The sequence below is a fragment of the Streptomyces sp. Isolate_45 genome (assembly GCF_024721315.2).
Classification (GTDB): Bacteria; Actinomycetota; Actinomycetes; order Streptomycetales; family Streptomycetaceae; genus Streptomyces.
Genome location: NZ_JANFAK020000057.1, coordinates 1 through 47,044, shown reverse-complemented (window position 1 = coordinate 47,044; position 47,044 = coordinate 1). Strand labels below are relative to the sequence as shown.

The 47,044-nt window shown below is 73.1% G+C and carries 25 protein-coding genes and 1 tRNA gene; 6 read left to right on the top strand and 20 right to left on the bottom strand.

Features of this window, described 5'->3' with window-relative positions:
• The 4 genes from NOD94_RS19845 to NOD94_RS19830 all read left to right on the top strand — a co-directional run.
• On the top strand, positions 1-7,049 hold a 7,049-nt coding region (locus tag NOD94_RS19845; RefSeq protein WP_281207327.1), incomplete at its 5' end, for a non-ribosomal peptide synthetase.
• Positions 7,049-14,239, top strand: a complete 7,191-nt coding sequence (locus tag NOD94_RS19840; protein ID WP_281207326.1) for a non-ribosomal peptide synthetase — start codon at positions 7,049-7,051, stop codon at positions 14,237-14,239. The genes NOD94_RS19845 and NOD94_RS19840, both read left to right, overlap by 1 nt.
• A gap of 4 nt (positions 14,240-14,243) precedes the next feature.
• A complete protein-coding gene (locus tag NOD94_RS19835; protein ID WP_281207325.1) occupies positions 14,244-15,080 on the top strand; it encodes an alpha/beta fold hydrolase in 837 nt (278 codons plus the stop codon).
• 10 nt (positions 15,081-15,090) lie between these two features.
• A complete protein-coding gene (locus tag NOD94_RS19830; RefSeq protein WP_281207324.1) occupies positions 15,091-15,987 on the top strand; it encodes a phosphotransferase in 897 nt (298 codons plus the stop codon).
• Here NOD94_RS19830 and NOD94_RS19825 read toward each other — a convergent pair.
• The 7 genes from NOD94_RS19825 to NOD94_RS19795 all read right to left on the bottom strand — a co-directional run bounded on the left by NOD94_RS19825 (position 15,870) and on the right by NOD94_RS19795 (position 25,834).
• On the bottom strand, positions 15,870-18,374 hold the full coding sequence (locus NOD94_RS19825; protein ID WP_281207323.1) for a cation-translocating P-type ATPase: 2,505 nt from the start codon (positions 18,372-18,374) through the stop codon (positions 15,870-15,872). The genes NOD94_RS19830 and NOD94_RS19825 overlap by 118 nt on opposite strands.
• A gap of 162 nt (positions 18,375-18,536) precedes the next feature.
• Positions 18,537-20,423, bottom strand: a complete 1,887-nt coding sequence (locus tag NOD94_RS19820; protein WP_281207322.1) for an ABC transporter ATP-binding protein — start codon at positions 20,421-20,423, stop codon at positions 18,537-18,539.
• Between the two features lie 61 nt (positions 20,424-20,484).
• The gene (locus NOD94_RS19815) at positions 20,485-21,411 is read right to left on the bottom strand and encodes a clavaminate synthase family protein (protein WP_281207328.1); all 927 of its coding nucleotides are present in this window, start codon (positions 21,409-21,411) and stop codon (positions 20,485-20,487) included.
• Positions 21,412-21,616: 205 nt separating this feature from the next.
• A complete protein-coding gene (locus NOD94_RS19810) occupies positions 21,617-22,603 on the bottom strand; it encodes a beta-ketoacyl-ACP synthase III (protein WP_281207321.1) in 987 nt (328 codons plus the stop codon).
• Positions 22,587-24,335 carry an acyl-CoA dehydrogenase family protein gene (locus NOD94_RS19805; protein ID WP_281207320.1) on the bottom strand — a complete coding sequence of 583 codons (1,749 nt, stop codon included), beginning with the start codon at positions 24,333-24,335 and terminating at the stop codon, positions 22,587-22,589. The genes NOD94_RS19810 and NOD94_RS19805 overlap by 17 nt, the downstream gene beginning before the upstream one ends.
• Positions 24,336-24,377: 42 nt before the next feature.
• On the bottom strand, positions 24,378-25,592 hold the full coding sequence (locus NOD94_RS19800) for a beta-ketoacyl-[acyl-carrier-protein] synthase family protein (protein WP_281207319.1): 1,215 nt from the start codon (positions 25,590-25,592) through the stop codon (positions 24,378-24,380).
• A complete protein-coding gene (locus NOD94_RS19795) occupies positions 25,589-25,834 on the bottom strand; it encodes a phosphopantetheine-binding protein (protein ID WP_281207318.1) in 246 nt (81 codons plus the stop codon). The genes NOD94_RS19800 and NOD94_RS19795 overlap by 4 nt, the downstream gene beginning before the upstream one ends.
• A 610-nt stretch (positions 25,835-26,444) precedes the next feature.
• Here NOD94_RS19795 and NOD94_RS19790 point away from each other — a divergent pair.
• Positions 26,445-26,663, top strand: coding sequence for a hypothetical protein (locus NOD94_RS19790; RefSeq protein ID WP_281207317.1), 219 nt, complete (start codon positions 26,445-26,447; stop codon positions 26,661-26,663).
• Positions 26,664-26,907: 244 nt separating this feature from the next.
• Here the strand turns inward: NOD94_RS19790 and NOD94_RS19785 are convergent.
• The 11 genes from NOD94_RS19785 to bldG all read right to left on the bottom strand — a co-directional run bounded on the left by NOD94_RS19785 (position 26,908) and on the right by bldG (position 43,516).
• A tRNA-Thr gene (locus NOD94_RS19785) sits at positions 26,908-26,981 on the bottom strand.
• Between the two features lie 115 nt (positions 26,982-27,096).
• Positions 27,097-28,629 carry an alpha/beta hydrolase gene (locus NOD94_RS19780; protein WP_281207316.1) on the bottom strand — a complete coding sequence of 511 codons (1,533 nt, stop codon included), beginning with the start codon at positions 28,627-28,629 and terminating at the stop codon, positions 27,097-27,099.
• A gap of 252 nt (positions 28,630-28,881) precedes the next feature.
• Positions 28,882-30,093 carry a DNA polymerase III subunit delta' gene (locus tag NOD94_RS19775; RefSeq protein ID WP_281207315.1) on the bottom strand — a complete coding sequence of 404 codons (1,212 nt, stop codon included), beginning with the start codon at positions 30,091-30,093 and terminating at the stop codon, positions 28,882-28,884.
• Positions 30,094-30,372: 279 nt separating this feature from the next.
• Positions 30,373-33,636, bottom strand: a complete 3,264-nt coding sequence (tmk, locus tag NOD94_RS19770) for a dTMP kinase (RefSeq protein WP_281207314.1) — start codon at positions 33,634-33,636, stop codon at positions 30,373-30,375.
• Between the two features lie 163 nt (positions 33,637-33,799).
• Entirely contained in the window at positions 33,800-36,637 is a 2,838-nt protein-coding gene (topA, locus tag NOD94_RS19765; RefSeq protein WP_281207313.1) for a type I DNA topoisomerase, read from the bottom strand.
• Between the two features lie 266 nt (positions 36,638-36,903).
• A complete protein-coding gene (locus NOD94_RS19760; RefSeq protein ID WP_281207312.1) occupies positions 36,904-37,101 on the bottom strand; it encodes a hypothetical protein in 198 nt (65 codons plus the stop codon).
• Positions 37,102-37,266: 165 nt separating this feature from the next.
• Positions 37,267-38,784, bottom strand: a complete 1,518-nt coding sequence (locus NOD94_RS19755) for a methyltransferase (RefSeq protein WP_281207311.1) — start codon at positions 38,782-38,784, stop codon at positions 37,267-37,269.
• 141 nt (positions 38,785-38,925) lie between these two features.
• Positions 38,926-39,492 carry a small secreted protein gene (locus tag NOD94_RS19750; RefSeq protein ID WP_281207310.1) on the bottom strand — a complete coding sequence of 189 codons (567 nt, stop codon included), beginning with the start codon at positions 39,490-39,492 and terminating at the stop codon, positions 38,926-38,928.
• Between the two features lie 191 nt (positions 39,493-39,683).
• On the bottom strand, positions 39,684-42,092 hold the full coding sequence (locus tag NOD94_RS19745) for a sodium-translocating pyrophosphatase (protein ID WP_281207309.1): 2,409 nt from the start codon (positions 42,090-42,092) through the stop codon (positions 39,684-39,686).
• Between the two features lie 524 nt (positions 42,093-42,616).
• Positions 42,617-43,057 (bottom strand): ATP-binding protein, encoded by a 441-nt coding sequence (locus NOD94_RS19740; RefSeq protein WP_281207308.1) that lies wholly within the window; start codon positions 43,055-43,057, stop codon positions 42,617-42,619.
• 117 nt (positions 43,058-43,174) lie between these two features.
• The gene (gene bldG / locus NOD94_RS19735; protein WP_030152678.1) at positions 43,175-43,516 is read right to left on the bottom strand and encodes an anti-sigma factor antagonist BldG; all 342 of its coding nucleotides are present in this window, start codon (positions 43,514-43,516) and stop codon (positions 43,175-43,177) included.
• An 81-nt stretch (positions 43,517-43,597) separates the two neighbouring features.
• Between bldG and NOD94_RS19730 the strand changes: the two genes are divergently transcribed.
• The gene (locus NOD94_RS19730) at positions 43,598-46,051 is read left to right on the top strand and encodes a DEAD/DEAH box helicase (RefSeq protein WP_281207307.1); all 2,454 of its coding nucleotides are present in this window, start codon (positions 43,598-43,600) and stop codon (positions 46,049-46,051) included.
• A 413-nt stretch (positions 46,052-46,464) separates the two neighbouring features.
• Here the strand turns inward: NOD94_RS19730 and NOD94_RS19725 are convergent, their stop codons facing one another.
• Entirely contained in the window at positions 46,465-46,851 is a 387-nt protein-coding gene (locus NOD94_RS19725; RefSeq protein WP_281207306.1) for an Rv3654c family TadE-like protein, read from the bottom strand.
• Positions 46,848-47,044, bottom strand: a 197-nt coding sequence (locus tag NOD94_RS19720) for a TadE family type IV pilus minor pilin (protein ID WP_281207305.1), incomplete at its 5' end; no start/stop codon positions are given. The genes NOD94_RS19725 and NOD94_RS19720, both read right to left, overlap by 4 nt.

The window sequence follows — 47,044 nt, the reverse complement described above, 5'->3', positions numbered from 1 at the left end:
TCGGCGCAGGCACCGACATCCCCATCGGCACCCCCATCGCCGGCCGCACCGACGACGCCACCGACCACCTCATCGGCTTCTTCGTCAACACCCTCGTCCTGCGCACCGACACCAGCGGCAACCCCACCTTCACCCAACTCCTCACCCGCGTCCGCGAAACCGACCTCACCGCATACGCCCACCAAGACCTCCCCTTCGAACGACTCGTGGAAGCCCTCAACCCCACCCGCACCCTCTCCCACCACCCCCTCTTCCAGACGATGCTGACGTTGCACAACACCGAAGGGGCACAGGCGCGTTCGGAGGTGCCGCGGTTCGCCGGGCTCAGTGCTCGGGTGGAGGGTTCGGAGGGGGCCTCGGCTCGCTTCGACCTGTCGTTCGCGCTGGCCGAGCGGTTCGGTGCGGACGGTGGCTGCGAGGGCATGGCGGGCAGCGTCACGTACAGCACGGACCTGTTCGACCGGGAGACCGTGCAGGGGATCGCGGACCGGCTGGTGCAGGTCATCAGTACCGGTGTGGCCCACCCCAACCGGCCGATCGGGCAGTTGGAGATCCTCAGCCCGACGGAGCGGCAGTCGCTCCGCGAGTGGAGCGGCACGGCCGGGCCGGCGCCCGAAGGTTCCGTGTCCCGGCTGGTCGAGCGGCAGGCCGCGCTGACCCCGGACGCGCCGGCGCTGGTCTTCGCCGGCGTTGCCCTGTCGTACGCGGAACTCAACGCGCGCGCCAACCGGCTCGCCCGGCACCTCGTCGAGCGGGGCGCGGCCCCGGGCCGGTTCGTGGCGGTGGCGTTGCCGCGTTCCGCCGACCTGGTCGTGACGCTGCTGGCGGTCCTCAAGTCGGGTGCCGCTTACCTGCCGCTCGACCCCGGTTATCCGGCGGACCGCATCGCGTACATGCTCGACGACGCGGCTCCGGCGCTCACCGTCACCGAGCCGGTCACCGTGGACGAGCTGGCGGCGTACGGGGGCACCGACCTCGCGGACGCGGAGCTGCGGACGCGGGTCCTGGGCGCGCACCCCGCGTACGCCATCTACACGTCGGGGTCCACGGGCCGCCCCAAGGGCGTCGTGGTTCCCCGGGCCGCGTTGGGCGCGTTCCTCGACTCGGTGGGGCGGCGCTTCGCGCCGGGCGTCGGGGACCGGCTGCTGGCGGTCACGACGGTCGGCTTCGACATCGCCGGGTTGGAGCTCTTCCTGCCCCTGCTGCACGGTGCGGCGGTGGTCCTCGCGGACGAGGAGACGTCCAAGGATCCGGCGGCGCTGCTGCGGACGGTCGTGGAGTCCCGGATCACGTTGCTCCAGGCGACGCCCAGTCTGTGGCAGGGGCTGGTGGCCGCGGACCGCGGTGAGCTGGCCGGGGTCCACGTGCTGGTGGGCGGTGAGGCGCTGCCGACCGAGCTGGCCCGGACGCTGGGCGGGCGGGCGCGTTCGGTGACCAACCTGTACGGGCCGACGGAGGCGACGATCTGGGCGACGGCCGCCGAGGTGTCGCGGCCGGGTCCCGCCGGGCCGGTCATCGGGCGGCCGTTGGCGAACACGTCGGCGTACGTGCTGGACTCGGCGCTGCGCCTGGTGCCCGTGGGGGTGCCGGGCGAGCTGTACCTGGCGGGCGCGCAGTTGGCGGAGGGGTACCACCTGCGTCCCGGGCTGACGTCCGAGCGGTTCGCCGCGGACCCGTACGGGGCGCCCGGTGCGCGGATGTACCGCACCGGGGACCTGGTGCGGCGGGAGCGGGACGGCGCTCTGCGCTACCTGAGCCGTGTCGACCAGCAGGTGAAGCTGCGCGGGTTCCGCATCGAGCTGGGTGAGGTCGAGTCGGAGCTGGTGCGGCACCCGGGGGTCGCGGAGGCGGCGGTCCTGGTCCGTGAGGACCGGCCGGGTGACCAGCGGCTGGTCGGGTACGTCGTCGCGGACGGGCCGGAGCCCGCCGCGGCGGCGTTGCGGGACCGGCTGCGGAGCCGGTTGCCGGAGTTCATGGTGCCGACGGCGCTGGTGTTCCTCGACCGGCTGCCGCTGACGCCGAACGGGAAGCTGGACCGGGCGGCGCTGCCCGCGCCGGACCAGGCCGCCGGGTCGGTCGGGCGGGGGCCGCGCGATCCGCGCGAGGAGATCCTCTGCTCGCTGTTCTGCGAGGTCCTGGGTCGGACGCGGGTCGGTATCGACGACAGTTTCTTCGACCTGGGCGGGCACTCGCTGCTCGCGAGCCGGCTGGTCAGCCGGATCAGGACGGCGCTGGGCGCCGAGTTGTCCGTGCGGCAGTTCTTCGAGACGCCGACGGTGGCCGGGTTGTCGGGTGCGCTCGACGCGGCGTCCGGTGCGCGGGCGCCGTTGGTGGCGCGGCCGCGGCCGGAGCGCGTTCCGCTGTCGCCGTCGCAGCAGCGGCTGTGGTTCCTGGGGCAGTTCGAGGGTCCGTCGGCGACGTACAACCTGCCGACCGCCCTGCGGTTGACCGGTGTCCTGGACCGGGAGGCCCTGGAGCTGGCGGTCGACGACGTGGTGGCGCGGCACGAGAGCCTGCGGACCGTCTTCGCGGACGACGAGCGGGGTTCGCACCAGATCGTGCTGCCCGCCGACCTGGTCCGTCGGCCGCTGCGGGTCACGGACGTGACGGCAGGGGAGCTGGAGGAGCGGCTGGCGGAGGCGACGGGTCACATCTTCGACCTGACGGGCGAGATCCCGTTCCTGGCGCGGTTGTTCCGGCTGTCCGACACGGAACACGTGCTGCTGTTGCTCATCCACCACATCGCCGGTGACGGCTGGTCGATGGCGCCGCTGGCCCGTGACCTCACCTCGGCGTACGCGGCGCGCGGCGCGGGCGCGGCCCCCGTGTGGGAGCCGCTGCCCGTCCAGTACGCCGACTACGCGCTGTGGCAGCACGAGCTGCTCGGCGACGAGGCGGACCCGGACAGCACCGCCGGCGTTCAGCTGGCCTACTGGAAGGAGGCCCTGGCCGGGCTGCCCGAACAGTTGGAGCTGCCCACGGACCGGCCGCGTCCCGCCACGGCCGGCTACTCCGGCGACCGCATCCCGTTCACCGTTCCGGCGGCGTTGCACGCACGGCTGGTGGAGCTGGCGCGGGCGGCGCACGCGAGTCCGTTCATGGTCGCCCAGGCGGCGTTCGCGACGCTGCTGACCCGTCTGGGCGCGGGTGAGGACGTCCCCATCGGGACGGCGGTGGCCGGTCGTACGGACGAGGCGACGGAGAACCTCATCGGGTTCTTCGTCAACACGTTGGTCCTGCGGACCGACACGAGCGGGAACCCCAGCTTCCGTGAGCTGCTGAACCGGGTCCGTACCGCCGATCTGGCCGCCTACGCGCACCAGGACGTGCCGTTCGAGCGGCTGGTGGAGGCGATCAACCCGACGCGCAGCCTCTCCCACCACCCGCTCTACCAGGTGATGATCACCTTCAACAACACGGCGGACCCGGTCCGCGAGGAGGACCGCGGTCGCGGTGCCACGTCGGGTGGTGACGTCCTGCGGGACGCGACGCGGCTGGCCGCGCGGACGGGCGTCGCGAAGTTCGACCTGTCGCTGACCCTCGGGGAGAGCCACGACGCGTCGGGGCTGCCTGCGGGGATGCGGGGTTCGCTGGAGTACCGGACGGAGCTGTTCGACCGGGAGACCGTCGAGTCGATCATTTCGCGGCTGCTGGGCGTGCTCGGTTCGGTGACGGCGGATCCGGACCTGCCGATCGGCGGGATCGGTCTGCTGGATCCGGTGGAGCGCCGGCAGGTGCTGGAGGAGTGGAACGACACCGCCCGTCCCCAGCGGGAGGCGACCCTTCCCGAGCTGTTCGAGGAGCAGGTGGCGCGGACTCCGCTGCGGCCGGCGCTGTCGGCGGACGGGACGACCCTCACGTACGAGGAGCTGAACGCGCGCGCCAACCGGCTGGCCCGGCTGCTCGTCGAGTCGGGGGCGGGGCCGGAGCGGATCGTGGCGCTCTGCCTGCCGCCGTCGGTGGACATGGGGGTGGCGGTCCTCGCGGTGCTGAAGAGCGGCGCGGCGTACCTGCCCGTCGATCCTTCCGCGCCTCCGGAGCGGGTCGCCGTGATGGTGGACGACGCCCGGCCGGTCTGCGTGCTCACGGCGGGACGGCTCCCAGAGGGGCTGTTCCCGGACGGGTTGCCCCGGCTGGCGTTGGACGGTCCGCGGGTGCGCGCCGAGGTCGCGGGGCGGCCCGCCCACGATCTGGGTGACGCGGACCGGACGGGTCCGTTGTCGCCGTGGCACGCGGCGTACGTCATCTACACGTCCGGGTCGACGGGCCGCCCCAAGGGGGTGGTCGTGGAGCACCAGCCCGCGGTCAACTACCTGGCGGTGTCGACCGAGTTGTATCCGGGGGTGAGCGGGCACGCGCTGCTGCATTCGCCGCTGTCGTTCGACCTGACCGTGACCGGGCTGTTCGCGCCGCTGCTGAGCGGCGGCTGCGTCCACCTCGCGGACCTGGAGGAGCTGCACGAGCGGCACCTGGCGGGCGAGGTGCCCGCGGGCCTGCCGCAGATCACCTTCCTGAAGGCGACGCCGAGCCACCTGCCGCTGATCACCGAACTGCCCGGGGTGTACGCGCCGCTGGGTGATCTGGTGCTGGGCGGGGAGTCGCTGACGGGGCGGGCGGTGCGCACGGCGTTGGAGGCGCACCCGGGCATGACCGTGCTCAACGAGTACGGGCCGACGGAGACCATCGTCGGCTGCACGACCTGGCGGGTGGGTTCCCCGGAGGACCTTCAGGACGGGGTCCTCACCATCGGTCGGCCGTTCCCCAACACCCGGATGCTGGTCCTGGACCAGTTCCTCCAGCCCGTGCCGGCGGGCGTGCCCGGTGAGCTGTACGTCTCCGGGGTGCAGTTGGCGCGCGGCTATCTGGCCCGGCCGGGGCTCAGTGCCTCCCGGTTCGTGGCGAACCCCTTCGAGGGGCCCGGTGAGCGGATGTACCGCACGGGTGACATCGTCCGCTGGAACCGGCGGGGTGACCTGGAGTTCATCAGCCGGGTCGACGACCAGGTGAAGATCCGCGGGTTCCGGGTGGAGCTCGGCGAGGTCGAGTCCACCCTGGCGCGGCACCCCGGGGTGTCGGAGGCGGTGGCCGTGGTCCGCGAGGACCGGCCGGGTGACCGGCGCCTGGTGGCCTACCTGGTGGCCGCCGAGGGCGCCGGCGGGCTCGCGGACCCGGAGGAGCTGCGGGTCTTCGTACGGGACGCGCTGCCGGACTACATGGTGCCGTCGGCGTTCGTCACGCTGGACGTGCTGCCGCTGACGGGCAACGGGAAGCTCGACCGCAAGGCGCTGCCCGCGCCCGACTACGGGCAGCGTTCCACGGGCCGGGCGGCGGGCACCGCCGTCGAGGAGCTGCTGTGCCGGCTGTTCGCCGAGGCCCTCGGGTTGGAGTCCGTCGGCGTCGACGACGGCTTCTTCGACCTGGGCGGCGACAGCATCCTGTCCATCCAGCTCGTCAGCCGCGCCCGCGGGCAGGGTCTGACGATCTCCGTCCGGGACGTCTTCGAGCACCAGAGCGTCGGCCGGCTCGCCGAGTCCCTGGAGCGGGCGGACGGGGCGGGCACGGAAGGGGCGGCGGCCGAGGTGTACGGGCCGACCGGGCCCGTCCCGATGACGCCGATCATGGGCTGGTTGAAGGAGCTCGGCGGTCCGGTGGCTCCGTTCAACCAGTCGGTGGTGGTGTCGGTGCCCGCCGGCCTCGACGAGGACCGGCTGCGGGGCGCCCTGCGGACCCTCCTCGACCACCACGACGCCCTGCGCCTGCGGGTGGCCCCGGACTGGACGATGTCCATCCCGGAGCGGGGTGTTCCGGCGGTGGAGTCCCTGTTCACCCGCCACCGCGCCCCCGACCTCGACGAGGCCGCGCTGCGGACGACGGTCACCGATCTGGCGGCCGCCGCCCGCGACCGGCTCGACCCCGGGAGCGGCCGCATGCTGGAGGCCTGCTGGCTCGACCGCGGTCCGCGGACCGACGGACTGCTCGTCCTGGTCGCGCACCACCTGGTCGTCGACGCCGTGAGCTGGAGGTTCCTCGTACCCGATCTGGCCGCGGCCCACGACGGCCGGCCGCTCACCGAGGGCGGTACCGGCTGGCGGCAGTGGGCCGAGACGCTGCGCGGTCTCGCGGAGCGGCCCTCGACGGAGGCGGAGGCGGACCACTGGCTCCGTACCCTCGACCACACGGCCGCCCTCACGATCGACCCGGTCCGTGACACGCACGCCGGGTCGGGCCAGGTCACCCTGGACCTCGACGCGGACACCACCGAGGCGCTCCTCACCTGGGTGCCGGGCGTCTACCACGCCGAGATCAACGACGTGCTGCTGACCGCGTTCGCCCTGGCGGTCGCCGACTGGCGGCGCACCCGGGGCGAGGACCCGGGGGCGCCGGTCGTCGTCGACCTCGAAAGCCACGGCCGGCACGAGCACCTGGCGGCCGGCGCCGACCTCACCCGCACCGCCGGCTGGTTCACCTCGATGCACCCGGTGCGGCTGAGCCCGCGGGTCGGCGGGGACTGGGCGCAGGTGTGGGACGGCGGCCCGGCGGCGGGCCGCGCCCTCAAGCAGGTCAAGGAGCAGCTGCGCGAGGTCCCCGGCGACGGGGTGGGCCACGGCCTGCTCCGGTACGTCAACCCCCGGACCCGGGAACGGTTCTCGCGCCTGCCGTCCCCCGAGTACGGGTTCAACTACCTGGGGCGGTTCACCGGCGGCCGTGACGCCCGGGAGGGCGGGGCGGCGCCCGCGTGGAGCGTGGTGGGCCGGGGCGTGGCCGGGCAGCACCCGGACACCGTCCTCGGGCACCCGGTCGAGCTGGTCGCGGGCGCCCACGACACCGGGCAGGGGCCGCGGCTGCACAGCGTGTGGACGTACGCGGCGGGCGTGCTGACCGAGGACGCGGTCCGCGGGCTCGGCGAAGGCTGGTTCAGGGCATTGAAGGCGCTGGTGGAGCACGCCCGTCGGCCGGAGGCCAGTGGCCTGACGCCCTCGGACGTGTCCCTCACCTCGCTCAGCGCGGACGACATCTCACGGCTCGAAAGCGAATGGGGTTCCCTCTGATGGCCAAGTCAGGTCTGGAAGACATTCTTCCGCTCTCTCCGCTCCAGGAGGGAATGCTGTTCCACAACCTCTTCGACGCCGATGAGTTGGACGCCTACAACGTCCAGGTCTTCATCGAGCTCGAAGGCCGGGTCGACGCGCACCGGCTGCGCGGCGCCACCACGGCGATGCTGCGGCGACACTCGAACCTGCGCGCCGCCTTCCGGCACGAGGGCCTCAAGCGTCCGGTGCAGCTGATCCCCCGCGAGGTGGTCGTGCCGTGGCGTGAGGAGGACCTGAGCGCGCTGCCGGAGGACCGGCGGGAGGCCGCGGCGGAGGCACTCGCCGACGAGGACCGCTGGACCCGGTTCGACCTGGGCAAGCCGCCGTTGATCCGGTTCACGCTGATCGGGCTGGGCGGGGGCCGCCACCGGCTGGTGATGACGAACCACCACATCCTGCTCGACGGCTGGTCGATGCCGGTGCTGCTGCGCGAACTCCTCACGCTGTACACGGTGCACGGTGACGTCACCGCGCTGCCGCGGGTTCGCCCGTACCGCGAGTACCTCACCTGGCTCGACTCCCGCGACCGGGGCGCGGCCGAGGCCACCTGGACGGAGGCCTTCGAAGGCTTCGGCGCCCCGACCATCGTGGCACCGGACCGGGGGGCGCTCACCGCGGCCCCGGAGCGGATCCACTTCGTGGAGGACGAGGCGTTCACCGCCGCGCTGACCCGGTTCGCCCGGTCCACCGGGGTGACCGTGAACACCACGATCCAGAGCGCCTGGGGCCTGGCCCTGGCCCACATGACGGGCCGCGGCGACGTGGTGTTCGGTGTGACGGTCAGTGGCAGGCCGCCGGAGCTGCCCGGGATCGACACGATGGTCGGTCTGTTCATGAACACGCTGCCGCTGCGCGTGCGGCTGCGGCCGGCGGAGCCGCTCGCGGAACTGCTGCGCCGGGTGCAGCGCGAACAGGCCCGGCTGATCGACCACCAGTGGGTCGGGCTCGCGGACATCCAGCGCTGGGCAGGCTCCGGTGAGCTGTTCGACACCGCGATGGTCTTCGAGAACTACCCGCTGAACTCCAGCCGGGGCCGGCCGCCGGGCACGGACACCGCCACGGACCTCCCCACCGTCCTGAAGATCCACTCCCGTGACCAGATGCACTACCCCCTGGGACTGCTGGCCCTGCCCCGGGACAACATGCTCCGCTTCTCGCTGGGTTACCTGCCGGACCTGTTCACCGCCGAGCGGGTCGACGAGGTGATCGCCGTGTTCCGGCGCGCCCTGCGGGCCATGGTCGAGCAGCCGCAGGTGCCGGTGGGCGCCGTCCGGCTGCTCGACCCGGCCGTACGGCGCACGGTCCTGGAGGAGTGGAGCGGCTCCGACTACGAGCGGGCCCCGGAGCTGTTCACGGACCTGTTCGAGGAGCAGGTGGCGCGCACCCCGCACGCCCCGGCCCTGATCGCGCCCGACGACACCCTCTCGTACGCGGACCTCAACGCCCGCGCCAACCGGCTGGCGCGGCGCCTGGTCCAGCTCGGCGTCGGCCCGGAACGCCTCGTCGCGATCGCCGCGCCGCGCTGCGCCGACCTCGTCGTCGGCATGCTCGCCGTCCTCAAGGCCGGCGGCGCCTACGTGCCCGTCGACCCGGCCTACCCGGCCGACCGGATCCGGCACATGATCGAGGACTCCGATCCGGTGCTCGTGCTCACCACCGCCGAGGTGGACGCACAGCTGGGCCGGGAGAGCGGCGCCCCGCTGACGTTCGTCATGGACGATCCGATGCTGCCCGGGACGCTGCGGGAGCACTCCGCCGCCGACCTCCGCGACCCGGAGCGCGCCGCGCCGCCGGCCCCGCACCACCCGGCGTACGTCATCTACACCTCGGGCTCCACGGGCCGCCCCAAGGGCGTGCTCGTCGAGCACCGGGCCCTGTCGGCGTTCGTCAGGCACTGCCGGGAGACCCAGGCACCGGACGTGTCGGGGCTGTCCGTGATGCAGGCCTCGGCGTCCTTCGACCAGAGCGTCGGCTCGCTGCACGCCCCGCTGATCAGCGGCGGCTGCGTCCGGCTGTCGGACCTGGAAAGCCTGGCCGAGACCGCCGTCGCCGAACCGGACTTCCTGCGCGCCACGTTCATGAAGGGCACGCCGTCGCACCTGGCGCTCCTCGCGACCATGCCGGAGTCCGTGTCCCCGTCCGGGCTCCTCACCCTCGGCGGGGAGCAGCTCCTCGGCGAACACCTCTCACCGTGGCGCGAGTCGAAGCCCGAGGTGACCCTGGTGAACGTCTACGGCCCGACCGAGGCCACCGGACACTGCCTGGAGCACTGGATCCGGCCCGGTACCGAGGTCCCGTCGGGACCGGTGCCGATCGGCACCCCGCACCACGGGGTGCGGCTGTACGTGCTGGACGCCGGGCTGCGCCCGGTGGGTCCGGGTGCCGACGGCGAGGTGTACCTGGCGGGGGCGCAGCTGGCGCGCGGGTACCTGGGCCGCGGCGGGCTGACGTCCGAGCGGTTCACCGCCAACCCCTTCGGGGGACCGGGCAGCCGCATGTACCGCACCGGTGACGTGGCCCGCTGGAACGACGACGGGAAGCTCGTCTTCGTCGGCCGGGCGGACGACCAGGTCAAGCTGCGCGGGTTCCGCATCGAGCTGGGCGAGATCGAGTCCGCCGTCGCGGCCCAGCCGGGCGTGCTCCAGGCGACCGTCCTGCTCCGCGAGGACCGGCCCGGTGACCAGCGCCTGGTCGCGTACGTCGTGCCCGACCGCACTCTCTGGAACGAGGGCGTCGCCCAGGCCGGGCTGGCCGAGCGGCTGCCCGACTACATGCTCCCGTCGGCGATCGTCGCCCTCGACGCGTTCCCGCTGTCCCCGAACGGCAAGCTCGACCGCAGGGCCCTGCCCGAACCCACCTGGGCGGCGCGGTCCGCGGGCCGTGCGCCGCGCGGCCCGCGCGAGGAGATCCTCGTCTCCCTGTACGCGGAGATCCTGTCCCTGCCGCACCTGACGATCGACGACAGCTTCTTCGACCTGGGCGGCCACTCCCTGCTCGCGACCCGGCTGGTCAGTCGCATCCGCACCACCCTCGGCGCGGAACTCTCCATCCGGCAGCTCTTCGAGACGCCCACCATCGCCGGTCTCGCCGGCGCCCTGGACCGGGCGGTCGACGCCCGCGAGCCGCTCACCGCCCGGCCGCGTCCGGAGCGCGTTCCGCTGTCCTACGCGCAGCAGCGCCTGTGGTTCCTCCACCAGCTCGAAGGCCCCAGCCCGACCTACAACATCCCGACGACGCTCCGGCTGACGGGTCCGCTCGACGCCGAAGCCCTCGAAGGGGCCGTCAACGACCTGGTCGGCCGGCACGAGATCCTGCGCACCGTGTACGCCGAGGACGAGCACGGCGCACGTCAGGTGGTGCTCGGTCCGGAGCGGTCCCGCATCTCCCTCGTGCGGGCCGACACGACCGAGGCGGACCACGAGCGGGACTGCGCGGCGGCGGCCCGGCACGCGTTCGACCTGACGACCGAGATACCGGTCCGCGCCTCGCTGTTCCGGATCTCCGACCAGGAGCACGTCCTGCTCCTCCTGATCCACCACATCGCCGGCGACGCCTGGTCCCGCACCCCCCTCGCCCACGACCTCACCACCGCCTACACCACCCGCACCACCAACGGCACAGCCCCCAACTGGACGCCGCTACCGGTCCAGTACGCCGACTACGCCCTCTGGCAACGCGCCCTCCTCGGCAACGACACCGACCCCACCAGCACCGCCGGCCAACAACTCACCCACTGGAAGAACACCCTCCACGACCTCCCCGAACAACTCGACCTCCCCACCGACCGACCCCGACCCCCCACCACCACCCACCACGGCGACCGCATCACCTTCACCATCCCCACCCCCACCCACCAACAACTCACCGAACTCGCCCGCACCACCAACACCACCACCTACATGGTTCTCCAAACCGCCCTCACCACCCTCCTCACCCGACTCGGCGCAGGCACCGACATCCCCATCGGCACCCCCATCGCCGGCCGCACCGACGACGCCACCGACCACCTCATCGGCTTCTTCGTCAACACCCTCGTCCTGCGCACCGACACCAGCGGCAACCCCACCTTCACCCAACTCCTCACCCGCGTCCGCGAAACCGACCTCACCGCATACGCCCACCAAGACCTCCCCTTCGAACGCCTCGTGGAAGCCCTCAACCCCACCCGCACCCTCTCCCACCACCCCCTCTTCCAGGTGGTCCTCTCCCTGCAGAACACCGGTCCGCGCGGCCCCGAGGCGCAGGGCGGCCTTGCCCTGCCGGGCGGGCTGACCATCTCCCGCGCCGGCGGCGCGGCCACCGCCGCCAAGGTCGACCTGGGCTTCTCGGTGTCGGAGCGCCGCGACGGCGACAACGCCCCCGCCGGAATCACCGGCGTCCTCGACTACAGCACCGACCTCTTCGACCGCTCGACGGCCCAGGCGCTGGCCGACCGGTTCGTCCGGGTGCTCGTCGAGGCGGTCGCGGACCCCGCCCTGCCGCTGAGCCGCATCGACGTCCTGGGGCCCGAGGAGCGCGGGCGGGTCCTGCGCCGGGCGCAGGGCCCCGCGAAGAACCTCGCCCCGGCCGGCTTCGCCGCGCTCTTCGAGGAGCACGTCCGCCGGCGCCCCGACGCCGAGGCCCTCGTCCTGCGCGAGGAGTCGCTGACCTACGCGCAGCTCAACGCGTGCGCCAACCGGCTCGCCCGGCTGCTGATCTCGTACGGAGCCGGTCCCGAACGCCTCGTCGCCCTGGCGCTGCCGCGCTCCACCGAACTGGCCGTGGCCGTCCTGGCCACCGCCAAGGCCGGCGCCGCCTTCCTGCCCCTGGACCCGGGGCACCCCGCGGACCGGATCACCGGCACGCTCCACGACGCGGCGCCCGTCGTCCTCGTGACGACCGACGGGACGGGCGGCACGCTGCCCGCCACCGACGTGCCCCGGCTGGTGCTGGACGATCCCGCGACGGCCGTCCTCCTCGCGGGCCAGGACGCCGGCGACCCGGCCGACGCCGACCGGACGGCCCCGCTCTCCCCGTTCAACCCGGCCTACGTCATCTACACCTCGGGCACGACCGGCCGCCCCAAGGGCGTCACCGTCACCCACGCGGGCCTGCCCGGCCTCGTCGACATCTTCACCTCGTACGCCGGCGTCGTCCCCGGCAGCCGGGTCCTGCACCACCTCTCCCCCGCCTTCGACGGCGCGGTCTGGGAACTGTCCATGGGCCTGCTGACCGGATCGACGCTGGTCGTCGCACCCCCGGAGACCGTTCCCGGGCGGGAGCTCGCGGAGCTGGCGGTCCGCGCGTCCGTCACGCACGCCGCGATCCCGCCGGCGGTGCTCCAGCTGATCCCCGAAGGGGCGCTGCCCGCCGGGATGACCCTGGTCGTGGCCGCCGAGAGCTGCCCGCCCGAGCTGGTCCGGCGCTGGTCCGCGGGGCGGCTCATGCTCAACTCGTACGGCCCGTCGGAAGCGACGGTCTGCGCGACGATGAGCGGCCCCCTGACGGCCGCGGTCACCCCGCCGATCGGCGGCCCGGTGGCCGACACCTCGGTCCACGCCCTCGACGAGGCCCTCCAGCCGGTGGCGCCCGGCGTGCCCGCCGAGCTGTACGTGAGCGGCCCCGGCCTCGCCCGCGGCTACCTGGGCCGACCGGCCCTGACCGGAGAGCGGTTCGTCGCGAACCCGTACGGGCCGCCCGGCAGCCGCATGTACCGCACCGGCGACCTGGTCCGCTGGAACCGGGACGGTCAACTGGAGTACCTGGGCCGCACCGACACCCAGGTCAAGCTGCGCGGCATGCGCATCGAACCCGCCGAGATCGAAGTGGCCATGACCCGCCTGCCCGGCATCGCCCAGGCCGCGGTCCTGGTCCGCGAGGACACCCCGGGCGAGCGCCGGCTGGTCGGCTACGCGGTCCCGGAACACGGCTTCGCCGCCGACCCGGCGGAGCTGCGCCGGCGGCTGCGGGAGCTGCTGCCCGAGTACATGGTCCCCGCGGCGATCACCGTCCTGGCCGCGCTGCCGTTGACGTCGAACGGCAAGCTCGACCGGCGCGCGCTGCCCGTGCCCGCGTACCGGGCGTCGAGCGGGCGGGCCCCGCGCACACCGCGCGAGGAGGTGCTGTGCCGGCTGTTCGCCGAGGTACTGGAACTGGAACTCGTCGGCCCCGACGACGGGTTCTTCGACCTCGGCGGGCACTCCCTGCTGGCGGTCCGGCTGGTGGAGCGGGTGCGGGCCGAGCTGGACGTGGTGATGACCGTGCGGGACCTGTTCGCCGCGCCGTCCGTCGCGGACCTCGCGGCGCGGCTCGCCGCCGGAGGTGCCCGCGAGCCGATGGAGCGCCTGCTGCCGTTGCGGACGTCGGGCTCCGAACGTCCGGTGTTCTGCGTCCACCCCGGGTCCGGGATGAGCTGGTGCTACTCGGGTCTCGTCCGCCACCTGCCCGCCGAGATACCGCTGTACGGGATCCAGGCCGCGGGGCTCGACGGTGACGGCACGCTGCCCGCCACCCTGGAGGAGATGGCCGCCGAGTACGCCGACCTGATCCGCGGGGTCCAGCCCGAAGGCCCGTACCGGCTGCTCGGCTGGTCGCTCGGCGGGAACGTCGCCTTCGCCATGGCCGACGAACTGCGCCGGCGCGGCCAGGAGGTGGAGCTGCTGACCCTGCTGGACTCCTACCCGCGGCGCGGCACCGCCGGCGCGGAACCCGCGCTGGCCGAGGTGTTCGCCCACAACCTGCGTGACGCCGGCTTCGACGTGACGCCGGCGGAACTGGCCGGCGGGGCCTTCCCCGCGGCCCGCTACCGGGAGTTCCTGCACGCCACCGGCGATCCGATGGGCCGCCTCGAAGCCGACGAACTGCGGTCGGTGCTGGACGTGTTCATGAACAACGCGGGTCTGATGCGCGGCCACGTCCCCGGCCGGTTCGACGGCGACGTGCTGGTGGTGTCCGCGGAGCGGGTGTCCGCGGAGAAGCTCGCCCGCCGCGACGCCCAGTCGTGGCGCCCCCACGCGACGGGCCGGATCGACCGCATCGGCGTCGACTCCGACCACCTCGGGCTCGTCCAGTCCGACGACGCGCTCGCCCGGATCGCCCGGGCCCTGACCGAACGGCTGCTGCCGACCGAAGGAGACACCGCCATGTCCCGTCCGAACGAGAGCGCCTGACGCCATGCCCCTCATCGACGTCAACGGCATCCGACTCCATTACTACGACGACCCGGCCGACAAGCCCGCCGTACCGACCGGCTCCGGCGGCACCGCGCCCGCCGTCCTGCTCATCATGGGCTCGGGCAGCAAGGGCCGGGCCTGGCACCTGCACCAGGTACCGGCCCTGGTCGCCGCGGGGCTGCGCGTCATCACCTTCGACAACCGGGGCATCGCCCCGAGCGACGAGTGCGCCGGCGGCTTCGGCCTGGCCGACCTGGTCGCCGACACGGCCGCGCTGATCGAGGAACTGCGGCTGGGCCCATGCCAGGTCGTCGGCACCTCGATGGGCGCCTACGTCGCCCAGGAACTCGCCCTGGCCCGGCCCGAACTCGTCGACCGTCTCGTCCTGATGGCCACCCGGGGCCGCGCGGACGCGGTCCGCAGCGCGCTGTCCCGCGCCGAGATCGAGCTGTACGACACGGACGTCCGGTTGCCCGCCTCGTACGAGGCGGTCATCGAGGCGATGCAGATGCTGTCGCCCACCACCCTCGACGACGACCAGCGGGCCCGCGACTGGCTCGACCTGCTGGAGCTGACCCGGGCCTCCGGGCCCGGCAGCCGGGCCCACCTGGGCATCACCGTCGGGTCGGACCGGCGCACGGCCTACCGGGACATCCGGGTCCCGACCCGGGTCATCGCCTTCGAGGACGACCTCATCTCACCGCCCCGGCTCGGCCGGGAGGTCGCCGAGGCGATCCCCGGCGCGGAGTTCGAGGTCCTGCCCGACTGCGGGCACTACGGCTACCTGGAGCAGCCGGAAGCCGTCAACAAGAGCCTCATCGGCTTCCTACGGACGTGAGGAGCACACCGTGCTGAAGGCAAACCCCCCGACCGTCCCGCAGGGCCTCGCCGAGGGCGAGCGGGAACTCCTGGACCGGATCCTGGAAGTGTGCCCGGCGCTGCGGCCGGCCTCGGTCGTCTACCGCAGCCGCACCTCACTCGTGGTCTCCGGCGAACTGGAGGGCACGGCGGTGGTCGCGAAGGTGCGCACGCCCGAATGGCGCCGGCAGAGCCTGCGCGAGATCGAGGCGTACGACCTGTTCGACGAGTCGCCGCCGCCCGTGGCGGTACCCCGGCGCTTCGCCTCCGACCGGGAGCACGCGGTACTGGTACTGGAACGGCTGCCGGGCGGGGTGGTGGCACCGGAGCGGTTCCCGGCCGCCCCGGTGCCGGACGCGGACCTGACGGGAGTCCTCGACGCCGTACGGCGGCTGCGCGGCTGGCGCCCCGACGTACCCGCCTCCTGGCACGTCGACTACCGGCCGATGCTCGACGGCGTCATCGCCCGGGGCGACCTCGACGGCGCGCACGGGGCGGCCGTGGTCCGGCTGCTGGAGTCGGCCGGGCCGCCGCGGGAGATCGGGCACGGGGACCTCGTCCTCGCGAACGTCGTGCGCGCCGGCGGCGGGCACGCCCTGATCGACTGGGCGAGCGCCGCCGTGTTCCTGCCCGGCGCGGACCTGGCGCAGCTGTGGTTGCTGCTGGGCGAGGTGCCGGGGGCCCGCGAGCGGATCGACGCGGTGGCCGCCGGACCCGGCGTCCCCCCTGCGGAGGTCGCCGGGTTCCTGGTGAACCTGACCCTGCTGCTCTACCGCGAGCGGCGGGCCCACTCCCGTTTCACCGACGAGGCGTCGCGGGCCCGCGCCGCCCGACTGGACACCGCCTGGGACCTGGTCCGCGAGCGGGTCGGGGCCTGGGCTCCCTGACGGGGGCGGACAGAACGCACGCGCGGGGGCCTCCCGGCCCACGGACCGGGAGGCCCCTGCGCGTCGGCGGCCGCCGGCGGGGCCGGGGTGCGGCGCCGCAGAACGGCCCACACGGCCTCCAGGCCCAGGCCGGCGACCACCGCGAAGCCCACGGCGGTCCAGGTCGCCGCGGCGCCGGCGGGCGCGATCAGGAAGAACTCCCGCAGCGGCGGCACCAGCAGCACGGCCAGGAACACCCCTGCGGCGCCACCGGCCAGCAGCAACCCCCGCGCCCCGAAGGGCCGCACGAGCAGGGCCAGGACCCACAGGCTGACGAGGAAGAGGCCGAGCAGGCCGGCGGCGGACGCGGCGCGCGCGTCACCGCCGTGGACCGGACCCGCCGCCACGTACGCGCCACAGGTGGCGGCGGCGGTCAGGGCGCCCGCGGGAACGGCGAAGCGAAGCCCCCGGCCCGCGAAGGGCGTGGCCAGCCGGTCCGTCCCCCGGCCCCGGACGAACACCAGGAACAGCGCCGGGAGGACCACGGCGAGGGAGGCGACGAGGGCGTGCTGCCGCGGCAGGAACGGGTACGGGACCCCGCCCGCGACGACGGCCAGGGTCAGCAGCGCCCCGTACACCGCCTTGGTCAGGAAGAGGACGGCGATCCGTTCGACGCCGCCGATGAGCCGCCGGCCCTCGGCGACGACGGAGGGCAACCCCGGCAGGGCCGGTCCGAGCAGCACGAGCTGCGCCGCGTCCCGGGCGGCGGCCGTCCCCGAGCCCGAGGAGACGGCGGTGTCGCCCTGCCGCAGCGCCGGGAGGTCCAGGGCGCCGTGGCCGACCACGGCGACGCGCCGACCGCGCGCCCGGAGGTCGGCGACGAGGTCCGGGCCGCGCCCCGGGCCGGTCCGCTCGGGCAGGGTCCGTACGGCGACGCCCTGCCCGTCCAGGCGGCACGCGGCCTCGGCGGTCTCCGGGGCGACCCGCGGCCCGAGCGCCACCAGCGCTACGGGTTCCGCGTGGTCGGGCACCGCGTCCGGGTCGGTGAGGAGGGCGGCGAGGCCCGCCCCGGAGCGGGCCAGGACCAGGACGTGCAGGCCCTTGGCCCCGTAGGAGTCGGCGACGACGCGCAGCGAGTGCCAGCCGGGCAGCAGCCGGTCGGGGGCGCCGAGCAGCCACGTCCGGGGGCCGTCGTCGCCGATGACGCTCACGCCGCTCCACCCGGGGTGGGGGGACGGTCCGCAGGTCCGGCCCCGGAGGCCGAGCCCGGCCTCGGGGCCGGGTGCGGGGAAGCGGTCGGCGACGGCCCGCAGCGTCGGATCGGGGCGGTCCTCCGTACGGCTCAGGAGGCCCAGCACGGCGGCGACGGGCGCCTCCTCGTCCAGGACGTGCACCGCCGCGACCTCCTGCTCGGCCCGCACGGGAGGGGTGTCGGCGCCGATGACGACGGTGTCCACCCGGCCGATCCCCTCGATCCCGGACGACTCGCGCACCAGGCAGCGCCGGCGCCCCAGACGGACGACGGCGGCGGAGTGTGCCATCGAGGTGAACAGCACCAGGCCTCCCGGAAGCATCGGCAACAGCGCGCTGACCATGTGGCGGACGGCGTCCCCCGGGTCGCTCCGGCCGACCACCCACTGGCCGACGACCGCGACGAGCGCCGCCGGGACGACCAGGTGGCCGACGTGCGCGAGCTGCGCGGTCAGGCTCCGCCCCAGTACGGACTCCTCCGGGCCCGCCCCGACCTGGTCCGGGCGGGCCGCGGACCCCGACCGGGCGGCGCGGGCGCCCGCGGCGGTGACGGCGTACGCCCCGGTGCCGGCCAGGACGAGGGCGCCCGCCCGGACCGGGTCGCCCCGCTGTTTGACGACCGGATCCGCCTCGCCCGGCACCGCGTGCTCGTCGACCTCCAGATCCTCTGCACCGACGATCGACCCGTCCACCAGGATCCGGTCCCCCGGTCCCAGTTCGATGACGTCGTCGACGACGAGGTCCCGGACCCCGAGCGGGACCAACTCCCCGTCGCGCCACACCGACGGGCGGTTCTCCACCATGGCCGCCAGCCGCTCCGTGGTCCGCCGGGCCCGCACCCCCTGGAGCACGCCGAGGGCGGTGGCGGCGAGCGTGACGGCGACGAACACCGCGTCCTGGACGGGTCCGGTGACCATGACGGCCAGGCACAGCAGGCCGGAGAGCGCACCTGCGCGGGTGCGCAGGTGGGCCCGTAACACCGCGCGGAGAACGCGGAAGGCCGGTCGGCGAGTTGGGGTGCCGGGCTCCTCGGCGACCCTGAGGGCCACCTGTGCCGCGGTGAGGCCGGCGCCCCGGACCGCCGGGAAGGCGAGGACGGGTACCGGCCCGGCCGGGCGGGGCGGTTGCTCGGCAGCGCTCCCGCGTCGTCCGCTCATGAGTCCCTTGCTCCACGTTCCCGATGGCCGGAACCCGGCCGGCCCCGGCTGAACGTACGGTACGAAACGGGCCACGCACCACTGCCGAAGGACAGTCGCCCGCCCCTGACTTCCATCAGGTGCGCGGGGACCGCCCTTCGACCCGGGCGCCGCCGCCACCGGCTACTTGATCAGCAGTTGATGGCTCGCCAGCTCCCGGTAGAGGGGGCTGCTGTCGGTGAGTTCGTCGTGGCTTCCGGTGGCGACGACCTCGCCGTGTTCGAGCACCACGATCTGGTCGCTGTCCACGACGGTGGACAGCCGGTGCGCCACCACGAGCAGGCTGCGATCGGCGATGACCTCGTTGATCGCGTTCCTCATGAGCGCCTCGTTGCGGGCGTCGAGGTTGCTGGTCGCCTCGTCGAGCAGCATGATCGGCGGGGCGGCCAGGAAGGTCCGCGCCAGGGCCAGCCGCTGGCGTTCACCGCCGGAGAGCAGTACGCCGCCCTCGCCGACCTCGGTGTCCAGACCGAGGGGGGCCCGCATGATCACCTGTTCCAGGTTGACCGAGCGCAGCACCCGGCGCATGTCCTCGTCCGTCGCCCCGGGGGCCGCCAGGGACAGGTTGTCCCGCACGGTTCCCGCGAGGACGGGCGCCGACTGCTCGACGTAGCCGAGCGAGTGGCGCAGCCGCGTGCGCGGCAGTTCGCGTACGTCGGTGCCGCCGACGCGCACCGCGCCCGAGGTGACGTCGTAGAACCGTTCCACCAGGGAGAGCAGGGTGGACTTGCCCGCCCCCGAGGGGCCGACCAGAGCGGTGCGGGTGCCGTGGGCGACGGTCAGCGACACGTCGCGGAGCACGGTCTCGCCGTTGCCGTAGCCGAAGGAGACCCGGTCGAACTCGATCGCGGGCGCGAGGACGGGCGGCGCGTCCGGGGCGGCGCGCTCCCGGACGGACAGGGACCCGCCCGGAGCCGGCCGGCCGGCGAGGCGGACCGCGGCGAGGTCCTCGGGGCCGGCGACGTCGCTCTCCTGGGGGAGCACCAGCACCTCCTCGATGCGCTGGAGCGCGCCGAGTCCGGTCTGGAGCCGGGCGTAGCCGTTCAGGGCCCGGCCGAGCGGGAACCAGAGCATGAAGAGGAAGAGGACGAAGGCGACCAGGTCGCCGACCTGGATCGCGCCACTGGCCACCCGGGCGCCGCCCAGGCCCAGGACGACCAGGAAGGCCAGTTGGATCGTCGTGGAGGTGATCGGGTTGATCATCGCCTGGAGCTTGGCGATGCGCATGCCCGCGTCGAAGGCGTCCTTGGCGTAGCCGTCGACGGCCCGCTCCTCGCGCTCCTCGGCGCCGCTGGCGCGGATGGTGCGCACCGCCGAGATCGCCCGCTCGACCGCGGCGGTCATCTCGCCGATGCGGTCCTGTGCGTCGCGGGAGGCCCCGCGGACCCGCCGGGCGAGTCCGAGGACCCCGGCGACGCCCAAGCCGATGCCGAGGGCCGTGGCCGCGAACAGGGTCGGGTCGATGACGAACATCATGCCCGCGGAGCCCACGACCATCAGGACGTTGGTGACGGTGTCGAACAGGCCCGAGGTGACGACCGCCCGCAGCAGGGTGGTGTCGGAGCCGACCCGGGACAGGAGGTCGCCCGTACGACGCCGGTCGTACTCGATGATCGGCATCCGGAGCAGTCGGGCCACCAGCCGGCGCCGGGCGGTGAGCACCAGGCCCTCGGCGGCGCGCTGGAGCAGGTAGTCGCGGAAGCCGCTGAGCACGGCCACCACCAGCAGCGCCGCGACCAGCAGTGCGACCAGCGACCCGACCGGCCGCTCCGCCTCTATGTTGGCCAGCACCTCGCGGGTCATGACCGGCTGGCTGAGGGTGAGCAGGGTCGTCGCCAGGGACAGCACGGCGACGGCCCCCAGGGTGCGCCAGTGCCCCTGGAGATAGGGCAACAGGGACCGTAGCCCGACCTCTTTGACGGGTGGTGGCGCCTGGGGCGGAACCTTCCGGGGCGGCTGCGTCGAGGTGTCCGGAGCGGACGGCCTCACCCGGGTCTGCATGCTCGTCATCGCACTCCAACTCATCGCTCGCTGCCGGCGGTCGGTGGGCCCGCCCCGGCGGGGGGTACGGCTACGGAAGGTCTCCCAGCACGTATCCGTCGGCCGGTCGCAGCCCTCGTGACCGACGCAGGTCGGTCATCACGAAGGTGCGCTGCAGCCAGCGGTCGGTGCCGTCGTATCTCGGTGTGAATTCGGTACGGCCGTGCACGGTGACCCGGTTGTCGACGATGGCCAGCTCGCCGGGACGCAGCCGGTGGGTCGCCGCGTGGCGGTCGAACTGTTCCTGGAGGACGCGCAGGGCCTCGGCGGCCCGTGCGGTCACCGCGGTCGTCGCGGACAGGTCGACGCGGATGTCGGGGTCCAGCGGGTCGCCGCTGAGCACCGGCGCCGGCTCGGCCCGGAAGTCGTTCATCCCGAAGGACGGGGGCGGCTCGGTGATGAACTCCGCCGCCCACAGGGCCTCGACGGTCGGGGCGGACAGCAGCGGCAGCACCTGGCGGATGCTCGCCGTACGCAGGCCCGCCCGGCCCTCGGGGTCGGCGCGCAGGCACAGCAGCATCACGAAGTCGGGCCGGTGCTCGTGGAAGACGTTCTCGTTGTGGAACGTCAGCAGCGTCGAGCCCGCGTTGCCCTGGAACTCCTCCATGCCGGGGACGGGTACTACGTCCTGGACGAGGGCCCCGCCCTTCTCCGGCCGGAACGCCCCCGGGTCACCCAGTCCGCAGGCCACCATCAGCAGGACCGCGGCCCCGATCGAAGGCTCCCGCTGGACGGACCCCTTGACGTCCGGGGTCACCGGCAGGTCCAGGGCGCCGACCGGGAGCCCGCGCAGCACCAGTCCGCCGTCGGGGCCCGAGTCGCGCCGGAAGTCGGCCAGCGTCCGGCGCAGCGCGACCGGCAGTTCGTGCCAGGAGTTCCTGGCGGCCGCCACCCAGTCGGGGTCGTCGGGCCGGCCCGACGCGTGGGTGACGAGTTTCCAGGCGACCTCCTCGACCATTTCCGAGTCCTTCAGGTCGAGCGTCACATCGTAGGGATTTGCCAAATACCCGGCTGCCACCGCCATATTCAAATCCTCCATCCACAGTGGTGTACCGTTCTCCGGAAACGCTATGGAAATTCGTTATCGGGTACGTATCGAGGCGGCATGACCGCCGCCCGATCGCCCGCACTGCCGACACCCGTCCCGGACGGGTTTTCGGCCGTCAGCCCCGCACGTCGTGGACGGGTTCGGCACCCGTCCAGACGACGGCCGAGGAACCCCAGGTCAGGCCACCTCCGAAGGCGGTCAGCAGCAGCTTGTCGCCCTCCTTGATCCGGCCGGCCGCGGCGGCGTCCGCCAACGCCAGCGGAATGGAGGCCGCAGCCGTGTTCCCGACGTTCTCGATATTCGATATCACGCGTTCCGGCGGCAGTCCCAGGCGTTTCGCCACGGCCTTCAGGATACGAATGTTCGCCTGATGCCCGATAAACGCATCGATATCCGCGAGGTCCCATCCGACCCGGCCGGCGACGGACCGGGCGGATTCCGCCATGGTCGTCACCGCCCGTTTGTAGACCTCCGGGCCGTCCATGGTCAGATAGGCCCCGTCCTTGGGGATCGTGATCAGCCCGTCCCCGGTGCCGTCGCTGCCCAGTTCCGTACGGAGCACCGCGCCCGGCCCGTCCGGCCGACCCCGCTCCAACAGGACCGCGCCGGCCCCGTCCCCGAAGAGGGGGGCCGTCACCCGGTCGTCGGGGTCGACGATCGAGGAGTAGACGTCCGCGCCGATCAGCAGGACGCTGTCGCAGCTCCCCGCGCTGATCATCGAGGTGGCCACGGAGAGCCCGTAGACGAAGCCCGAGCAGACGGCGGCGAGGTCGAACGCGGCCACCCGCAGCCCCAGTTCGGCCGCCACCCGGGGCGCGGTGGCGGGGCAGCGGCGGTCCGGCGTCGTGGTCGCCAACAGCACCAGGTCGCAGCCGTCCCGCCCGGCCGACTTCAACGCCGCCGCGCCCGCGGTGACGGCGAGGTCGCCCGTCTCGATCCCGGACGCCACCCGGCGCCGCGAGGCGATGCCGGTACGGCTGTGGATCCACGCGTGGTCGGTGTCCAGGTTCCGCGACACCTCCTCGTTGGTGACCACGGCCGCCGGCAGACAACTGCCGATGCCCGTGATGACCGCGCCGCCACCGTCACGCGGACCGGTCATGGACGAACTCCTCTCGGTACTCCGGCGCGCCCACGGCGGCAGGGATCCGCCCCCCGTGCGCCGCGACCACGTGCCGTTCCGCGAAGTCGGGACGGGCGATGGGAGCGGTGATCAGCTCGTCGGGGACCGCGAGCACCTCCAGCAGCTCGCCCGCCTCGAAGGGCGCACCGGCCGCCTCCTGCCGCTCGGCCTCCAGGCGCAGGACGTCGTCCCGGTCCAGGATCCCGGCGGCCAGACCGGTCACGGCGTGCTCCAGCACGCAGCTCGCCGCGTACTGCCCCAACAGCCGTCGCTCCAGCGCGGTGGCGGCCGTCGCGGCCCACCGCCCCAGCGCCAGCAACTGGTGGACGGCCCGCGTCCAGCGCGTGGTGGCCTCGCCCGGACCCTGCGCGTCGACCCGGTCCAGCAGGGCGTCGCAGATCGCGCGCAGCCGGCGTACGGCGTCCAGGCCGTCGGCCGGTCGCGCGGCCGCGTCGAGCGCCGCGTCGAACTCCGTTCGCTGCCGCAGGGCGTAGCGGGTGGCCTGGTAGCCGAGGACGGTGTTGTCCCCGCCGAAGGTGACGGCCACCTCGTAGTCGTGCAGCAGCGGGGCGATCTGGTTCGCGTCGTGGTAGCCGAGCCCCCCGCACAACTCGCGCGTCTCGGCGAGCGTGTGCCGGGCGTCGCCGGTCGAACCGGACTTGCCGCAGGAGATCAGCGCGTGCAGCACCTGATCACCCGCCGGCGGCCCGTCCGCGGCCCGGTCGACCGCGATGTCCGCCAGCGCCTCCAGCGCGTACCGGGAGGCCAACGCCCGGCCCACCGCGGTCGTCAACCGCGTCCGGTAGTGGGCGTGACCGAGCAACGGCGACCCGAAGGCGCGTTTCACCGACGCGAAGCGGGTGGTGACCGCGCAGGCGAGACGCTGCGCGTGCGCGGCGCCCACCGACGGGAACAACCGCTCGTGGGTGAAGGTCGCCAGGCACTCCTCGAAGCGCCGGTGCCGGGGCAACGGCGACCGGTAGGTGCCGTCGCCGTCGATCGACGCCCACCGGTTCATCAGGGCCGACAGCGGCAGCCGGTGGTCCGTGAAGGTCAGGACGCCGGTCTGGTTGGCCGTCACCCCGCCCTTCGGTTCGGCCCGCCCGATGCTGATGCCCGCCAACACCTTCCCGCCGGCCCGCAGGGGCACCCGTAGCCAGTGGTGACCCTCGTCCCGGCCGGCGACGACGAGCCGGGCCAACACCATGGCGACGTCACCCGAGTGCAGGCTGTTGCCGATCCAGACCTTGCTGGCGGCCGGCTCCGGGGTATCGAGGACCAACTGCCGGTCCTGATGGCTGTACGTCGCGGTGGTCAACACCCGCTTCAGGTCGGACCCGGCGTGCAGTTCGGACGCGGCGAAGCAGTACACCTTGCCCATGCCGTCGATCTCCGGGCCGTAACTGCGCACCTGGATCGGCCCCGCGTGACTGAGCAGCGCGTCCCCCGCGATCTGGTGGGAGACGAGCACGTTGAGCAGGGACAGGTCGTACGCGCCGATCCACCCCATGGTGCGCAGGAAGTCGGGGAAGCGGTCGCTGTCGCCGCGGCCCAGCCACTGCGCGTTCGAGCTGAAACCGGCCCGGTTGAGGATCCTCGCCCGGCGCAGCGTCAGCAGACTGTATTCGAGGACGCTCTGGTCGACGGGCCGGGTGGTGGCGAACTCGGGCCCGGAGAGGATGTGGGCCAGTTCCTTTTCGCGTTGCGTCATGATTCCTTCCCCTGGGACGTGGCGCGCGGACGTGCGGACGGGTCAGACATCCAGCACCAGCGCCGAGTTGCTGCCGCCGAAGCCGAAGGACGTGCTCACGGCGACGGACGCGCCGTGCCGGCGCACGCCCCCCAGGACGAGGTCGATGTCGGGCAGGTCCGGATCGGCCCGGACCGTGTGCGCGATCGGCGGCACCGTCCCCGCGCGCAGGCTGCGCAACGTCAGGACCGCCTCGATGGCGCCGGAGGCGCCGAGCGTGTGCCCGAGCAGCCCCTTGTTCGCCGTCACCGACGGCCCGTGCGGGAACACCCTGGCGATGAGCTGGGCCTCCGACCGGTCGTTCTGCGGGGTGGACGTGCCGTGCGCGTTGAACGTCCCGACGTCCTTCGGCACCAGGCCGGCCTGGTCCAACGCCTGCCGCACGGCAGCCTCGGCACCCACCCCCTCGGGATGCGGGGAGACCGGGTGGTAGGCGTCGGAGGTGCTGCCGTAACCGAGCAACCGGCCGAGGACCCGGGCGTGCCGGGCCAGGGCGGTCGCCGGACGTTCCAGGACGACGGCCCCCGCCCCCTCGGAGATGACGAACCCGTCGCGGTCGGCGGCGAACGGCCGGGAGGCGTCCGGCCCCTTGTGGCTCGACAGGGCTCCCATCCGGGCGAAGCCCGAGACCACGAGCGGGGTCACCCCCGCGTCCGTCCCGCAGGCGATGACCGTGTCGCAGGTCCCCGCGTCCAGCAGCGTCTTCGCCAGACCGATCGCGGCCGCACCCGACGCGCAGGCCGCGACCACCGTGTGACTGGGCCCGGTGATCCCCAACCGCATCGCGAGCGTGCCGGCCGCCATGTTGATCAGGGAACGCGGGTGCATGTACGGCGAGACCATCTCGGGCCCGTTCCGCGAGAGCCGCTGGTGACCCTCCTCCAGGGTGGTCACCCCGCCCAACCCGCAACCCACCACGACCCCGACCCGGCTGCCGTCCCACACTCCCGGATCGAGCCCCGCCTCACTGAGCGCCTGATCCACCGCCACCAGCGCGAACCGTATGAACGGATCGGTACGCGCGGTCCCCCGGCCCGTGAGCTGCTCCCCGAGCGGGGGCACCCGCAGGCTGTGCCACACCCCCGTCCCCTCCAGCGGCCCCGGATCACCGGACTCGGGCGACCGGGCCGCGCAAAGCGCGGCCCAGGTCGCGTCGACGTCCGTGCCCGCGGGAGTCACCAGTCCGGTCCCGGTGATGGCAGCGGCGCCTCCCGTCACGCCGCTTCCAGTACGGAGTGGGCCAGGGCGACGACGTCCCCGACCGTGCAGTCCACCAGGCGGGTCTCGTCGCCGCCGAGATCCGCGCCCGTCTCCTCCTTGATGCGCACGATGAGTTCGGCGATGGCCAGCGAGTCCAGCTCAAGGGTGCGCAACAGGACGTCGTCGGCGATCTCCGCGGGGTCCACCTCCAGGTCCTCGGCCAGGATCCCGTGCACGATCGTCTTGGGGTCAATGCTCACGGCTTGTCACCTCTGTTAGGGAGAAACTCTCGGATCGGCCGCCGCCACCGACGACTTGAGCCGCGCTCAAGCCCGGCAAGGGCGACAACAGGGGAAGGAACGAGATCGAGTCCACTGTGATGCCGCCGGATATGCGCCCCGTATCCCCCGGTTATCCCGCCCCTGGAGCCCCCGCCGCCACCCTGCGGGGCGGCGGTGAGCGGTGGGCCTCGACAATTCCCCTCCCCCACCCCGTCCCCGCAGCTCACCCCACCTCCACCCGCCTCACACCACCCCGTCCCCCACCCCCACCCACCCGCCCTGGTCCCCCGCAACACAACCACTGGACCCCCACCGGACCCCGAACCTCAACCCGACCCACCCACCAACCGAAGAACGCCCGGCACGAACCCCCACCCCCCAACACCCACCCGCCCACATCCACCCACGCCCGCATTCGGCACGACACGAGACCCCGACGCCCCGTCAGCCCACACCCACCCGGTCACTCTTAGTAGTGGACCGCCCTCCCAGGCAGAACCCCTGGGCTCACCCGCGGAGTTGGCACACGTCCGGCGCCATCGGCTCGACCCCCGTGGCGGCCTTCGACCACCAGGTCGGAGGAGTCACCATGAAGGTCCCGACCGGCTGCATGTTCACCCATATCGTCCGCGGCGAGGGCAAGAACATCACCTACCAGAACGCCGGCGTGGACTGCGGCTTCGGAAAGACGTGTGCGTACATCCACGTCATCGACTGGGGCGCGATCATCACATCCGTGGCCGTGGGAGCCCTCACCCGCTGGGCCTGGCAAGCCCGCACCACAAGAACGGACACACCCCTCAGGTAGGCGCTCCCCCCCTGCCCGGACAGCGAGTCACCCAAGCCCTGTTCGAGGCGAAACGGGCCCGGGAACCCGAGGCCCGAGCACCATGCCGTCCCGGCCGGACACGACCATCGGCGCAGCGCGGCCCGAGGCCACTCCACTCGCGCAACGTTCCCACTCGGGATTCCTCACCCCGGCCGCGCGCCCGCACGGGCGGAGGGCATGAAAAAGCCCCAGGTCACGGCGAGTGAGTCCTGGGGCTAATCCGAGCCGCCTTCGGGATTCGAACCCGAGACCTACGCATTACGAGTGCGTTGCTCTGGCCAACTGAGCTAAGGCGGCACCGCTGGGAAGACAAGAATTTCCCTGGTGGGAGGCTCTCATCAGCAGCGGCGCCAAGTCTACAGGGTTAAACCGGGTGCCCCGAACCGGGTCGGCGGGGCGGGGGCCGGCGGGGTCAGCAGCGCTTGCCGTCCTTCGGGGGGACGCCCTGGAGGAGGTACCGGTTGATGGCCGTGTCGATGCACTCGCTGCCCCGTCCGTACGCCGTGTGGCCGTCGCCGTCGTACGTCAGGAGGGTTCCCGAGTCGAGCTGGCCGGCCAGGGCCTGGGCCCACTTGTACGGGGTCGCGGGGTCCCGCGTCGTGCCGACCACCACGATCGGCGCCGCGCCCTTGGCGGGTAGCGCCTTCGCCTCGCCCGTGGCCTTCACCGGCCAGTACCCGCAGTTCAGCGAGGCCCAGGCCAGCCCCGGCCCGAACACCGGCGAGGCCTTCTCGAAGGACGGCAGCGCGGCGTCGACGGCCTCCGGACCGGTGAAGGCGGGCGGCTGGTCGAGGCAGTTCACGGCGGCGTTCGCGAACATCAGGTTCGCGTACTTGCCGTCCGCCCCGCGCTCGTAGTAGCTGTCGGCGAGGGCCAGCAGCCCGGCGCCGTCGCCGTCCATGGCGTTGGTGAGGGCTTCGCGCAGCTGCGGCCAGGCGCTCTCGTCGTACAGCGCCGCGATCACGCCCGTCGTGGCGAGCGACTCGCCCAGCGGGCGGGAGCCGTCGCCGGACGGGACGGGCTGGGCGTCGAGCTTGCGGAAGAACTCCTTCAGGCGCTGCGCCACCGAGTCCGGGTCCCCCTGGCCCAGCGGGCAGCCGGGCTGCTTCGCGCAGTTCTCGGCGAAGGACCGGAAGGCGGTCTCGAAGCCCGCCGTCTGGTCCCGGTTCAGGTCGATCGCGGGCCGGGAGGGGTCCATCGCGCCGTCCAGCACCAGCCGGCCGACGCGGTCCGGGAACAGGTCCGCGTACGTCGCGCCGAGGAAGGTGCCGTACGAGGCCCCGACGTAGTTGAGCTTCTCGTCGCCCAGCACTCCCCGGAGCATGTCCATGTCCCGGGCGGCGTCAACGGTCGAGACGTGCGGCAGGATCCGCTGCGACCGGGTCTGACAGCCCGCCGCGAACTCCTTGAACGCGGCCACCAGCCGGGCCCGCTCCGCCTTGTCGTCCGGCGTCTGGTCCACCTGGGTGAACTTGTCCATCTGCGGTCCGGACAGGCACTCGACGGGACTGCTGCGGTCCACCCCGCGCGGATCGAAGGAGACCATGTCGTACTGGGCGCGCACGGCCGCCGGGTACCCGATGCCCGCGTACGCCTGGAGGTACCCGATGCCGGAACCTCCCGGACCGCCCGGGTTGACCAGGAGCGAGCCCAGCTTCTTGCCGGGGCCGGTGGCGGTGCGGCGGGCGACCGCGAGGTCGATGTCCTGCCCGGCGCCGGGGTTCCCGTAGTCCAGCGGTGCCTTCATCGTGGAGCACTGGAAGCCGGGGACACCGCACTCGCGCCAGCTCAGCTTCTGCTCGTAGTACGGGCGCAGCCCGGCGGGGACCGCGGACGACCCCGCCGAGGCAGCCACCCCCGAACCACCGGACGTGCACCCGGAGAGCAGCAGCCCGGCGGCTGCGATCACGGTCCCGGTGGTACGCAGCAGGCGACTGGTGTCCATGCCAGGAGCCTACGGCTCGGACCCGCCCGCCGTCGGATGGGACGATCCGGGCAGCGGACGGCCGACCGGGGTCGGCCCGCCGCCCGCCCGGAGCGTTCCGTCCTGCGCGGTGCGCCGGGGACCGCTCGTACGGGTGAACCGCCGAGGCGTCCGCGCCACGGCCCGACCCACCCGCACGCCTCGACCCGCACGGCTCGGCCCGCACGCCTCGGCACCCGCGTGGGCCCCGCCCGCGGCGGCCGCCCGCCCGCGTCAGCCCGCGCGCAGCGCCATTGTCATGGCCTCGACCGCGAGCAGCGGCGCCACGTTCCTGTCGAGGGCGGTCCGGCAGGCGATGATCGCCTCGATCCGCCGCAAGGTGCGTTCGGGGCCCGAGGCGCGGGCGATGCGGTCGAGGTCCGGCCGCATCTCCTCGTTCGCGATGGCTAGGCCGGAGCCGAGTTGGAGGGCGAGCACGTCCCGGTAGAAGCCGGTGAGGTCGGTCAGTGCCAGGTCGAGGCTGTCGCGCTGGGTACGGGTACGGCGGCGCTTCTGGCGGTCCTCTAGCTCCTTCATCACGCCCGCGGTGCCCCGCGGCATCCGGCTGCCCGCTCCGGCGCCGGCGCCGAGCGCCGCCCTCAGCTCCTCGGTCTCCTTCCCGTCGACCTCCTCCGCGACCTGCTTGGCGTCCTCCGCCGCCGCGTCGACGAGTTCCTGCGCGGCCTTGAGGCAGCCGCCCACGTCGTCCACGCGCAGCGGCAGCCGCAGGACGGCGGCACGCCGGCTCCGGGCCGCCTCGTCGGTGGCGAGCCGCCGGGCCCGCCCGATGTGCCCCTGGGTGGCGCGGGCGGCGGCCGAGGCGGCCGCGGGCTCGACCCCGTCGCGCCGCACCAGGAGGTCCGCCACCGCCTCCACGGACGGGGTGCGCAGGGTCAGGTGCCGGCAGCGGGACCGGATGGTGGGCAGCACGTCCTCCAGGGAGGGTGCGCACAGCAGCCACACCGTCCGCGGAGCGGGCTCCTCCACCGCCTTGAGGAGCACGTTCCCGGCACCTTCGGTGAGCCGGTCCGCGTCTTCGAGGACGATGACCTGCCAGCGGCCGACGGCCGGCGAGAGCTGCGCCCGGCGGACGAGGCTACGGGTCTCCTTGACGCCGATGGACAGCAGATCGGTACGGACGATCTCCACGTCGGCGTGCGTACCGATCAGGGTGGTGTGGCAGCCGTCGCAGAACCCGCAGCCGGGCTCACCGCCGAGGGCCCGGTCGGGGCTGACGCACTGGAGCGCGGCCGCGAAGGCGCGGGCCGCCGTGGCCCGGCCGGACCCGGGCGGGCCGGTGAACAGCCAGGCGTGGGTCATCTTGGACGCGGGGGGCACGGGGGTGCCGTCCGAGGTGGCCGTGACCAGGGTGTCGGCATCCCGGGCGGCTGCTGCCAGCTGCGCCTGCACGCGATCCTGTCCCACGAGGTCGTCCCATACGGGCATCCCGCGCCCACCACCCTTCCCACTCCGTCGATACGTGGCCGTGCGACTCCATCGGCCGCACCGATCCGTCGGCCGCACCGTTCCGTCGGCCACACCGTTCCGTCGGCCGTACGAATCCGTCGGCCGTACGGCCCCATCGGCCGCCCGCCCGATGAGCCGCCCGCCCACCCGATGACCGGGCAGCCGCCCGTCGCCGCTGACGGCCATGTCCGGCCGCCGGTGGCCGCGCGCGTGCCGTTCCCATTGTGGCGCGCGCCACCGACAATTCCGGCCGCTCGGTCAGCGCCTGCGGCGCGGACGGCGGCCCTCGTCGTCGCCGTCGTCGTCCCGGTGCGACCCCAGCAGTTCGTCCGCCAGGGTCGGCAGGTCGTCCATCGGGGTTTCCTCGGCCCAGTCGGAGCGCTCGCGGCGCGGCCTCCCGTCGTCCCCGACGACGGGGAGCTCGCGGGTCACGTCGTTATCGGCGTCCCGGAAGATGCCGGGCGGAACCCGGTCCGTCGGGTTCTCCTCCGACCGGCGGGCCGTGGGCCGCGACGCGGAACCGCTCCTGCCGCCGGAGCCGGCGGCCGGCGCGGGCGGCGTCGCCCGCCGGCCCGCAGCCCCGGAAGCACCGGAAGCACCGGAAGCACCCGAGGAACCAGCAGCACCCGAGGAACCGGAAACACCCGAATCACCCGGACCACCGGTCCCGTCGGGGCGTACGGCCGGCAGCACCGCCGTCTCGTCCGTCGCACCCGCCGAGCCCGCCGCACCCCGCGCCGGATCGACCTTCGGCACCGGAACCGTCTGCGTCACGTCGTCCGGCTGGACGACCCGCCTGACCACGGGGGTCTCGACGGTGACCGCCTCGTCCGGCAGGGGGTCCTTCCGCATGCCGACCTTGGGACCGGGCGCCGGAGCCGAAGCGGCCGAAGCCGATGCGGATGCGGATGCGGATGCGGACGCCGCCGCGGCGGCGGCCGCCGAGGCCTCCGCCTCCCGGCGCGCCTCCTCCGCCTTCAGCAGGGCCTCCTCGGCGCGCCGCTGCTTCTCCAGCCTCCGCGCCTCGGCCTCGGCACGCAGCCGGGCCTCCTCCGCCTCCTCGAGCCGGATCCGCTCCTGCTCGGCGGCGCGGGCCTTCGCCTCGGCCTCGGCGCGCAGCCGTTCGGCCTCGGCCCGGGCCCGGGCCTCCTCCTCGGCGCGCAGCCGCTCCTCCTCCGCCTTGCGGGCGGCCTCCGCCTCGGCCCTGATCCGGGCCTCCTCGGCCTCGCGGGCCAGCCGGGCCTCTTCCTCGGCCTTCAGCCGGGCCTCCTCGGCCTTGCGGGCGGCCTCCGCCTCCGCCTTGCGCCGGGCCTCCTCCTCGGCGAGCCGGCGCGCCTCGATCTGCGCCGCCACCTCGGCCTCGGACAGGGGCAGCATCCGGTCCAGGCGGTGCCGTACGACGGTGGTCACCGAACCCGGGTCCTGACCCGCGTCGACGACCAGGTAGCGACCGGGGTCGGCGGCGGCGAGCGTCAGGAATCCGGCGCGCACCCGCTGGTGGAACGCCGCGGGCTCCGATTCCAGCCGGTCGGGCGCCTCGGTGAAGCGCTCCCGGGCGGTCTCCGGGGACACGTCGAGCAGGACGGTCAGGTTCGGGACGAGTCCGCCGGTGGCCCAGCGGGAGATCCGGGCGATCTCGGTCGGGGCGAGGTCGCGGCCCGCGCCCTGGTAGGCCACGGAGGAGTCGATGTAGCGGTCGGAGATGACCACGGCGCCGCGCTCCAGCGCCGGCCGGACGACCGTGTCCACGTGCTCGGCGCGGTCGGCGGCGTACATCAGCGCCTCGGCGCGGTTCGACAGCCCGGCCGAGGACACGTCGAGCAGGATCGAGCGGAGCCGCTTGCCGACCGGCGTGGCTCCCGGCTCGCGGGTCACGACGACCTCGTGGCCCTTGCCCCGTATCCAGTCGGCGAGGGCCTCCGCCTGGGTGGACTTGCCGGCGCCGTCACCACCTTCGAGGGCGATGAAGAACCCGGTCGTGGAAGGAGCCTGGACCGGGTCCCCGCCGCGCAGCGCCTCGCGCAGGTCGCGGCGCAGCGGTACTCCGCCGCGGTCGTCGGCCTTGGTGAGGACCACCACGGCGACGGGCAGCAGCAGCGCGCCGACGAGCATCAGCGTGAAGGCGGCGCCGCCGTGCGAGAACACGTCCTCGCCGCCGACCAGCCGGTGCGGTCCGATCGCGGCGGCGAGCAGCGGGGCCGCGACCGCGCCCAACGCCACCGCGACCCGGACCACGGCCTGGAGGTGCTCGGTGACCCGGGCCCGGCGGAACTCCTCGGTCTCCTGGTCCAGCAGGGTGTGCCCGGTGTTGGCGGCGACGCCCGCGGCGGTACCGGCGAGAAGGGCAAGGAACAGCACGGTGGCGGTGTCCGGGACGAGCCCGGTGAGCAGCAGCGCGAGGCCGGTCACCCCGGTGGCCAGGGCCAGCAGGCGGCGCCGCGACAGGGTGGGCAGTACCTTGCCGGCCTGGGTGGCGCGGATGCCGAGGGCGGTGCCGCCGACGAGGGCGAGGACCAGCAGGGCGTACGCGGCGGGGCCGCCGCCCAGGTCGAAGGCCTGCAGTACGGCGACGGATGCGGCGCAGGCCACCGCTCCGGCGACGGCCGCGCAGGTCAGGACGAACAGCCGGAGGTTTCCCGTACGCCCCTTCTCGCGCTGGTCGCCCGCCTTGGGGGCCCGCAGGCCCTCCAGCGGGGAACGCGGCCTCGGGGTCTTCGTCGAGGGCAGTGCCAGCGGCAGCAGCAGCGAGACGGACGCGGCGAACAGGCCGGCCGCCACGTACGAGCCGAGCGCCGCCTGGTTCGCCGCGAACCAGTCCACGCCCAGGCCCAGGGCCCGCCCGACGAGGGTGGCGGCGAGCAGCGCGCCGGCGGCGACGGGCATCGCCGCGAAGGCCGTACGCAGCGTCAGGCGCCGCAGGGCGTCGAGGTGGTCCGGGAGCGGACGTACGGTCGCCCCCTCGGGCGGCGGCTCCGGCAGCAGCGCGGGCGCGGCGCTCTCCTTGGCCAGCGTCCACACGCGCTCGGCGGCGCCGGAGACGAAGACGGTGGCGAGCAGCGCGGTCGTGGCCTGCCCGGGGATCCAGTCGAGCCAGAGCGGGGCGACGACGAACAGCCCGATGCGCAGCCCGTCGGCCCCGACCATCGTCCAGCGCCGGTCCAGCTTGCCCCCGGGGGCGGTGAGCTTGGCCAGCGGGCCGAGCAGTACCGCTCCGAACAGCACGGTGGCGAGGATCCGCACGCCGAAGACGGCGGCGACGGCGAAGGCCGCGCCCCGGTAGCCGTCACCGAACACGCCTCCCGGGGCCGCGTCGACGGCGGCCTGGAGCGTCAGCAACACCAGGACGAGCAGGGCGAGGGCATCGCCGATGCCGCTCACCAGCTGCGCGCTCCACAGTCGGCGGAGTCTGGGGGTGCGCAGCAGCGCGCGCACCGCTCGCTCGCGGGAGTCCGCGGCCAGGGCTTCGTCGTAGGTGGGGTTCTCGGAGTCGGTCACGACCGTTGGCTGCTCGGCTCGCGTCATCCGCCCAGCCTATCCGCTGTCCCTGGCGGTTGCGTTGGGCTGTGGACAGGGCCCGGTGTGACCCCGCACCCACTCGTGCCGCGCCCGGGTGCGGCACGCCCGAGGGCCCCGCGCGGATCGCGCGGGGCCCTCGGGAGGAACGAACGGATCGACCTGTCGGCCGCTACGCCTCCGACGCCGGAACGGCCGCCGTCTTCTTGGCCGTCGTCTTCTTCGCCGCGGCCGTCTTCGTGGCGGTGGTCGTCTTCTTGGCCGCCGTCGTCTTCTTGGCGGCGGCGGTCTTGGTGGCCGTCGCCTTCTTCGCCGGGGCCTTCTTGGCCGTCGCCTTCTTGGCGGGGGCCTTCTTCGCGGTCTTCTTCGCCGGACCCTTGGCCCGCTTCTCCGCGAGCAGCTCGTAGCCCCGCTCGGGCGTGATCGTCTCGACGTCGTCGTCGCGGCGCAGCGTCGCGTTGGTCTCGCCGTCCGTCACGTACGGACCGAAGCGGCCGTCCTTGACGACGACCGGCTTCTCGCTGACCGGGTCGGTGCCGAGCTCCTTGAGCGGGGGCTTGGCCGCGGCCCGCCCGCGCTGCTTGGGCTGCGCGTAGATGGCGAGGGCCTCGTCGAGGGTGATCGCGAAGAGCTGGTCCTCGGTCTCCAGGGACCGCGAGTCCGTGCCCTTCTTCAGGTACGGGCCGTAGCGGCCGTTCTGGGCGGTGATCTCGACGCCCTCCGCGTCCACGCCGACCACGCGCGGCAGCGACATCAGCTTGAGCGCGTCGTCGAGGGTGACGGTGTCCAGGGACATCGACTGGAAGAGGGAGGCCGTCCGCGGCTTCACCGCGTTCTTGCCCGTCTTCGGGGTGCCCTCGGGGAGGATCTCGGTGACGTACGGCCCGTAGCGACCGTCCTTCGCGACGATCTGGTTCCCGCTCACCGGGTCGGCGCCGAGTTCGAATTCACCGCTCGGCTTCGCGAACAGTTCCTCCGCGTACTCGACCGTCAGCTCGTCGGGAGCCATGTCGTCGGGCACGTCGGCCCGCTGGTGGCCCTCGGCGTCCTTCTCGCCGCGCTCCACGTACGGCCCGTAGCGGCCGACGCGCAGCACGATGTCGTCGCCGACGGGGAAGGAGGAGATCTCCCGGGCGTCGATCGCGCCCAGGTCCGTGACCAGCTCCTTCAGGCCACCGAGGTGGTCTCCGTTGGCGGGGACGACCTCGGAGGCGTCCTCGGAACCGAAGTAGAAGCGCTTGAGCCACGGCACGGACTGGGCCTCGCCGCGCGCGATGCGGTCGAGGTCGTCCTCCATCTTCGCGGTGAAGTCGTAGTCGACGAGCCGCCCGAAGTGCGTCTCCAGGAGGTTCACCACGGCGAACGACAGGAAGGACGGCACGAGGGCCGTGCCCTTCTTGAAGACGTAGCCGCGGTCGAGGATCGTGCCGATGATCGACGCGTACGTCGACGGTCGGCCGATCTCCCGCTCTTCGAGCTCCTTGACCAGCGAGGCCTCGGTGTAGCGGGCCGGCGGCTTGGTCGAGTGGCCGTCGACGGTGATCTCCTCGGCCGACAGCGCGTCGCCCTCGGCGACCTGCGGCAGCCGCTTCTCACGGTCGTCGAGCTCGGCGTTCGGGTCGTCGGCGCCTTCGACGTAGGCCTTCATGAAGCCGTGGAAGGTGATCGTCTTGCCGGAGGCGCTGAACTCGGCGTCCCGGCCGTCCGACGCGGCGCCGCCGATCTTCACGGTCACCGAGTTGCCGGTCGCGTCCTTCATCTGGGAGGCGACGGTCCGCTTCCAGATGAGCTCGTACAGGCGGAACTGGTCGCCGCTCAGACCGGTCTCGGCCGGGGTGCGGAAACGATCACCCGAGGGTCGGATCGCCTCGTGCGCCTCCTGCGCGTTCTTGACCTTGCCGGCGTAGACGCGCGGCTTCTCCGGCAGGTAGTCGGCCCCGTACAACTGGGTCACCTGCGCCCGGGCCGCGTTCACCGCCGTGTCCGAGAGCGTCGTGGAGTCCGTACGCATGTAGGTGATGAAGCCGTTCTCGTACAGCTTCTGGGCCACCTGCATGGTCGCCTTCGCACCGAAGCCCAGCTTGCGCGAGGCCTCCTGCTGGAGCGTCGTCGTGCGGAAGGGGGCGTACGGGGAGCGGCGGTAGGGCTTGGAGTCGACCGACCGCACCGCGAACGACGTCTGCTCCAGCGCGGCGGCGAGCGCCCGGGCGTTCGCCTCGTCGAGGTGCAGGACCTCGCTCTTGAGCTGCCCGGTCGAGCCGAAGTCGCGGCCCTGGGCGACGCGCTTGCCGTCGACCGTGTTCAGGCGGGCGACCAGCGTGGAGGGGTCGGAGGCGTCACCGGCGCGGCCGGTGGCGAAGGTACCGGTCAGGTCCCAGTACTCCGCGGAGCGGAAGGCGATGCGCTCGCGTTCCTTCTCGACGACCATGCGCGTGGCGACGGACTGGACGCGGCCCGCCGACAGCTTCGGCATGACCTTCTTCCACAGGACCGGCGAGACCTCGTAGCCGTAGAGGCGGTCGAGGATGCGGCGGGTCTCCTGGGCGTCGACCATGCGCTGGTTGAGCTCGCGCGGGTTGGCGACGGCGTCGCGGATCGCGTCCTTGGTGATCTCGTGGAAGACCATCCGGTGGACGGGGACCTTGGGCTTGAGCACCTCTTGCAGGTGCCACGCGATGGCTTCGCCCTCGCGGTCCTCATCGGTGGCGAGGAAGAGTTCGTCGGACTCGGCCAGCAGGTCCTTGAGCTTGCGGACCTGCGCCTTCTTGTCCGCGTTGACGACGTAGATCGGCTGGAAGTCGTGTTCGACGTCCACACCGAGGCGGCGCACCTCACCGGTGTACTTGTCGGGAACCTCGGCCGCGCCGCTGGGGAGGTCGCGAATGTGCCCGACGCTCGCCTCGACGACGTATCCCGGGCCGAGGTAGCCCTTGATCGTCTTCGCCTTGGCAGGGGACTCGACGATGACGAGTCGGCGGCCGCCCTTTGCGGTCTCGCTAGTCGGGGACAACTTGGCTCTTCTCTCCGGTCGGCACTCGGTCGCAGTACGGCGACGCTGCGGAGTGTGACGGTACAACCCGCCCCCGTGTCAAACGGCACAAGCCCGCAACGGCCACTCGAACGGTAACCCGACAAGTGCGGTTTCTGCCGCCCGGATGCCGCGCCGGGCCCCTTCCGGTCACCGGCCGGAGTGGCCGCAGAGCCGTCTGGCCCCGCCTCCACACCCGTCTCGACGTCGGGTTTCACCCCCGTACGGAGATCATCGCCGGGCCCGCCTCAGAAGCGCTGGAGACACCAAACCCCGAGGGCCAGGGAGCCCGCGCCGGCCAGGACGGCCAGCGGTACGGCCAGGACGGGGCGCACGCCTTCGGCCACCGGCGCGCGGTGCAGGGCGCGCGCCCCCGTCCAGACCAGCAGAGCGGCTCCGAACAGCAGGAACACGGCTGCCGCGAAGATCGCCGGACCGCGTTCCATGCCGTTCCCCTTTACCCCTGGGCCGCTCGGGGATCCCCCCGGATCCCGCTGCCCCGGAGCCTGCCGGCCGTGGGGATACGGCGGGCGAACCCCGGGTTACATCACGGGTACGGGAAGGACTTCCGAGGACCTCGGGAGGCCGACGACAGGCCTTGACGACGGGCCCTAGGAGGGGTTGCCGCCCGGCAGGGGCTCCAGGAAGCCCTGCTCCACCAGCAGCCGAATGGCCTCCGGGGTCCGGTCCCGCAGGACGACCGGATCCTCTTCCATCAGCTGGGCGATCGCGTCGAGGATCCGCCCCGCGCTGAGTGAGCCGTCACACACTCCGGCGAAGCCCGCCCCGACCGTGTCGACCTTGGTGGCCCGCCGCATCCCGCGGTTCTGCCGCAGCACCACGTGCTCCGGGTCCTCCGCCCCGGGCGCGCCGACCTGCTCCTGGACCACCTCGGCGGTCAACCGGAAATACCCGGCCAGCAGCGCCGCGTCGTCGTGTTCGCGCAGGTAGTCCTGCCGGGCGAAGTGGGCCAGTACGGCCTCGCCGAGCGGCTGCTCGACCGAGTGCGGCCACTCCTCGACCACGATCGAGGGCTCCGTCGCGTCGGTGCGGCGCAGGGTGATCCAGCCGAATCCGACGGCCTTGGTCCCGCTCGCCTCGAACTCGTCCAGCCAGTCCTCGTACCGGCGGGTGTACTCGGCCGGGTCGGTGCGGTGGTCGCCCGCGTCGCGGAGCCACAGCTCCGCGTACTGCGTCACGTCCTGCACGTCACGCTGCACGATCCAGGCGTCGCAGCCGCGCGGCACCCACGAGCGGAGCCGGTCGTGCCAGTCCTCACCGTCCACGTGCTGCCAATTGCCGAGGAACTGGGCGTACCCGCCCGGGTTCAGGTGCGCGCCCGCCTCCTGGACCAGCGTCCGGCACAGGTCGTCGCCGCTCATGCCGCCGTCGCGGTAGGTCAGCCGGGCGCCGGGGGAGATCACGAACGGCGGGTTCGACACGATGAGGTCGTACGTGGCGTCCCCGACGGGCTCGAAGAGCGACCCCGCGAGCAGTTCCGCCTCCGGCGCCCCGGAGAGAGCCAGCGTCAAACGGGTGAACTCCAGCGCGCGCGGGTTGACGTCGGTGGCGGTGACCCGGGTCGCGTGCTGGGCGGCGTGCAGCGCCTGGATACCGGATCCGGTGCCGAGGTCGAGGGCGGAGCCGACGGGGAACCGCACGGTGATTCCGGCCAGCGTGGTGGACGCCCCGCCCACGCCGAGGACCACGCCCTCCTCCCGACTGCCGATCCCACCGGCCCCGCCGACGGCGCAGCCGAGGTCCGAGACGATGAACCAGTCCTCGCCCTCCGGGCCTCCGTACGGGCGTACGTCGACGGTGGCGTGCACCTCGTCCCCCTCGCGCCGCAACCAGCCGTCGGCGAGGGCGGCCTCGACGGGCAGCGCGGCCGCGGCGTGCACGTACGGCACGGCCCCCTGGAGGAGGAAGAGCCGGACCAGGCTCGCGAGTGGGGTGTCGCCGGCGCCGCGCGTGGCCCGCAGGGCGGGCACCGTCTCACTGCGGGCCAACGCCGCGTAGGCGGGGGCCCCGAGCAGGTCGAGCAGCCCGTCGGCGGTGAAACCGGCGGCGAGCAGGGCGGCGCGGAGTTCGGCGGCGCTGTCGGGCGAGGGAAGGCTGGTGGTACTCACGCGTCCATTGTGGCCGCTGGGGCCGGCAAACCGAACGACCCCCGACGCACGGCAGGGCGGCCGGGTCCACGCGGGAACTCCGGCCGCCCCGGGCGCCGATCGGCGCGCGCGGGGGGCGGCGGGGGGACGGACGCGCCGCGATCAGCCCGTCGCGGGCGTGGTGACCTGGCAGCCCTTCTGACCGTAGATCACCTTGAGCCCGGTGGACTCCAGCTTCTGCTTGCTCGCCGTCTCGTTGGCCGCGACCTCGGTCAGACCGCCGGCCACCTGCTGGAGACCTTCCGCGAACTTGCTCTGGTCCTTCGCGTCGAGCGCGTCGATCTTCGTCTTCAGTTCGATGTAGCTCTTGGAGATCTGGTCGTAGCTCTTCACCACGGAGTCCTGGGCCGCCTTGCCGTCCTTGACCGGCGCTTCGCCGGCCGCGGTCAGCGCACCGCCCATGGACTTGTAGGCGTCGGACAGCGACTGGAAGGCCGCCGAGTCGGTCTGCTGGACCTCCTCGGGCTTGTTGCTCTGCGTGGCCACCCGCTTCAACTCGTCATTGGTGGTCTTGATCTTGGTGAGCTCGGGCTCCCACTTGTCACAGACCTTCTTCGCCCAGGCGTCGGCCTTCTGCTTGCTGTCGTCTTTCCCGTCGCCGCCGCAGCCGGACAGGACGAGCATCAGTACCGCACCGCCGGACACCGCGGCCGCAAACTTCTTGTTCACCGGATTGGTCCCTTCGAAGGCTCTCGGCCCGGAAGATACACGCCCACCCTCCGGGGACGCACAAAGGCGGACAGACGACGCGTCGCTACGCGTCGCCCGTCCGCCGTTCGGGCGCATCCTTGAGCCGGTCGCCCGCGGAGGTCAAAATTCCGGAGGCCAGGACTCCGGAGCGGGAGCCGGTGGTCCGAACGTCAGGAAACCACCGCCGGACCGGGGGACTGGGCCACCCGCTCGGCCTGTGGGTCCTCGTCCTCGCCCTCGTCGCCGACGGCGATGCCCCGGCGCTTGGAGACGTACACCGCGCCGATGATCACACCGATGGCGAGGGTCGCCACGACGGCCCGTACGGTCGGGCTGGTGTCGTCGCCGTAGCTGAACTGGACGACGGCGGGGGCGATCAGCAGCGCCACCAGGTTCATCACCTTGAGCAGCGGGTTGATGGCCGGTCCGGCGGTGTCCTTGAACGGGTCGCCGACCGTGTCGCCGATGACGACGGCGGCGTGGGACTCGCTGCCCTTGCCCCCGTGGTGGCCGTCCTCGACGAGCTTCTTCGCGTTGTCCCACGCACCACCGGAGTTGGCGAGGAAGACGGCCATCAGCGTGCCGGTGCCGATGGCGCCCGCGAGGAAGGAACCGAGCGCGCCGACGCCCAGGGAGAAGCCCACCGCGATCGGGGTGAGGACGGCGAGCAGCCCGGGCGTGGCGAGCTCGCGCAGGGCGTCCTTGGTGCAGATGTCCACGACGCGGCCGTACTCGGGCTTCTCCGTGTAGTCCATGATCCCCGGGTGCTCGCGGAACTGACGGCGCACCTCGTAGACGACGGCGCCGGCCGAGCGGGACACCGCGTTGATGGCCAGGCCGGAGAAGAGGAACACCACGGCCGCGCCCAGGATCAGACCGACGAGGTTGTTCGGTTGGGCGATGTCGAGGCTGAGGTTCATCTCCCCGGCCTTCGCCCCGACCTCCTTGACGGCGCCGGCGATCGCGTCGTTGTACGAGCCGAACAGCGCGGCCGCCGCGAGGACGGCGGTGGCGATGGCGATGCCCTTGGTGATGGCCTTGGTGGTGTTGCCGACGGCGTCCAGGTCGGTGAGGACCTGCGCGCCCGCTCCCTCGACGTCGCCGGACATCTCCGCGATGCCCTGCGCGTTGTCCGAGACCGGACCGAAGGTGTCCATCGCGACGATGACGCCGACGGTGGTCAGCAGCCCCGTGCCGGCCAGCGCCACGGCGAAGAGCGCCAGCATGATCGACGTACCGCCGAGCAGGAAGGCCCCGTACACGCCGAGGCCGATCAGCAGCGCCGTGTACACGGCGGATTCCAGGCCGACGGAGATGCCGGCGAGGATGACGGTGGCCGCGCCGGTCAGGGAGGACTTGCCGATGTCCCGGACGGGGCGCCGGTTGGTCTCGGTGAAGTAGCCGGTCAGCTGCTGGATCAGGGCGGCGAGCACGATGCCGATCGCGACGGCGACGATCGCCAGGACCCGCGGGTCACCGGGGTGGTTCGCGATGGCGGCGTCCTCGACCCCGACGAGCTCCTTGTACGTGGCCGGCAGGTACGCGTAGACGGCGATCCCGACGAGCACCAGGGAGATCACCGCGGAGATGAAGAAGCCGCGGTTGATGGCGGTCATGCCACTGCGGTCGGACCGGCGCGGCGCCACCGCGAAGATGCCGATCATGGCGGTGACGACACCGATGGCGGGCACGATCAGCGGGAAGGCGAGCCCGAGGTCGCCGAAGGCCGCCTTGCCCAGGATGAGCGCGGCCACCAGGGTGACGGCGTACGACTCGAACAGGTCGGCGGCCATCCCCGCGCAGTCACCGACGTTGTCGCCCACGTTGTCGGCGATGGTCGCGGCATTGCGCGGATCGTCCTCCGGAATGCCCTGCTCGACCTTGCCGACCAGGTCGGCGCCGACGTCGGCGGCCTTGGTGAAGATGCCGCCGCCGACGCGCATGAACATGGCGATCAGCGCGGCGCCCAGGCCGAACCCCTCCAGGACCTTGGGCGCGTCGGCCGCGTAGACCAGGACGACGCAGGAGGCGCCGAGCAGGCCGAGGCCGACGGTGAACATGCCCACCACGCCACCGGTGCGGAAGGCGATCTTCATGGCCTTGTGGGCCACCTCGGTGAGGTCCTTGGCGGGTTCGCCCTCGGCGGGGGTGGCCTCCCGGGCGGCGGCCGCGACGCGGACGTTGGCGCGCACCGCGAGGCGCATGCCGATGTAGCCGGTGGCGGCCGAGAAGAGCGCGCCGACGAGGAAGAAACCGGAGCGGCCTCCACGCTGCGACCAGTCGTCGGCCGGAAGCAGGAAGAGCAGGAAGAAGACGACCACGGCGAAGACGCCGAGGGTGCGCAACTGGCGTCCGAGGTAGGCGTTGGCGCCTTCCTGAACGGCTGCGGCGATCTTCTTCATGCTGTCGGTGCCCTCGTCCGCGGCGAGGACCTGGCGGGTCAGGATCTGCGCGACGACGAGCGCGGCCAACGCGACGACGGCGATGACGATGACGATGAGCCGATTGTCATCGGTGAGTACTGCGGCTGCCAGATCATGTGCGCGATCCGGCGCGATAGGGGTGAAGAGCCCCGTCATTCGTCCTCCTTGACGTGATGAGCTCAAGATGTGGACGGATTGTAGGGAGCGCGACCTGATCAAAACAGTGCGCGTGAAACGGAATTGGCCCGCAGTTGCTCCTCATCAATGGATCGCGTCACTCCATTACCCTCGAAAGAAGTAATGGGGCAAAGGCATTGACGACTGATCAACGATCTAGAGGGTTTTTCGGAGAAATGCAAAAGGCCCTGCTCAACAGGGCCTCGATAAAGATCGGACGATACGATCCGCGCCGGCGCGGCGGTGCTCCGGGCCGACGCCGGGGCGTACGCGGAAGCGGGCGCGGCGCGCGCGGGACTCCCCACGGCTCCTGTCGAACGGATCCGCGTCCGGCTCGATCCACCGGCCCCTCGGGGCGCGACGGGCGCGACGGGGGCACGCCTCTCACACCGTCCGGCTCCACCGGCCGCGCCGAACGAGGGCAACGGCGGGAGCAGCGGCCACGGTGAGAGACCGCGGCGGCGGCCGCGGAATGCTGCTGCGGCGGCGGCGGCGGCCTGACGCTACGAAACCTGGGCGGAGCCGGAGACGGGCCAGCTCATCCGAATCGTTCCGCCGGACTCGTCCGCGGACACGGAGACGTCGTCGACGAGCCCGCTGATCACGGCGAGGCCCATCTCGTCCTCCCCGTCGATGTCCGGGTCCAGGACGGCCGCGATGCCGGGAACGGACTCGATGGAACCACCGGCCGGCCCGGGCACCTCGTCGCCAACCTCGATGGAGAACGACTTCTCCTCCTCGGTCAGCACCACCCGGACGGGCGCGGTCAGCCCGTTGCTCCGGTGCAGTCCGACGGCACGCGAACACGCTTCGCCCACGGCGAGGCGGACCTCGTCGAGGACGGCTTCCTCCACCCCTGCCCGGCGCGCCACCGCGGCCGCGACGAGGCGGGCCGTCCGGACGTGTTCGGGCTGGGCGCTGAAGCGCAGTTCAACGGTGGCCATGTGCGTCCCCCTCGGACTACGGGCGTGACTTGACAGGGGCCCGGACCGCCCATGGCCCGGTACCCCCGCTCCTAGTCGGCGCCTGCGCCGTTTCCGGCGGCAGCCGCCAGGAGCACGTCAGTCGGTGGCTGCGACGGCGTCTTCCACCGTGGTGTGGATCGGGAACACCTTGGTCAGACCGGTGATGCGGAAGATCTTCAGGATGCGCTCCTGGTTGCAGACCAGACGCAGCGAGCCCTCGTGCGCGCGGACGCGCTTGAGGCCTCCCACGAGCACACCGAGGCCGGTGGAGTCGAGGAAGTCCACTCGCTCCATGTCGACAACCAAGTGGTAGCTGCCGTCGTTCACCAACTCCACCAACTGCTCGCGCAGCTTGGGCGCGGTATACACATCAATCTCGCCACCGACCTCTACGACCGTGCGGTCGCCGACAGTGCGAGTCGACAGGGACAGGTCCACGGATCCTCCAGCACCTTGCTATCGAGCGGCGCCCCCCAGGGGCCTCCCCATCCGAAGGTAGGGGAGGGATCGGCTGCCGCGATGGCATTCAATCACTTACCGGCAGGCGCGCACGACGCCTTGGGACCATTGTCCCGCACGCCAGTGACACACTCGGTTCCAATGGCCAACACTCACCGCCCCGGTCGGCCCACGGCGCCCACGGACGCACGACCCACTCCCGACACGGTCCTGGACCGGTTGTCACGGGGGTCTTCCCGAGCTGCGCGCATCACTCATACGGAGCACTTGCCCCCTCGGGCGGGTCGTCATGCGGTCTGGCCCGATCGCATCCGAACGGATGTCGTAGCCGCGATTTCGGCCGCCGGCATCGACCATCCGTGGGAACACCAGGCGGCCGCCGTCGAGCTCGCCCTCGACGGCGAGTCGGTGGTCGTCGCCACCGGGACCGCCTCGGGCAAGTCGCTGGCCTACCTCGCCCCCGTGCTCTCCGCCCTCGCGGACGGCTCCGAGGCGCCGAACGGCCGGGGTGCGACGGCCCTCTACCTGGCCCCCACCAAGGCTCTGGCCGCCGACCAGCGGCGCGCCGTGCGGGAACTGGCCGCGCCGCTGGGAAACGCCGTCCGACCCGCCGTGTACGACGGCGACACCCCGTTCGAGGAACGGGAGTGGGTGCGCCAGTACGCCAATTACGTACTGACCAACCCGGACATGTTGCACCGGGGGATCCTGCCCGCCCACCCGCGCTGGTCGTCGTTCCTGAAGGCCCTGCGCTACGTCGTCATCGACGAGTGCCACACCTATCGGGGGGTCTTCGGGTCCCACGTCGCCCAGGTCCTGCGCCGGCTGCGGCGGCTGTGCGCCCGCTACGGCTCCGAGCCGGTCTTCCTGCTGGCCTCCGCCACCGCGAGCGACCCGGCGGCGGCCGCGTCCAGGCTGACCGGCGTACCCGTCACCGAGGTCTCGGACGACGCCTCCCCGCGCGGCGAGGTCGTCTTCGCCCTGTGGGAGCCGCCGCTGACCGACCTCAAGGGCGAGAAGGGCGCCCCCGTACGCCGCACCGCCACCGCCGAGACCGCCGACCTGCTGACCGACCTGGTCGTCCAGGGGGTCCGCACGGTGGCCTTCGTCCGCTCCCGGCGCGGGGCCGAGCTGATCGCCGTGATCGCCCAGGAGAGACTCGCCGAGGTGGACCGCTCCCTGCCCCGGCGTGTCGCCGCCTACCGGGGCGGCTACCTGCCCGAGGAACGCCGCGCCCTGGAGCGGGCCCTGCACTCCGGCGAACTGCTGGGCCTGGCCGCGACCACCGCGCTGGAGCTGGGCGTGGACGTGTCGGGCCTCGACGCCGTCCTGATCACCGGCTACCCCGGCACCCGGGCCTCCCTGTGGCAGCAGGCGGGCCGCGCCGGACGGTCCGGGCAGGGCGCCCTGGCCATCCTGATCGCCCGCGACGACCCGCTGGACACCTACCTGGTCCACCACCCCGAGGCGCTCTTCCGGCAGCCCGTGGAAGCCACCGTCCTCGACCCCGACAACCCGTACGTCCTGGCCCCGCACCTGTGCGCGGCGGCCGCCGAGCTGCCGCTGACCGAAGCGGACCTGGACCTCTTCGGCCCGGCCGCGCACGGCCTCCTGCCCCAGCTGGAGGCGGCGAAGCTGCTGCGGCGCCGGGCTACGGCCTGGCACTGGACCCGCCGCGAGCGCGCCTCGGACCTGACCGACATCCGGGGCGGCGGCGGCCGGCCCGTGCAGATCGTGGAGGCCGCCACCGGACGGCTGCTGGGCACGGTCGACGAGTCCGCCTCGCACACCGCCGTCCACGACGGGGCCGTCCACCTCCACCAGGGCCGCACCTACCTGGTCAAACGCCTCGACCTGGAGGATTCGGTGGCCCTCGTCGAGGAAGCGACCCCGCCGTTCTCGACCACGGCCCGCGACACCACCTCCATCTCGATCCTGGAGACCGAGACCGAGATCCCGTGGGGCGCGGCCCGGCTGTGCTTCGGATCCGTGGAGGTCACCAACCAGGTGGTCTCCTACCTGCGCCGCAAGCTGATCACCGGCGAGGTGCTCGGCGAGGCCAAGCTGGACCTGCCGCCGCGCACCCTGCGCACACGGGCCGTGTGGTGGACGGTCACCGAGGACCAGCTCGACGAGGCCCGGATCAACCCGGAGATCCTCGGCGGCGCCCTGCACGCCGCCGAACACGCCTCCATCGGCCTGCTCCCGCTGTTCGCGACCTGCGACCGCTGGGACATCGGCGGCGTCTCCGTACCGCTGCATCCCGACACCCTGCTGCCCACGGTGTTCGTGTACGACGGCCACCCGGGCGGCGCCGGATTCGCCGAGCGGGCCTTCCACACGGCGCGGGCCTGGCTGACGGCCACCCGGGACGCCATCGCCGCCTGCGAGTGCGAGGCGGGCTGCCCCTCCTGCATCCAGTCCCCCAAGTGCGGCAACGGCAACGACCCCCTCCACAAACGCGGCGCCATCCGCCTCCTCACCCACCTCCTCGCCCCCACTCCACCGGCGTGAGGGTGTCGGCCCGCCCGGGTCAGGACGTGGGGGCGGCCGGACCCACCGATGCCCCGGCCGCCCCCACACCCTGGTTCCGGCAGGCCGGGACTCAGGGGCCCCACCACGGCCCCCGCGGGCGCCGACGGCCCCGCAGGACCGGAGCACCGGCCGAAGCCCCGCAAACCGCCCCCAGGGCCCACGGCGCCGCTCCCCATGAGCCGCGACACAAACCCTCCTGAACCATGACGAACAACACCCCACAGCCCGAACACGAGACGCCTTCGCCCCCACCACCGAGATGGCCGAAAATCGCCCCTCGCTCCCCCCGAAAAGCCCGCCCCACCCCTCACCCGCTCCCCTCCCGCCTAAGGCCACGGCGTCTCCACGGCCTTCACCCCCTCCCGCCGAAGGCAACGACGTCCCCACGACCTTCACCCCCTCCCACCGAAGGCAACGACGTCCCCACGACCTTCACCCCCTCCCACCGAAGGCAACGGCGGGCCGGCCCTGGAGTGCAGGGTCGGGGCGAAGGGGCCCGCTTCGACGCGAGCCGTGATCTCGGCGACCTCCCCCTCGACCCGGCACGCCGTCACCCTCGCGCCCTGGGCCCCGGCCACCCTGACCGCCGCGGCGCAGGCAGCGACGGGGCCGTGGGACCAGCTCGCGGCCGCCGCGAGGGCGGCGAGGTCGGCCGCCGCACCCGCGCGGTGGCGGGCCGCGACCGCCTGGCCGAGGAGCAGCACACCCCCGAACACGGCGCCCAGGATCGTGACGGCCACCGTGGCCCACACCGTCGCGGAACCCCGGTCCCGGCTCACGGCGGCGGCCCCACGCTGTCCTCCGCCAGGGCCACCGCCAGCGCCCCGATCCGTACCGGCAGCCGGTCGGGACCCGGCGCGGGCGCCGCGACGCCGACCCGCCAGAGGTCACCCACGCGCTCCACCTCCACCTCCGCTCCGCGCGGGGCGGCCGCCCGGGCGGCAGCCACCGCCACCTCGGTCGGCTCGGACC

Excerpts from the sequence above, each read along its gene's own strand:
- tmk (WP_281207314.1), bottom strand. The coding sequence starts at position 33,636 with ATGACGCGAGCCGAGCAGCCAACGGTCGTGACCGACTCCGAGAACCCC.
- NOD94_RS19760 (WP_281207312.1), bottom strand. The coding sequence starts at position 37,101 with ATGGAACGCGGTCCGGCGATCTTCGCGGCAGCCGTGTTCCTGCTGTTC.
- NOD94_RS19825 (WP_281207323.1), bottom strand. The coding sequence starts at position 18,374 with ATGAGCGGACGACGCGGGAGCGCTGCCGAGCAACCGCCCCGCCCGGCC.
- NOD94_RS19810 (WP_281207321.1), bottom strand. The coding sequence starts at position 22,603 with ATGACCGGTCCGCGTGACGGTGGCGGCGCGGTCATCACGGGCATCGGC.
- NOD94_RS19740 (WP_281207308.1), bottom strand. The coding sequence starts at position 43,057 with ATGGCCACCGTTGAACTGCGCTTCAGCGCCCAGCCCGAACACGTCCGG.
- NOD94_RS19775 (WP_281207315.1), bottom strand. The coding sequence starts at position 30,093 with ATGCCCGTATGGGACGACCTCGTGGGACAGGATCGCGTGCAGGCGCAG.
- NOD94_RS19815 (WP_281207328.1), bottom strand. The coding sequence starts at position 21,411 with ATGGTCGAGGAGGTCGCCTGGAAACTCGTCACCCACGCGTCGGGCCGG.
- NOD94_RS19835 (WP_281207325.1), top strand. The coding sequence starts at position 14,244 with ATGCCCCTCATCGACGTCAACGGCATCCGACTCCATTACTACGACGAC.
- NOD94_RS19805 (WP_281207320.1), bottom strand. The coding sequence starts at position 24,335 with ATGACGCAACGCGAAAAGGAACTGGCCCACATCCTCTCCGGGCCCGAG.
- NOD94_RS19840 (WP_281207326.1), top strand. The coding sequence starts at position 7,049 with ATGGCCAAGTCAGGTCTGGAAGACATTCTTCCGCTCTCTCCGCTCCAG.
- NOD94_RS19820 (WP_281207322.1), bottom strand. The coding sequence starts at position 20,423 with ATGACGAGCATGCAGACCCGGGTGAGGCCGTCCGCTCCGGACACCTCG.
- NOD94_RS19730 (WP_281207307.1), top strand. The coding sequence starts at position 43,598 with ATGGCATTCAATCACTTACCGGCAGGCGCGCACGACGCCTTGGGACCA.
- NOD94_RS19745 (WP_281207309.1), bottom strand. The coding sequence starts at position 42,092 with ATGACGGGGCTCTTCACCCCTATCGCGCCGGATCGCGCACATGATCTG.
- NOD94_RS19790 (WP_281207317.1), top strand. The coding sequence starts at position 26,445 with ATGAAGGTCCCGACCGGCTGCATGTTCACCCATATCGTCCGCGGCGAG.
- NOD94_RS19780 (WP_281207316.1), bottom strand. The coding sequence starts at position 28,629 with ATGGACACCAGTCGCCTGCTGCGTACCACCGGGACCGTGATCGCAGCC.